We start from the raw sequence: 57,671 nt of genomic DNA on the forward strand, positions 1-57,671 counted from the left end.
CTGAACGCGTGGCAAAGCAACTTGATGCCGGAACTGTGTGGGTGAATTGCTTCTGGGTGCGTGATCTTCGGGCCCCCTTCGGTGGCACGGGCGAATCCGGTATCGGGCGCGAGGGCGGTGAGTGGAGCTTCGACTTCTACTCCGAGGTAAAGAACACGGTGACTGTGAAATGACTATCGAAGCAGCAACTTCCACCGGAACCGCACCGGAATCACCTACGCGGAACTACAGTGGCGCTGATCGGCTCATCGATGCCGCCGGTGCCCACGGCGTCGAGTTATGCCTGGCGAACCCGGGAACTACGGAGATGGGACTGGTCGCGGCGCTCGACCGCGAAACGGCGCTGCGCACGTGCCTCGTTCTGTTCGAAGGCGTGGCGACCGGCGCTGCCGACGGTTACGCGCGGATCACCGGCAAACCGGCGATGACCATCCTGCACCTCGGCCCCGGCTTGGCGTACGGATTGCCGAACATGCATAACGCTCACCGTGCTCGCAGTCCTATGCTCACTGTGGTCGGCGATCACACCACCGACCATCTACCGTTCGATTCACCGCTCACCACTGATATCGAGATGCTCGCTCGCCCGATGTCCGGGTGGGTCGGTCGCAGTCGGTCTGCAGAAACGAGCGATCAGAGTGTTGTGGACGGCATACGTGCGGCGATACAGCACCGCGACGTGGCGACGTTGATCGTGCCGTCGGATCACCAGACGGACGTTACACAGCGAATCAGTGTGGAGGATCTGAACGGGTATCGAGGGTGGCAGGCTCATCCGTGCTCACGTCCTGCGGACAGCGCGGTAGAGGCAGTTGCTACGAGCCTACGAGCGAATGATGCGCGGCCGGTGTTTCTCATTGGCGGGGATGCGATCGAAACTCGCTGCCGCACAATACTTGATCGGATCTGTCGACGAACTGGTGGCCGCGCATTCACCGGAACGACGGCAGCGCGACTTGATCGAGGTGGAGACCGTCCTGAGTTCGGCCGGTTGCCGTACTTCCCCGAAGATGCGGTTGCGGCGTTATCGAGCGCTGCCCCGCTGGTGTTGGTCGGTACCAAGTCACCGGTCGCGTTTTTCGGGTACCGGGAACATCCGAGTTCTCTTGCCGAAGGCGTTGCAACACTGACGTTGTCGACCGACGAGGAGGACTCGTACGCCGCACTTGTTGCGCTGGACGAAGAATTGTCCGGCCTCCCGGTGGGTGCTTCGACGGCCACCGTCCGTGTGGGTGGCCAAACTGCCGCGCTCTCGGATGAGCAGGGCCTGGACGGATGGACCATCGGTTCTGTGGCGGCTGAGACGATGCCGGAGGATGCCATTGTTTCAATCGAAGGTGGCACTGTCGGGCACAGCTTTTTCGCAGCATCGCAGAACGGGCCGCGTCACAGTGTTCTTACCAACACCGGTGGTGCAATCGGACAGGGACTACCTGTAGCTTTTGGTGCGTCGTTGGCGGCACCACGACGTCGCGTCGTCGCGATTCAGTCCGATGGCAGTGCCCAGTACACGGTTCAGACACTGTGGTCGATGGCCCGCGAAGGTACTGATATCACCGTCGTCTTGGTGTCGAACCGAAAGTACGGAATCCTTAACACCGAGCTGCAGCGCCTCGGTCACACCAGTGGCGACTTGGCGAACTCTCTGACTTCGCTTACCAATCCGAGTCTGGACTGGTGTGCGACCGCTCGTGGCTACGGAGTGCCGTCCTCTCAGGTGCACTCGGTAGGAGAGTTGCGGGCGGCGTTGCGCCGGGCACATGCGGTCCCTGGACCCACGCTCGTGGAAGCGGTAGTCGGGTAATGCAGGGATCGGGATGCATGATCGGGTAATACAGCTGTGATGGCTTAAAGCGCATTTTTTGTGAACAAACGACGGCGCCCCACGCAACGGTAGGCGCGCTGGATCCCGGGGAGTCGGCGGACTACCCCCGGGCGGCCATTGCCTGCTTGGCTGCCTCGACCAGGTGCTCCGCCGCGCGGTTCATCTTCTTCAACTCCGCAGAGGTCAGGTCCTGGTGCGTGTAGGCCGCTTTGTTCTTCAAGTTCAGCAGTGTGTTCAGATGCCGTTCGGATCCACTGTCGGCACGTTTGAGTAGGGCAATGGCCTCGCTGTGGTTGCCGGTGTTCGAGTGCACACCTAGGCGCACGCAGCAGAGTACGTCCGAGGCGGCGATACCCGCGTCGACGTACAAGTCCCCGGCGGCGTTGGGCATCTCCTCTCCGCGATGGTCAGCGGCGTCGAAGAACTCGTTCGCTTTGGACATGCGGCCCGCGGTGACAACGGAGTTGCAGTCGCGTTGTCCCGCCATCAGGATCTCTTCGCAGCGGGGAGCAGTTGCGCGTTGAACCAGCTCAGTGTTCCCGCTACGGTCAGGCCCTGCTTCGCCACGTCACGGAGCAGGGGTTCGCCGGCGGCGGCCGCGGCACGGAGTTCGTCTTCGGCGTACTCGACGACGCGGCCGTCGTTGCCGGTCCACGCCGTGACCAGTCGGGCGAGTTCGATTACCTGTTCCTCCCATGCATCGTCCCCGTCGTTGCCGGCGTCAGCGGCGCGTACCAGGAACAGATCGATGTCGCTGTCGAGCTTCATGCGCCCGGTCGCTGCCGATCCGAACACTGCGGCGTATCGCAGCGTCTTGTGCCACCCGTCCAGGTGCTTTTCGAGGCGCTTGAGGAAGGTGGAGTTCAGCTGTGCAAGCGCCATAATGGGCTCGGCCGCGAGATGCTCGGTGTTGAGGCGGTAGGTGTTGGTCCTACCTACCTGATCGCGGCGCACCACACCCTGCGCGACGAGGCGGGTGAGGACCTTGCGGATGCCTTCGCCCGACCCCGTGGCGAGGATGCGCTGGACCTGGCTGATCGTGAACGTGACCTCCGCGCTCGCCAAGACAGCAAGCACGTCGCCGTCCAGGGTCGGTGTTACCGTGGCGAACGGCCTGTTCAGCTGCATGGCAGGCACCTCCTAATTCCAACTAAAGTTTGACTATAGCAACTATAGTTGGAGTAGTGCGAGGTAGTCCGGACCGTCAGGGCTGAGAGCCACAGAATGGACCTGAGCAATTCTGTCGACGTGCTTGCCGGCTTCTGTGTTCGAGCCTTGTGAGCAGATGCTGTGTGGGCCAATATTGTTGGGAGCGTGGCTGTGACGGCGTCCATCGTAATGTGTGTTCCGTCCGTCATCGGTGGAGTCGATTTGCGGTCATTCTTTCTGCGTACACGCCCCTTGTGGCGGTGGCGCCGTCCACGGTGATCACTGATCCATCGGGGTTGTTCAGTGTTGAATCTCGGAGTTCGAGTTGGCTTCGATCTGGACACCGATAGCGCTGATCTCGCCGTCAGTGGTGAGTTCGTCGGCGTAGATTCCGCCGTCAATGGATGCAGAATTTAGGGCGAGTACTCGCTTTCCCGGATTGTGCAGGGCAGCACCTTCGAGGTCGAAGGATCCGTCGAGTTATGCTCGGACGGAAGATATTTCACCGTGCGTGAATCGGTATCTGCGTCGGCCCTCCTGCGGCAAGTATGTCGAGGGTCGTGAAAATGCGCGCTGGCTCGGAGAACGGAACTGACCAGCAGTTGATCAAGGGCCCTGCCTGCGGGTGGCAGTCCCGGCCTTGGGGCCGTGAAGTCTGATCGCCTCCCGAAAATCTCAAACGTCATGGCGGGCAACTGCACAATCAAGTCAACGACATTCAGGCCGTTGCCGCGGTCGCCTCCTTCGACGTTATGCTTCGGCGGCCCAACGTCCGAGCGCGACGATTGCCCCGCGCAGGGCAATCCCGCGATCGGTGAGCGCGTAGGCCCGGGTGTTGTGCCGGAGGGGCAGGCGGGTCAGTACGCCGGCTGCTTCGAGCTCGCGAAGGCGTGTCGCGAGGATGTTCGTGTGCACTCCGAGGTCGCGTTGCAGGTCGCCGTAGCGTTGCGGCCCGTCGAGCAGTCGCTCCACGATGAGTAGGGCCCACCGTGCTCCGATGATGTCGAGTGCGGCGGCGAGGTCGCTCACGCAGGCGGTTCTATGTCCGTCTTCATCCAGAACGGCGAGTAGTGATAGCCGTCGGGGTCGTCGAACTGGCTCTGGTACATGAAGGAGTAGTCGTCTGTGTCACCGATGCGCCCACCGGCGGCGCCGGCGCGGTCGACGAGCTCGTCGACCGCCTCGTGGCTGCCGAGGTCGAACGCAACCGTGATCTTCGAGGGGGTCTGAGGTCCGCCGATGAGCTCCTCGACGCCGCCGACGCGTACATGTCGCGGCTGCCGAGCATGACGTACCGAGATGGAGCAGGGCAGGGGCGTGCCACGGGTTTAACCCGTTTGGGCAGACGCAGTGCAGGCGCACATGTTGATGCGAGTCCCCGATGCGATATCTCGTTCTTCGAGATGGCGCGTCTGGTCGTTCAGTTGCGGGACGAGTATGTCGTAATCAGCTGAACCGACCGAGAGGACATGATGGACCTGAGTGTGGAGCAATTTCGACTCGATGGGCGCACTGCTTTGGTGACCGGATCGGGCCGAGGGGTGGGAGAGGGTATCGCCCGCGTTCTCGGGGCCTGCGGAGCAACAGTCATAGTGAACGATTTACACGCCGACAGGGCTCAGTCGGTCGCCGATGCCATCATCGGCAGCGGAGGATCGGCATTTTCGTCGGTGTTTGACGTGACAGACGCCGCCGCGGTGGAGCAGGCGATAACTGCGCTGGCCGACGACGTGGCTTCCGTCGATATTCTTGTTCACAATGCGGGCATCCCTGACATTGGCGCACGCCCGAATCAATTTGTCGACATGCCGGAGGCGGATTGGCAGCGGCAGATCGACCTCAACCTGTCCGCAATGATGCGAGTCGTCCAGGCGGTGCTCCCTGGTCAACTCGCGAACGAGTGGGGCCGCATCATTCAGATATCCTCGGGTGCATCAACGCGAGGTCTTTCCATCGGGGTCTCCGCGTACGGTGCCGCCAAGGCAGGTTCGGAAGCGTTGATTCGACACCTCAGTGTCGAGTGTGGTTCGCGCGGAGTAACTGCGAATGCGTTGGCGTTGGGGATGATGGAGGGGCTCGGTGATGTTGACGACCCTGCGCTGGAGAGGATGATCCGTCAGATTCCGATCGGCAGGCTCGGTCGTGGCGCCGATGTCGGTGCAGCGATCCTCTGGCTTTGCAGCGAGGCAGGGGGCCTGGTCAACGGGCAGGTTATTCATCTTAACGGTGGAACGGTATTTGGACGTTAAACGCACCGTCCGTTCGTTAGGCGAAGTAGTGCACGTCACGTCGCCGGCCGTAGCGCGCCGGACCTGTTCGGCAGCAACAAGTCCGGTCGCTTCTTTCATGACGTAATCGGCGTTGGGACAGCGGCGACGATTTCATTGTGAACCTATGTCGTCCGAACTTCGAGTCCTCTGCGCTGGGTGTAGTTTACGGCGTTGTGCAGCTCGAGAAAGCTGGGAGTGAACTGCAAGACGCATAGGGCCACTTTGGGGTCTGCACTGCGGCGTACGAGCTGATGCTCAGTTCTTCGGTATGCCCGTGGAGCTCGAGGGACTCGATACCGCGTGGTGGGCCGAGCCGTCATGTTCAGGAGGGTGCGTCTTTCACCGCCGGGACATGTAAGAAGTCATCGAGGCTCACAGTATCGACAGGCGAACTGGGGTCGGCAGCCCGCAAAGGGAAGCGCCGCCAATCCGGCGACCTCATATGTCGTCAGTCATGGCTTGCGCGACGACGAAGTGCTCGGGTTACGGCGCCATCGTTTCGCCGTGAAACGGAACGAAATATCTACCCTGCCAATGAAATGAAGGAGAGCGAGATGCCAAGACGGTTCGAAGGCAAGCGTGCAATCGTCACTGAATCCAGCCGAGGAATCGGGGCGGGTGTTGCCGAACGTCTGGCAGCGGAGGGTGCCGACGTGGTTCTCACGGCCCGCACGCTCAACCCAGGCGGGCAGCTTCCTGGCAGTTTGGAGCAAACCGCGGAGCGGATCAGGAAGTACGGGACCACAGTCGAGATCGTAGTTGCGGATCTTACCGATGAGGAGCAGCGGAATCAGGTTGTGGTGCAGGCTGTGGAGAAGCTTGGTGGGACTATCGACATCCTGGTCAATAATGCCGCCGCAGCGATCTATCAACCTTTATCCGGATATCCACTGCGTCGAAGGCGACTCGTTTTCGAGGCAAACGTCCACGCCCCGCTCGATTTGATGCAAGATGTGGCACCGGCGATGATCGCGTCCGGAGGCGGATGGATCGTCAACATCTCGAGCGGAACCACCAAGCCTTGGCAGGGGCCACCATTCACCGTGATCGAACCGGGTACCTCGATGAGTGTGTACGGTGCCTCGAAGGCTGCCTTGAACAGGATCAGCAATGGAATGGGGGTCGAACTCTACGGCCGGGGCGTTCGCGTCAACACGATCGAGCCCCGGGCAGCGGTGCTCAGCGAAGGCGCGGCCGCACTTGTCGGCGATACTATTCGTCCTGATCATGTGGAATCGATGGAAGAGATGGTGGAAGCTGTTGTTGCGCTATGCGACTGCTCACCCAACATTACCGCGCAAAGCTATGTCAGCCTCGATCTGATCGACGAATGGGCTCTGGCCGTTTACGGATTGGACGGACTGCCCATGATGGCGGAGCAGTCGGAATGAACCTTGAGTTCCCTCAGAGACGATGTAATTCCGACGCCGGGGAAGGGCGTGTTGGTTCGGAACTGCTCAGGTTCGCTTCCGAAGCTGTCCGAAATCTCAGCTGCCACAGCCGGAAATGGGTCCTGCCGAGGACTTATAGACGTCGAAGTATGACGGGTTGTAGCGAGAGTAGATGTCGATCAGTACGTACACGTGAAACCACACGCCCTTAGTGGGCCCGCGGAGTTTGGTGATGTTCCATGTCCAGACCTGTGAGGATCCGTCTGCGAGGAGTTCTGGGACCGCGTTCGGTGGATGTGTCGCTGTTCGTCGGCGTTCGCGGTTTTGTCCGGCCGCGGCAGCGATGCGATACATGCTCGACAGCGAACACTGATAGTTTCCCTCGTCGAGTCCGGGCCCATATCTGACATATAGCCGGGTCAGCGTTCTTGCCGCTGTTACCGACGGTCAGAACCTGGGACCGCTCGAACGCGGTGAGAGCCTGGCCGTTTTCTCCGTCGGGGGTGAGGCGGCCGATGCGGTCGGTGTTCATCTCGGTGAACCACATTGCATCATCCGGAACGGCACAGATTCCGAACGGACCGCTGCCCGAAGGTAATTCGAATTCCGTCACTACGCCATCGGTGGTTGCGCGCCCGATGTGGTCGTCACCGGAGCGGGTGAACCACACTGCGTCGTCGACGCCTGAGGTGATGATGGTCGGTCGGCATCCAGCCGGGCCGGCGGGCCATCGGTCGATCACACCGTCGACGGTCAAGCGAGCGATTTCCCCGCTGTGGGCCAGGGTGAGCCGCAGTGCACGGTCCGAGCCTGTGGTAATTCCGTAGGGGCCGGCTCCGGTGTCGGTCACCGAGATCTCCTGGACGATGGTGTCGTCGGTGTGGTGCGTCATAGCGTCAGGCCTTCCTAGCTTGGTCATTCGACGTCGGTGTGCGTCTGGCGCACCAGATCGATAATGATCGTGGCAAGCTCGGCGGGCCGGGTCATGGGCACGTTGTGTCCAGCATCGATTTCGATAAGCCGTCGACCTTGGCTCGACTGGACCACCGAACGCACTTCGTCGGCGCGGCGTGCGTAGAAGCCGTCTGAAGGAAGAACGATCGTCATCGGGCACTCGATCGGCTCGTACACATCCACACTCGGATACACGACTGCGTCGGGGTCTGGGGCCGTGGTCATCGTGATCTCTTCGACCGTCGGGCGCCGCAGGTACTGACCGTCCGCGCACGAGGTGAAGCAGCGGCGTATGACCTGGCGCATTAACTCTGGTCGGGCGCCGGCGTTGAACCCATCGGTGTCGGTTTCCCGCGCGCATTGCTCGACGTAGTCGAGCATGTCGTGTCGGTCGACGCGCCATCCGTAGAGATATATCTCCCGCAACCGTTGGGCCGCTTCAGGTTTGTGCCAGTGCGCGTTGTCGTGTATCGCCGTTGCCCGATCCTCGAGCACCACACCATCGATCACGGCTATCGCTGCAGGGGTGACGATGCCGGCCGCCGTCGCCGCAGATACGGCGTACCCGCCCGTGGAGTGCCCCACCAGGATCGGCCGCTCCCAACCCAGACTTGCTGCCACGTCAGCGAGATCACGCCAGTACTGCTCAGCCGTTCGAGAACCGGCTTCGGAGTACCCGTGACCGCGAAGATCGAAGGCCACCGCATGGCAGTGCGTTCCCAGGTGCGACGCCACATCTGCCCACGCAGCGCAGTTGTGACCAGTGCCGTGGACCAAAAGCACCCCCGGGCCCTCACCCCCGAAGTCGATTCCCGAAAGAATGCCGCCGGTCACATCTGCCCTGATTTCTCGCCCCCACACAGGCGAAACTGTGCCCGACCCACCCGCAACCACGCAACCCTATTTGCGGAGCCACCACAGGGAAGAGGCGTGGCCGGGGTCTATCTTTAGCTCCTCTGTCAAGCGGCAGCAGTTTCGACGCCCGCAGTGAGGTCGGTTCGTAGGGCCGCGTAGACGACGTCGGAGAGCCGCCGGTTGAGCACACGCAATGCCTCCATGCCGCTGTCACCGCCGGCCTTGCGGCGTTCAATCATCTGTTTTGCTGGTTCGTGCCAGTGCGCCTGGGTCAGCGCGAGCCGGTGCAGGGCCGCGTTGAGTTGGCGATTCCCGGTACGGCTGAGCCGGTGGCGCGCCCTGTTGGAGGACCAGACCGGCATCGGCGCGGTGCCGTTATGACGGGCGTAGGCGTCCTTGGATCGGAACCGATCGACCCCGGCGGTCTCACCAAGGATCTTGGCCGCAGTTATGGCTCCGCAGCCAGGGATCGCGATCAAAGACGGCGCCATATCGGCTACCAACGTAGTGATTTCCGCGGTCAGCTCGTTGATCTGCTTGGTCAGTGCGCGGCACCGATCGAGCAGACCGCGGGCAAGTGGCACAACAGTTCCCGTAAACGGGTCCAGGTGTGCCGAAACCTTGTCCAGGATGGCAAGTCAATCCAACGATCGAGCCTTCGGCTCCCAGGACGGGTCTAGTTCATGTAGATACCAGCGCAATCTATTGATCGCCTGAGTACGTTCTGCAACAAGGGATTCACGGTGATCGCCGAGTGACCTGTGAACGACGGTTGAAAACTGGTTCTGGCTCACTTTCCGTGATGGCTTGCCTCGCGCCGCGTGTCGTTCCGGCAGGAGTGTAAATCGGCGGGAGATGATCGTTCTGGTGTTCTGAGAACTGTTGTGATCTGCGTGTCCTTCTTCCGTATCTGTCAGGGGTCGACATTGATTCGGTCGATGTGACCGCGGGTGGCGTCCGTATTCGGGCGTCGCCGTTGCCTGTTTCGGCGAGCTGTCCGACGTGCGGTGTTTTGTCGAAGCGGGTGCACAGTCGGTACGAACGGATAATTGCAGATGCGGCCATCGCTGGACGACCGAGTTACATTGCCGCGCAAGTGCGTCGATTTCTGTGCTCGAACACCGGCTGTGACCGACGCACATTTGTCGAGCAGGTCGACGGACTGACCAATGCCTACGCACGGACCACTCGGCTGCTGCGCGAAATCCTGGAAAAGATCGCACTGGCGTTGGCGCGGCAAGCTGGATCGAGGTTGGCGTTTGCGCTGGGAGTTTCCGTCGGACGTTCCACCCTGTTGCGCCTGGTCCGAGCACTACCTGACCTCCGACAAAGAGTGGTCCCTGTGCTCGGTATCGACGATTTCGCGCTGCGGAGACGGCATCGGTATGGGACTGTTCTGGTCGATACGGATACTCACCGCCGATGTCGATGTTCTCCCGGACCGCAAAGCCAGCACCGTCGCCGAATGGCTCGCCGTTCATCCGGGCACCGAGGTGATCTCCCCGTGATCGTGCCGGCGTGTATGGAAGAAGCCGCCTGTGTTGGGGCGCCGGAGGCGATCGAGGTCGCCGACCGCTGGCATCTGTGGCTGGGCCTCGCGGAGGCAGTGGAGAAAACGGTTGCAGCGCATCATCATTGACTGAAAAAGGAGCCCGATATTGAGCCTGACCCCTCGATCGAACGCACCCCATCGGAACAACGGAGGCAGACCGCCGACCAGGTTCACGTCACCCGTCAGGAGAGTTCGATACTCGCCGTCGCCGCGAAACTCCGATTCGAGGCGGTCGCGACTCTCGAGAACGAAAGCATGGGAATCAGATCGATCGCCCGGCAGGTTGGGTTGGCGCGGGAAACTGTGCGTCGTTTCTACTATGCGAGCAGTGTCGATGAATTGTTGGGGGCGCCCCGGGCCGGCAAGCCCACTATGCCCGGCGTGTTCGCCGTCCACTTGCATGAGCGTTTTGGGCGACTGATGCACCTCCGCTGCTGCACTGTACGAAGAACTTGAAGCATTGGGATATCGCGGCAGCTACAGCTCGGTCCGCGACTACTCGAGACCGCTTCGTTCCATCGGCGCTGCGCCGGCCGGAAAGCAGATACCGAAGGTCCGGCGGATTACCTCATCGATGCTACGACACCGAAGACAGCCTCACCGACGACGGGCAGATCGGGCGGGGGCAGGTTCTTGCCAGCCGTCCACCCCTCGAGGCCACCGCAGGGTATGTCACGTCGTTTGCGGAGATGCTCACCGAACGCCTTGGGAAACAATTGAACTCGTGGATGGCTGTCGTCTCGGCTGATGATCACCCCGCACGTGTATCGCTTCGCCTCAGGGCCCGACACCGATCACGCAGCGGTCAGGAACGGGCTGACGCTGCCGTACAGTTCTGGAGCGGTCGAAGAGCATGTCAATCGGATCAAGATGCTCAAACGGCAAATGTACGGACGCGCCGGATTCGACCTGCTCCGCAAGCGAATACTCCTCAGCAACTGACACATTCAGAATCGATCACGGAAAGTGAGCCAGAACCAGGTTTCGACCGTCGTTCATATCGAGCAGCAGCGTGAACTCCTGGAACCGGTCCACTTTCTGCCTTGCTGACAGCGCACAGCACGCGTTAGTGTCCGGCTGTGATTCTCAATACGACACTTCGAGCCGCAGTCGTGACGGCTGCGCTGGTTCTCGGGTCCGCGACGTTGATCGCTCCCGCCGTCGGCGCGGCACCTGCGGCGTCGGCGTGTGTACCCCTTGCGACACCTGAGTTCGACGGCACACTCGCCGCCCTGACGGACCCCACCGGTATCGACACCTTCGAGCAGGCTCGAGATCGCATCGCCGCCCTGCGTGGCGAACTCACCCACTCCGACGACTATCGGGGCACCTTCCCGTTGGCGTTCGACGAGATCCTGAGTCTCGTCGGCCCGAGTATCGATTCGGGGGTGTACGACGATCCGGTGTGGGCCGGCGATCTTGCCGTGGAGGTGGTCCGGTTGTACCTGACCGACCTGCACAAGTTCGTCAACGGCGGGACTCCGTCACCACACTGGGCCGCTGCGCTGGCGCTCACCGAGGATTGCGACCGTAGTCCCGGACGGGTTGTCACGGGCGCCATCTTTGCGCACCTGATCATCGATTTCCCCAAAGCGCTGGTCAACATCGGCACCACCGCGGACAACACCAAGGATTTCTACACCTTCGGCGGTGCGTTGGTGGACGCGACACCCGGGATCGTCTCTGGCTTCGAGAAGACCTACGGCACCGACCTCGAGGGGTTGTTCACGGGCTGGTTCGTCGGCGACATCTTCGGCGATGAGTTGGCCACCACGTTGATGTTCCAGTCGGTACGGACTGTGGCGTTGGTCAACAGCTTCGGTTTGCAGAATCCTGCGACCCACGACGCCACGGTCGGTGAGATGAACCTGCTGCTGGGTACGGCCAACCTAGCTCTGGATGGACTCGAGGTGACCGGCCTCATCTGATCGCCGAACTCCGCGCCTACTGGGGCGTGTGTCGTTGGCCGGGTGCCGGAGCATCATCGACGTGCCGGGCCGGTTCTTCGCTCCGTGAGACGTTGCCGCCGCGGACCCGGATTATCGGAGTGGACCGGATTGCCGTCGTCTCCGTGGCGCTCATGTCGGCCGGCGTGCGGCACGTCGGGATCGATATTGTCGGCGTGTTCGAACTCGGCCTGTAGTTCCTCACGTGAGGACGCTGCGACACCATGATGAGTCTGGGGCTTCGTGCGACAGGCGCTTGGTCTCGGACACCGATGCTCTCCAGTGAGAATTGGGGTGAGGCATCGAGATTCAGATAGCGATCGAAATGTCAACGGCATCTGAATCTCGGTTCTGGCCCACTTTCCGTGATCGATTTTGAATACTTCAGCCGCTGAGGAGTCGGTGGGGTGCGTGTCGTCGTGCTTGCAGCTGAACGAATGACGCGTTGCAGCCGAGAATGAGGGAATGAGCCTGAGCGTGTGTACTGATGTAGCAGCCGCCGACTGGATAGTCGGACTGGAAAAGCGGTGGCCGCAACTCACTGTGATGGGTCCGCCCGGTTTTCCTGCATACGCGAGGCTCCGGTTCCTGCCAGATCCCGCCTTCGAAGGCCAGAACGAAAGCGCTGCAAACTACCCGGAAGACGCCCTCCCCGAAGACGAGCAGCTAGCCGTTGTGCTGGAAATATTGTCCCGCTATACCTCCGCGCCCGCTGACTGCTACTTCTGTGTGTGGGAAGGCTGGGGAATAAGCGTCGTCGGCAATGATGTTCCGACGGTGAAGCTCCCCACCCGCAGTTACTTGCTGTTCCATGGTGCACCAACGGATTGCGGCGACTGGGGCCCCGATGTCCAGTTCGACCCGCGGGGCCCTGATGCCGCTGATCCGGCGTTCGTATGGCCTGCGGATCACGCGTGGTGCGTCACACACGATGTCGATCCGCATTTCGCAATGATCGCCGGCCCCGCAGAAGCGATCGAACTTATCATCGCGGATTCTCGGATCGACGCGGTAATTCATGATCCCGAGGTAAACCCTCCTTTCTACTCCTGAGGTAAACCCTTCTTTCTACTACGGAATATCGAATTTCTTCGGATCGGCGGTGAGCTCGGATCATGAATGAGGATGCGGTATATCGCGGCATCTACACTCCCAACCTTGTCAGTCAAGGCCCAGTCGATACATCGGACAGGACCTTCGATCACTGGTCACTGGCGTTCACTTCAGGGCTTTTCAAGGGTGTCTCCAGCAGTGAAGCAGAAAGATACCTCGAAGTTCTGAGCGCAACTTTGGCCGGGGGATCCTTGACTGTGGTCGTCAGAATATTTCGCAGTCAGGGATCCGCTCGCGTTTCCTTCGAGTTCGCCCTCGATGCCCTACGTTCTTACTTCCAGCCGAACGATCCGGAAACCGTTGCGCTGATCTGCATCGGAACCATGATCGAAACGTGGCCACGAAGCGGCATCTCCGACGACTTGAACGAAGACCTCGGCCTGACTGTTCGGGTTCCGCCCCGTAATCCTTGACGCATGCATCTCGCCAAGATCCCCTACTGGGTATCGGCGATAGACGGGGCACTGCAAATCGTCCGGCATGTCGATGGTCAAAACGTACGCCGAATCCCGCAGAAATGATTTGAGAGCATTGCGCAGGCTCGCACCATGAAGAGTTCCGGGGCCTCGATGAGCGAGATCGCCGAAGCTCACGGTGTCAGCTGATCAACCGTGTACCGGCATCTCAACGCGCCTAACGGTCACCCTCGTGCCAAATAATTCGGTGAAAAACGTGCCAAATAATTCCGGTAATCACAGTCGATTTCGCTCCGGAACCATTTCTACCGCCGGATGGTCCTCGGCTGACGATCCGAACTTGCGTCTCCGGTCACACGGTGGCGTCTCAGCTTTCCATGTCTCGCCAACGAACGATTGATGGACACGGTGGCTTCGATAGGAATACCCGATCAATTCTCGGACTCGAGGTTCAGCAGTCAGTCAGGGAACGACTCAGTGATGATGCTTCCGCCGTGTGCGCAGTCGTCTTCTGAAAATGCAGTCATCCCGGCATCCGGCGCAACGTCTTCATCTCATTACGACCACCACCAGTCTCGCCGGCAGTAGTCGCTGTCGACGTGCCGCACCCAAGTACCGCAGTTAGGCCTCCGCCAGCGACCATTGGTGCATGACGAGAGACCTAACTGGGCCTGTCACTTGCTGTCGACGTGCCCGATCGGGTCGGCGCTGTCGGTGAATGCGGCGCGGGCGGCGGGCCAGCTGGTCTCATCGACGCGGAGAGCGCTGCGAAGGTAGGCGGTGCTCATCCGCTGGATGACGGCGACCCGTTCCGGACTCTCGTCCGTGGTTTCGGCGACTTCGTATCCCACGATTCCGCCAAGCGAGTGCTCGGCACCGTGGAGGGTGAGAAGGTCGGTGGCGCCGGGGCTGTGTGTGTAGGCGTCGGTGAACCAGTCGGGGCCGCGGCTCGACATCTTGGACTGGTCGTGGTCGCCGGCGACGACGAGTGTGGGCGTGGTCAGCTCCTGGAACGAGGGGCGCATGAATGGGAAGTTCGCCTTCGCGAACGGATGCAGGTCGTCGCCGCCGACGCCGGTTGCTGCGAACAGGATGCCCGCGGTGACGCGGCTGTCGGACATGTCCTCGCCGACTTGGCCTGCTTCGTCGAAGATCCGAGCGCCGAGGAGTGACTGCGCTGTCTGTCCGCCCCAGGAGTGACCGGTGGCGGCGACGCGGCTGCGGTCGATGCGGCCGGCAAGCCCGGGGACGGCGGCCTCGATGGTGTCGAGCTGGTCGAGGATGCGGGTGAGATCCGTGATCCGCTCGGTCCAGATGGTCGGGAACACCGGGTGGTCGAACCCGAAACCGTTCCGGCGCGAGTCGAGGTGGGTGGGCTGGATCACGACGAACCCGCGGGAGGCCCAGAACGCGGTGAGCGGCGCGTAGCCGTCGAGGTTCCACCCGTTGCCGTGGGAGAACACCACGATCGGCAGGTTCGTGCCGGTCGCCGGGGCGGACACCCGAACTTCCAGCGGTACCGGCCGGTCGGGGGCGGACAGTTCGGTCGCTGCAACGGAGACGACCGGAGTGCCGGCGCCGACAATGCCGTTCAGTGTGTTGATCATTGATGAGGTCATGGCAAGTTCCTTGCTGCGGGTGCGCTCTGCGATACTGGTTATCGGAGCGGCGTTCCGTAACATTACGGAACAGTGTTCCGTAATGCAAGTACACCCGATCGAATGCTGAGGACAGGCATATGGCTGACACCGAGAGCGACCAGTCGCGCGTTGCGCGGCCCCAGCAGGTGGGCCGTCCGCGTCGAAGCCAGCAGGCACTCCTTGACGCAGCGGCGGCGGTGTTCGTGACGTCCGGGGTCGACGCCCCGGTGCGGGAGATCGCAGCGAAAGCCGGCGTCGGTGTGGGGACGATCTACCGTCACTTTCCGACCCGTCCGGAGCTCGTGGTGGCGGTGTACCGACACCAGGTCGAGGCATGCGCAGAAGCCGGCCCGCGACTACTCGCGGAGAGCGCGACGCCCGAGGCGGCCTTGCGGGCATGGGTGGATTTGTTCGTCGATTTCCTTGTCACCAAACACGGGCTCGCTGGCGCGCTCCACGGAGACAGCGCCGGGTCCGACGCTCTGCACACCTACTTCGTTGGCCGTCTCGTGCCGGTGTGTAGCGATCTCCTCGAGGCAGCACTCGAGTCCGTTGACACTGCTCCGCCGGTCGATGCGTACAACGTGCTCAAAGGCATCGGTAACCTCTGCATCGGTGCCGCAAGCGACGCCCAATACGAGGCCACCATTCTCGTGCAACTACTTATTTCGGGCGTGCTTAGCCGAGGACTACGCTGACCCGGACCCATCGCACCCTCATGCGGAGCACGACAGGAAGCGCCGCGAAAATCACGCCACTTACTGCTGTGATTCACAGTCGGCAAGGCCGGCGCAGGTTCGGAGTGTCTCATCGTCGGGTGTGTTAGTAACGAACGATTCTGAGGCACTGTCGTCGGCACCTCCGAGACGCACTCGGCCCCAATCTTCCTTTTCACATCAGTACTTCAATGACTTTGCACGATCACGTGGCTTGTCAGTTGTGGTCGTTCATCACGCAAATGGATCTTTTGGTCCGGATGAAAACGGGCCTCGTACCGAGACACGATTGCCTCGGCATCCCCGTAATAGTGCAGATCTCGCGGACGTATTACCGCACGCCGCAAGGACTCGTCGAGCGTAGCGTCGTCGAGGCGCAGCAGAGCGGCACCCTGATCGCCGGCGAGGCTCGGGACATCGGTCCAATGCTCTGGGTTCTGCTGCTTACCTACGGCTCGAATAGGTTCCGGACGAAGGAGAGGCTCTCGGGGAGTGCAGCCCGCATCGTCTCGATATGCCCCGTCGGATAGGTGCGGAATGTGACTGGCTGGCGGTTGGCGGCGAGTTCGGCGGCGAGTTTCAACGCGAGCGGCGCCGGCACCATCTCGTCCGTCAGCCCCTGCCCGAGGAAGACGGGCCGATCGTACCCGGTCGCCGGGATTTCCAGCATGCTGCGAGCAGCGGCCAGCACTGCGGGATCGTCGAGGGGCCGGTTCACCAGATCGCCGATCGTGACGTCGCCGAGGTCCGATGCCATTTCCTGGTAGCAGTCGGTTTCGGCTCGGGCCAGGGCATCGGTGCCGCGCGGTGTCAGGTAACGATCGATGTCGAGATCGGGTCGTGCCGCCCGGAGTCCGGCCAGGATGTACGACACGAATACGGTGCTGCCGGTCAGTGGCAATCGGGGAAAGTCCGGCCCCACGAGTGGTGCAAGGTTCTCCAGATTCGACGGCGCCCCGGTCGCGACCGCGCCCCGGTAGTCCAGTTCCGGTGCGTACCGTGTGGCGATCGCTGCCGTGACCATCGCGGACTGCCCGCCCTGAGACTGTCCGAGTGCCACCCACCGCGGTGAGAGCGACGGTTCGACCGCACGCGCAGCACGCACCATGTCGATCATGCTGTGCGCCTCCGACGTTCCGTCCAGGTAGGGGTGGATTCCCGGCGTGCCGAGCCCCACGTAGTCGGTCGCGACGATCGCGTAGCCCTGCGAGAGCCAGTTCGTGAGGTATGGACTGCCGACGGTCCCGGTCACCGTGGGAGCGCACTTGTCGGCAATACCGACGGTGCCGTGGGCCCACGAGATCACCGGCCAGCCGCCTTCGGGTGGATCACCGGCGGGGAGGAAGAGCGCGCCCGTACTCAACGCGGGCCGGTTCAGCGGTCCCGTGGACCAATAGGTGAGCTTTGATCCGTTGACGGCGCCGGGGATCCAGAAGGTTCGTGGCAGGGGATCTGTCGCGGTCACTGTGCCCGGCGCCGTGACTGGCGACGGCACCTGCGCCTGGGCGGGCGCGGTCGAGACGACCACAGAGGCGAGCGTGATCACCATCAATGTTTGGCCGAGCCGTCGTCGGATCATTGCACCGCTCCCGGGGTTCGTCCGTATATGTACGCCGACTTCCATTCTGCGCGAACCGGAGGTGCCGGCACACCGGTTCGACAATCTTCGGGTGCCGCTCCCGCGGTCGAGGGCGGTCTGTTATCCGAGACGCAGACGGGGGCAGCGCAGTTCGCGTGGCATTGTCATTTGGCGGGGGTGGATTCGTCGTAGTGATGGACTGGTTTCACTGTCGGTCCAGAGGCGAGGGCGAATGCTCCGCAGCGCATCATGTGGTGCGAGGCTCTTTAGGTCCGTTTTCGGTTCGTTGACGGGGACGCGGTCGGTGAGAGTACGCCCGCTAACCCTTGGCTGCGCTGATCCCGGCGCGCCGACCGTAAAAACTGCCGTCGCCGAGCGACGTTCCCGACGCGTATCCGCCGGCACAGACTCCGGCAGTGCAGCGGCCCGCAGCAAACAATCCGGGGATCGGTTCGCCCGAAACGTGCAGTACCTCCGACTGGATCGACGTTCGCAGGCCGCCGAGGGTGAAGCCTGCCGTGAAGCCCCGAAGGTCAAGGGCGGCAATCGGGGAGCCGATCGGCTTGACCCATTCGGGTTTCTTACCGAGTACCGGATCCTCGCCCCGTTCGGCGTGGCGGTTGTACACCTCAACGGTGGACTGCAGAGTGCCCTCGGGCAAACCCATGTCCGATTCGAGTTCCGCGGCGGTCTCGGCCACCCACTTGGGGCGGAACCGGAAGAACGGCGTGGAACTGTCAGCGCCGGCGCCCTCGTCGTACGCGGCTTCGTCGATGATCAGGTAGGCCTCATTGTTGTTGCGGAGCAACGTTTCCTGGCCGATGCGCCCAGGATAGGTGTCCTCGTTGACGTAGCGTTGCCCGCGCCCGTTGACCAGGATTCCGCGCACCATCAGCTGAGGATCGCCGAAAAACGCGACCTCGGTGGCATCCATGTGCGCGAGGTCGGCGCCCAGAGCTTGCGCCATCCGGATGGCAGTGCCGTCGTGCTCCTCGATGGCCGCACCTGGCCGCCCGATCAGACGCGGCGCATACGACTCGACCATCGACTCGTTGTAGGCAAAACTGCCCATCGCGAGTACAACACCGGTCCGAGCCCGCACAGCCACTTCCTTGCCGTACCGCTTGGCGATGATGCCGACCACTCGATCACCGTCGACAACGAGGCGTTGCACCCGCATGTCGTGCTCGGCCCGCACGCCGAGTTTCTCCGCCGTCTCGACGAGTGGCTTCATCAGCATGAACCCGCCGCCCTTCTCGCCGGTGCGTTTGTCGCTCATCTGCGGTACGTGCCCGCGCGGGGCCTGCGCGGCGATGGCGTTGAAAGGCGCGGCGTTCTCTCCGCCCGAGTACATGAGACCGTCGTCGAACGGAGTTTCCCAGCCTGGCTGGCCGTAGAAACTCTCCTTGAACGGCACTCCGTTGTCGACCAGCCAGTTGTAGTGTTCGACGCTGCCGTTGCAGTAGTCGGTGATCTTTTCCTCGTCGGCACCTGGGCCAAGAGCGGCCATCATGAACGTCTTCATGTTCTCGGGGGTGTCTTCGAAACCGAGTGCCTTCTGCAGCGGTGTACCGCCGCCGAGATAGATGAACCCGCCCGCCAACGAGGCGGCCCCGCCCCACCCGCTGGTGCGTTCGAGAACGAGCACGTCCGCACCCACTCGCGCCGCTTCGATGGCGGCGCTGACTCCGGCAATTCCGTATCCGGCGACAACAACGTCGGCTTCGAGATGCCAGGTGTCTACGTCGTCTACGGCTACGGGCCGAATCGAGTGCGCCGATCCGGTGGAGTTCGCTGGGGCCATCGCGTTTCAGTCCTTCGCGGGAGTTGGTTCGGTTGCGGCCTTTTCGGCAGCTCGGGCGGCCTTACGCCGGTCGGACTTGACCGAGATCAAGGCATTGTTGAGTCCGGTTGCCAATGGCCACCCGGTGTAGTGACACAGGAAGATTGCAGCTTCCTCGACTTGCTGCTCGGTGAGTTCCTCGTTGAGGATCGCCGCATTGATCTGGATTTTTGCGACGTCGGTTTGCCCTTGGGCGGTAATCGCGCCAAGGAGGAGCAGTCGTCGATCACGCATCGACAACCCCGGCCGAGTCCAGATATCGGCAAACAGATGATCTGCTGTGACGGCAAAAAACTCTCCCGGAACGTCGGCAGGCAATTCCCAGCCGTACACCTCGTTCATTTTCGACACACCGCGTGTCCGGGCCTCGGAGATGGAGTGTCCGTTCAGATCGGTCATGACTGCTCCTTCGTGGATGGTCCTGAGAATGCGGTATTTTCCGGCGGGGCGCCTACCCCCACACCGAGTCCTGGACCGAGCCCGGTCAGTGCCAGGTTCGCGAGGGGCAGGTCGACGCCGAGACGGTCACCCAGATCGAGCGCCAGGCTCAGATCTTTCTCACCCAGGTTGCGAACGTGACCGAGAATCGAGTACCAAGGATCGCTCTCGTCAACGGGCTCGGTGGTGGTCCGCAGCATGATGGCGCCGGCCCCACCGGTAATGGCATCGGTATGGCGTACGACCTTACCCAGGGTGCGAATATCGAGACCGGCAGCTTCGGCCAACCTCGACGCTTCGGTAGCGGCGGTGAAGGATACGAAGTGAAGAAGGTTACGCGCCAGCTTCATTCGGGTGCCGGCGCCGATGTCTCCGGCGTGTACCACCAGTTCTGCCCAACATCCGAACGGCTCGCGAACCCTCTCGAATGCCTCTATCGGCCCGCCGATCATCACGGCGAGCTTGCCCTGTGTGGCACCGGGGGCGCCGCCACTGACGGGTGCGTCGATCAAGGTCACACTGCGCTCTTCGCAGATGCCGGCCAACTCCACCGCGGTGGTGTCGGAGATGGTCGAGTGGACGGCGATGACGGTCCCGGGCCGAGCAGTGCTGAGGATGCCGTCAGGTCCGTTGACGACATCACACACTTGAGCGTCGTCGAGCACGGTTACCGAGATGACGCTTGCCGTGGTTGCGACGTCGGCCGGCGTTTGTGCTGCACGAGCCCCCGCGGCAGTGAACGGTTCGAGCGCTTCGGCTCGCGCGTCGCACACCACCAGCCCGGCCGGCCAACCGAGGAGACGGGTCGCCATGGGCGCGCCCATATTGCCCAATCCGATGTAGCCGAGCGTGGGCTTGTCGGCATTCTCGGTCACGATCGGAACACCTGCCCGCCGTCGACGTTGAAGATCTGGCCGGTCACCCAACCAGCTTCGTCGGAGAGGAGGAACAGACACATGCCCACCAAGTCTTCCGGTGTTCCCATGCGTTGCAGTGGAATCCGTTTGACCATGTCCTTGACGATGTTGCCTGGTGTGACCGTGCGGGTGGCTTCGGTGTCGATCGGTCCGGGTGCAATCGCGTTGATCCGGATCTTGGACCAACCGAGTTCGGTGGCCAATTGCTGAGTCAGGCCGTTGATCCCTACCTTGGCAAGGCCGTAGAAACCGGAGTACAGCCAGGCGGCAGTGGAGGACTGGTTCACGATGGAACCGCCGTTGGCGCGCATGTGGGGCACCACTGCTCGGCACATCTGCAGTGCGCCGTCCATGTTCACGCTCATGAACGTCCGGTAGTACTCCCAGTCGACTGTGAGCAGTGAGTCGATCTTCATTCCGCCGTAGATGGCAGCATTGTTGACCAGGTGTTCGATGCTTCCGAATTGCTCGATCGTGAAGTCTGCGAGCGCCTGGGCGGATACGCCGTCGGCAACGTCGACCGCCTTGAAGACCGCGCTGCCACCGTCGGCAGAGATCTGTTTGGCGACCGATTCGCCGAGTTCGTGATTGAGGTCGGCGACAACAACATTGGCACCCTCGGTTGCGAGTGCGCGGGCGTATGCCTCGCCGATTCCCTGAGCGGCGCCGGTGACGATTGCAGTGCGTCCCCTAAAACGTTCTGTAAGTTCTGTACGTCCCATGTCGATCCTGCTTTCGAGGTGACGGATGTGTGTGAGGTGCTTATGCGGGGGATGCGACGAGCTTTGTCTCGAGGTATTCCTCGAAACCGGCGAGGCCCATCTCTCGGCCGATTCCGGATTGCTTGTAGCCGCCGAACGGGGCGTCGGCGGAATACCACACTCCACCGTTGACGCTCAAAGTTCCGGTGCGTACACCAGCGACGACGCGGTTGACGCGATCGGGATCGGTGCCCCACACCGAACCTGACAGGCCGTACGGAGAGTCGTTGGCGATGCGGATGGCATCGTCGTCATCGTCGAACGGAATGATCACCAGTACCGGACCGAATATCTCTTCTTGGGCGACCCGTGACGAGTTTTCCAGTCCCGCAATCAAAGTGGGCTCGATGAAGTATCCGCGCGGTTGATCGTCCGGTCGGCCGCCGCCGGTGACCACAGTGCCCCCTTCGTCCTGGGCCAGCTTCAGATAGCCTTCGACGCGGTCGCGTTGGCGTGCGGAGCTCAGCGGGCCGCAGATGGTTCCCGGTATCGACGGATCGGCAGCACGAATGCCGGCCATGGTCCGGGTGGCGGCGGCAAGCGCTTCGTCGTATCGGCTGCGCGGCACCAATAGTCGCGTGCTCAAAGCGCAGCCCTGCCCGGCGTGGACGCACACCGAGAATGCGGCGACGGAACTGGCGGATTTGATGTCGGCATCGTCGAGGACGATGAAGGCAGATTTTCCGCCAAGTTCGAGGAACACCTTTTTCAGGGTGCTCGACGCGGTAGACATCACCGCACGCCCGGTCGCGGTGGAACCGGTGAAGGAGATCAGGTCGACCCGGGGGTCGGCGCACAGTTGTGTGCCGAGCGAGTGGTCCGTGGAGGTGATGATGTTGACGACGCCGGCGGGGATGTCGGTCTCCTCGGCGATCACCTTGCCTACCAACGCGGCACACCACGGTGTGTCCGGTGCCGGTTTGAGAACAATGGTGTTGCCGGCGGCGAGCGCCGGACCCAGTTTGGCGAAGTTGATCTGGTGTGGAAAATTCCACGGAGTGATGGCACCGACCACCCCGACGGCTTCCTTGAGTAGCTGACGGTGGGTGGGGACTCCCATCGGCGAGGCATTCCCGAGATCCTGTTGCCACGAATAGGATTCGATCAGTTGTGCCCAATATCGGAGGTCGTCGATCGGTCCTTCGAGTTGGGGGCCGCTGGTCAACATCCGCGGTGCCCCGACCTCGGCGATCGTGATGTCGCGTAGCTCTTCGATGTGAGACTCGAGAGCATCGCAGAGTTGGCGAAGGCAGTGTGCGCGAAATGTGTGGTTCCGAGACCAATCGGTGGTGTCGAAGGCGCGTCGGGCCGCGGCGATTGCGGCGTCCATGTCGACGGAGGTGCCTTCGGCCGCTTGACCGAGTACTTCCTCGGTGGCGGGATTGAGGATGTCGAAGGTGCCGCCGGAACCGGGAACAAGTTTGCCGTCGACAAGAAGGGCGGAACTGTCTGTGGGTCGAAGGTTCATAGCGTGAACTCTTCCTTTCTGGACATATGTCTGGACTCTAGTTCACGCAATCGTCCATGGCAATGAGTTTCGGGCATAAGCGATTTGGGTACCGAGAATTCGAAAACTGTCTTGGTTAGTCGGTTCGGGCGCTACGGTTCTCCACCAGATATCCCCGATCCGGTGTCCTGCTGTGGGCCTGGGCGGTTCCCTTCGTGTGTCGATCCGAGTGCAGGAGTAGGCCGATGAACAGAGTTGCTGGAAAAGTTGTCCTGGTGACGGGCGCCGCCCGTGGCCAGGGGCGCAGTCATGCGGTGCGTCTAGCTCAGGAAGGTGCGGACGTCATAGCGTTCGACATCTGCGCCGACATCGCAACCAACGAGTACCCGCTGGCCACCCAAGATGATTTGGATGAGACCGCGAGGCTGGTCAAGGAAACCGGGCGCCGCGTTGTTGCAGCGAGGGTCGATGTCAGAGATCGGGCGGGCGTCGAAGAAGCCCTGGCAGAGGGCGTGGAAAGGCTCGGCGGGTTACATGTGGTTGTTGCCAATGCCGGGATCTGTCCACTGGGTAAGCATGTCTCCAATTCCGGCTTCGTCGACGCGTTCGACGTGAACTTTCTCGGTGTCGTGAACACCGTCCATGCGGGTTTGGAATACCTGGGGGAGGGTGGATCGATCATTGCCATCGGCTCCGTGGCCGGCCTGGTTCCGCAGACCGGATTCAACGGTCAACAGGCGCTGCAAGGGCCGGGCGGTGACGGATACGGCTTGGCCAAGAAGATGATTCAGACGTACACCATGTCGTTGGCATTGACACTGGGGCCGAGTTCGATTCGGGTCAATGCGATCCATCCGACCAATGTGAACACGAACATGCTGCAGAGCTTGCCCATGTATCGGACCTTTCGTCCGGATTTGGAAAACCCGACCGCGGAAGATGCCGCTGTGACGTTTCCTTTCATGCAAGCGATGCCGACGCCATGGGTGGAACCGGAGGACATCTCGCATGCGGTGGTGTATTTGTCGTCGGACGAGTCGCGATTTGTCACGGGTCAGCAGCTTCGGGTTGATGCGGGCGCCGGTATGAAGATCGGCCTCTAAGGTGTGATTTTCGGCTGTGACCGGCGTGAATGACTGACTCGTGAACACTGAAATCTCGAATTCATTGCCCTGGACAGGTACCTGTAGTAACGTCCAGACATGTGTCCAGTCATGGTTACGAATCGACTCGCCGACGCCTCAACGGTAAGCAGGCAGACACCGTCTCCAAGCTCACCGAAGCCGCCGTTGTCGTGCTCCGTGAGCATGAATATTCCGGTTTGACTGTGCGCGCCGTCGCTGCCGAGGCCGGGGTGGGAGCAGCAACCGCCTATACCTACTTCTCGTCGAAGGAGCATCTTGTTGCCGAGGTCTTCTGGCGCCGGTTGCGAGCGTTCCCGAGCTCGGACGGCACCGGTTCGGACCCCACCGCCCGAGTGTTGGCCGTACTGCGCAACATTGCGTTGCTGTTGGCCGACGAACCGCAGGTGTCGGCGGCCGTGACCAATGCATTGCTGGGAACCGATCCTGAGGTTGAGCATCTTCGCGACCGGATCGGATTCGAGATTCACAGCAGGTTGGTTGCGGCAATGGATCCGGTAGTAAATCCACATCGGATCGAGGCAATTGAAATGCTGTATGCCGGAGCACTTTTGCGGGCCGGAATGGGATATGGGACTTACGAGTACATTGCCGGACGCCTGGAGGCTTCCGCACGACTGATCTTGGAGCATCCATGACCGAAGCATTGATCGAGCCGGTGGTGTTCAATCCGTACGACTACCACTTTCACGAAGACCCGTATCCGACCTATGCGCGATTGCGGAATGAAGCTCCGATCTACCACAACGACGACGTCGGATTCTGGGCGCTGTCACGGTATTCGGACGTTCTGAGTGCATTCAAGGACAACAAGCGACTCTCCAGTGCAAACGGGGTTTCGCTCGACCCGGCAGCATACGGACCCCATGCGCACTACGTGATGTCCTTTCTGGCAATGGACGATCCGCGGCATATGCGTCTGCGGCAGTTGGTGTCTCGCGGTTTCACACCCCGCCGTGTTGCCGAACTGGACTCGCGGATACTCGAGCTCACCACGGCGCACCTGACTCCGGCACTTGCCACTGGGGAATTCGACTGGATATCCGAAGTGGCCGGCAAATTGCCGATGGACGTGATCTCCGAGTTGATGGGCGTTCCGGAACCGGACCGCGCGGAACTGCGGAGAAAAGCTGATCTGGTTGTGCACCGCGAAGACGGCGTCCTCGACGTACCGCCGGCGGCCGTGGAAGCGTCGATCAGCCTCATGAACTACTACAAGGACATGATCGCCGAGCGTCGTCGTTCACCAACCGGCGATTTGACATCAGCGCTGCTCGATGCCGAAATCGACGGAGACAGACTGTCGGATGCCGAGATTCTGGGCTTCATGTTTCTGATGGTCGTTGCCGGAAACGAAACCACCACCAAACTTCTCGGAAACGCCCTGTACTGGGGTTCGCACAATCCCAACGAGATTGCGGCGGTTCTTCGTGATCCGGATCTGTCAGCGGAGTGGGTGGACGAAACGCTGCGCTACGACACGTCGAGTCAGATCGTGGCTCGCACGACCACTGTCGATCTCGAGTACTACGGCACTACGGTTCCGGCGGGGGAGAAGATGCTGCTCCTGATCGGTTCGGCCAATCGAGATCCGGACGTCTTCGACGATGCAGACGCGTTTCGCCTCGGACGTAATTCTGCCAACAAGTTGGCGAGTTTCGGTGCGGGCGTTCACTTTTGCCTCGGCGCTCACCTGGCGCGGCTCGAAGCGAAGATCGCTCTTGCCGAATTTGCCCGCCACGTGCGCGATTACGAGGTGGACGAGGCGGGTATCGAGAGAGTCCATTCGACAAATGTGCGGGGCTTCGCGGCCCTGCCGGTGAAGGTGCAGGTGTGCTGATGCCTCGTTTCGAACCCAACCCGGCCCGGCGGACCGCTTTGATCAGCGGCGCATCTTCGGGTATCGGCACCGCGGCGGCCTATGCCCTGGCGGAACTCGGTCACCGAGTCGTCCTCGGAGCGAGGCGGGAAGCCGAGTGCGAGGCGATTGCCGAAAAGATCCGCAGCAACGGCGGCGAAGCCATGGCACATTTCCTCGACGTCACTGACGGCAGTTCGGTGGATGCGTGTGTCACTGCCGCCGAAAAAGCGATGGGGCCGGTGGAAATCGTCGTATCGGGTGCCGGTGATCTCGAATTCGGTGCCGCCGATCAAATGGAACCCGAACGGTTCTTGCGTCAGGTCGAGGTCCATCTTGTCGGTGCACAACGGCTCGCTCACCGAATCCTGCCCGGTATGAGGGAGCGGCAACGGGGTGATTTTGTGCTGATCGGTTCGGATTGCGCCGACCGGCAACGTCCGCTCATGGGTGCTTACGACGCGTCGAAAGCCGGCCTCGAAGCAATGGGGCGTCAGATGCGAATGGAACTCGAAGGCACGGGCATTCGCGCCTCGATCGTGAGGCCTGGACCGACGTTGACCGGGATGGGAATGGACACGACGCCGGAGATCATCGGCCCCGTCGGCGAATCGTGGGCCAGGTGGGGCTTCGCGCGACACGGCTACATGCTGCGGCCGTCTGATATCGCAAACGCCATCGTTGCCGTCGTGACCGCTCCCCGAGGTGCGCACCTCGTTCTGGTGGAGGTTCAGCCGGAAGCTCCACTCAATCCTCGTCCTACTCACACTTCGCAGGAGACGACATGACTCACGGCGTACAGGAGAATCCGCGCACGCTGCCGCAGCCCCCGCGGGTGTCCGGCGGCGAACTCGAACACGGTCATCTCGAAGAACTGCGTACCGATCCGATCGCATTGATGCGCCGGGTCCGCGACGAGTGCGGCGACGTGGGAGCCTTCCAACTAGCCGACCGTACGGTGATCCTGCTGTCCGGCGCCGAGGCAAACGAATTCTTCTTCCGTTCGACTGACGAGGACCTCGACCAGCAAGCTGCGTACCCGTTCATGAAGCCGATCTTCGGTGAGGGGGTGGTGTTCGACGCCAGTCCTGAGCGGCGCAAGGAAATGCTGCACAACTCGGCACTGCGCGGCGAGCAGATGAAAGGCCATGCTTCGACAATCGGCACGGAAGTCGAAGCGTTGGTGGCAGAGTGGGGCGACGAGGGCGAGATTGATCTGCTCGATTTCTTCGCCGAGTTGACCATCTACACGTCGTCGGCCTGCCTGATCGGAAAGAAGTTCCGCGACGAACTCGACGACAGTTTTGCCAAGCTCTATCACGAACTGGAACAGGGCACCGACGCGCTTGCCTTTGTCGATCCGTATGCGCCGATCGAGAGTTTTCGCCGACGCGACGAAGCGAGACTGGCTTTGGTGGCGCTGGTTCAGGAGATCATGAACGGGCGGATTGCGAATCCTCCCCATGGCAAGGACGACCGGGACATGCTCGACATCCTGGTCTCGGTCAAAGACGAGAACGGTGAGCTGCGCTTCAGTGCGGACGAGATCACCGGAATTTTCATTTCGATGATGTTTGCCGGTCACCACACGACATCCGGGACGGCGGCGTGGTCGTTGATCGAATTGTTACGCCATCCCGCCGTCATGGCCGACGTCGTCGAGGAACTCGACAGTTTGTACGCAGACGGTGCCGACATCAGTTTTCATGCCCTGCGCCAGATCCCGGTTCTCGAAGCCGTGGTGAAGGAAACACTGCGACTGCATCCGCCGCTGATTATCTTGCTGCGGGTGGCGCGGGGGGACTTCGAGGTGGGTGGTTTCGAGATTCGCGAAGGTGACCTGGTGGCGGCCACCCCGGCAATTTCCAATCGCATTCCCGAGGACTTTCCGAATCCCGACGAATTCGATCCTGGCCGCTACATCGATCCACGTCAGGAAGACATCGTCAATCGATGGACGTGGATTCCGTTCGGAGCGGGCAGGCATCGGTGCGTCGGCGCGGCTTTTGCCCAAATGCAGCTCAAGGCGATCTTTTCGATTCTGCTGCGTGACTACGAATTCGAGATGACCCAACCGTCGGAGAGCTATCGCAACGATCACAGCAAGATGGTCGTGCAATTGGAGCAGCCGTGCTCGGTCAGATATCGGCGGCGATCCGGTACTAGCAGTCGAACCGGTACAGGCAGTCGATCCGATACTGGCAGGGGAGCGTGAGTCATGCGTGTCGAAGTCGACCTGGATCTGTGTCAGGGCCACGCCGCATGCGAATTGGAAGCGCCGGACGTTTTTGTGGTTCCGAAAAGGGGCAAGGTCGAAGTGTCCGATCAGCCGCTGCCGGACGAGCAGCGACACGAGGTGGAAATGGCAGTGCGTTACTGCCCGACAGGCGCACTGAAAATTGTCGAGGACTGACCAGGGAGAGGTTCACATGACCGGATTCGACCGCGCCGAGCTCGACGACATGGTGCAACGCTGGATTGACGCGAACAAGAAGGCCGAGGCCGCCGGCGACTGGAAGCCGTTGGCGGACATGTACACCGAGGACGCGACCTACGGCTGGAACTACGGCCCCAAACAGGATTTCATGGCGATCGGTCGGGAAGAGATTCGCACCGTCGCGCTAGGTCTCGAGATGAACGGCCTCGAAGGCTGGGAGTATCCCTATCAGGACTTTGTGATCGACGAGCGCAGTGGCAACGTCATCGGACTGTGGAAACAGATCTCCGACGCCAAACGAGACGACGGCAGTAACTACTCCGTCTACGGCATCGGCGGTAGTTGGTTCCGGTACGGCGGAAATTTCCAATGGTCCTGGCAGCGTGACTTCTTCGACTTCGGAAACGTCTCGGCACTGTTCATGGAGATGATCCAGAACAACGCGCTGTCCAAAGGTATGCAGGCACGCATTCAGCGATCGATCTCCGGCGAACCACTCCCAGGCTGGTATCGCGCGGGTACCTCGCCGGTTCCACTGTGGTGAGTCCGGTGACTGTCGGTGGGTCCTTCGAGACGCTCTCGCGCGGCGACCTTGCTGTGTTGGTGCCAGAACTCCTGCTCTGTGGTCAGCTGATCGACAGATCCGGGATGGCGCACCTGATCGTGGAGTACGGGCGCGAAGGCATGGCGGAGGTTGCGATCGCGGAATGGGAATCCGCCAGTCCTTGGTACACCCGCCGGATGCAGAAGGCGCTGCGGTACGAGGGTGACGACGTCGTGACCATTTTCAAAGGACTGCAACTCGACATCGGAGCGCCACCGCAGTTCATGGATTTCCGCTATCGCGTCGACGACCCGCAACACGGTGAGTTCTGGCTCGACCATTGTGGCGCTCTGACCGACGTCGAACCGCTGGGGGACGAGTTCGTCACCACCATGTGTCATGACATCGAAGACCCGACGTTCGACGCGACGGCGATAGCAACCAATGCGCATGCGCAGATCCGTCCGATCCATCGGCCGCCGCGCAAACCTGCTGACAGGCACCCACACTGTGCGTGGACAGTCGTAATCGACCCGTCGCATGTCCCGCCGGTCATGACGGCCCACACCGAGCAGATCGGCCGGACTGCTGCGGTGTCGGTTGAGTTGAGTCCGATCGACGGCAGCGACGACGGGGCGGCCGACTACTCGGGACCGCTGCTCTCGGATCTGCGTTTCTCCGACTTCTCCCAGTCAGCGCTGGTTCGTATCGCGCAGGAAGTGTGCCTGCAACACCACCTACTTGCGCTGGGGTTTCTGCTCGCGGTGCGCGGGCGCAGTAGTGCGGACAAAGCTCGAGAAATTACGCTCAAACAACTCACCGGAATTGCAGGCGTCGCTTCGCAGCGCATCCGCGACGCATTGGGTCTGCCGCCGGATCTGGAAGGCCTGTCGGTGGTGCTGGAGCTACATCCGTTGCTCAATCCGAAGCAATATGTCGAGCGTGAAATTCGCTGGGATGGAGAGAGTCTCGAGATCTTGATTTCGCGGACCGGCCTGGTTGACGCCGACGGTGGCTGGCCCACTCTGATCGACGGTGAGCATCTGGATCCGCTTCAGGCACTGGTACGCGGCGTGAATCCACATTTCACAGCCCGGGTGCTCGACGATTCCGAGGCCGGGCTTTTGATCACGGTCGATACGACGGCGGAGGCTGCGCCGGAATGTGTCGAGGTCGCCATCACCAAAGTGAGCAGCGGCGCAGCATTTGCTTTCGAAGATCGTGGAATTCCGTTGCCTCTCTTCGTGGTTTGAGTGGCTGACCCTGAAAAGGATCGTTCATGGCCTACACGTTTGCAGACCTTTTCGAGCATTCCGTCGATGCGATGCCTGATCGACGAGCGCTGATCGTGTCAGGGGAGGAAGTGACGTACCGCGAACTCGACTCGCGGGCCAACCGTCTGGCACATCATTTCCTGTCGTTGGGTTTCGGGCACGGCACCCATATCGGAATTCAGATGCACAATTCGATCGAGACGATGGTTGCGGTCCTCGCGTCGTTCAAGGTTCGCGCCGTTCCGATCACCGTGAACTATCGGTACACCACCGACGAGTTGGTGTACCTCTACGACAACGCCGATCTCGAGGCACTCGTGTTCCATCGGGGGTACTCCGCTCGCGTCGCCGAGGCCCTGGAATCCACGCCTCGGGTGAAGCACGCTGTGGTGGTGCCGGACGAGCTTGCATCGGGTGCCGAACCGCCCGTGCCAGGCGCGGTCGCGTACGAGAACGCGCTGTCGCCGCAATCTCCGGAACGCACCGGTAGTGACGCGTTCGACGAGCGGAGCGGAGACGACCCCTACATTCTCTACACGGGCGGAACCACCGGACGACCCAAGGGCGTGGTGTGGCGTCAAGAGGACATCTGGCGAGTTCTGGCCGGTGGCTACGATTTCTACACCGGCGAGCCGATTGCCGACGAATACCAACAATCCCGTGGCGGCGCAGCGGCTGCAGAACCTATGCGATGGTGCATGCTGCCACCGCTCATCCACACGTCGGCCTTGATGCCGACGTTCAACGCACTGTTCTCAGGCAACACCGTGATCTTCGAACCACGGTTCGATGCGGCACACGTCTGGAAAGTTGTTGCCGAATACCGGCCACAGGTCATGGTGATCACCGGTGACGCAATGGGGCGGCCTTTGGTGGAAGCGCACCGCGAACTACAACCAGATGCGTCCAGCTTGGCGGTTCTCGCGTCCGGGGCGGCGCTGTTCTCCGGTTCGGTGAAGGACGCCTTCTTCGAGGTGTTCCCGAATCTGATGATCTCCGACTCGGTGGGCTCTTCCGAAACAGGCTTCGGCGGTATCGGATTCGCAGCCAAAGGGTTGAAGCAGCACGGTGGACCTAGGGTGGGTTCCAACCGGTTCACGGTGGTAGTCGACGATGACAACCGGATTCTGCCACCGGGTTCCGGCGCCGAGGGGTGGCTGGCAAAACTTGGCAACGTCCCACTCGGCTACTACAAGGATCCGGTGAAGTCGGCGGAAATCTTCCGAACGGTGGACGGCGGACGGGCAGTGGTCACCGGCGACCGCGCCCGGATCGAGGACGACGGTTCCATCACGCTGCTCGGCCGCGGAAACATGGTGGTCAACACCGGCGGCGAGAAAGTATTCGTCGAAGAGGTCGAGGCCGTCGTCAAGGCCCATCCGGATATCTACGACGCCACCGTCATCGGGCTGCCGGACGAACGCTGGGGAAGCCGAGTCTCGGCCGTGGTCCGGGTGCGCGATGGTGTTGTTCCGGATTTCGAGTCGATCGAGAAACACACTCGGAGCCAACTTGCCGGGTACAAGATTCCGCGTGCGTTCTGGATTGCGTCCGAGGTGGTGCGAGCGCCAAGCGGAAAACCCGACTACCGCTGGGCGAAGGAGTACGCCCTCGGTCAGGAGCCGGTTCACCGCATCGATTAGTCCGCCTCGGCGCGCGCGGCGCCTTGCCTGTAACAGGAGCAACCGAAATGCCCGAGCTGAACCTTCCCGACGGCTTCGATGTCACCGACCCCCAGATGTACGGCAAGCGCGTTCCCCTTGCCGAGTTCGCGGAACTACGCCGCTGCGCTCCGGTGTGGTGGAACGCGCAGGAACCGGGAACCGGCGGTTTCCACGACGGTGGCGCCTGGGTAGTGTCGCGGCACGCCGACGTGCGTGACGTGTCGCTGCGTTCGGAGGAGTTCTCCAACAACGTCAACGGGTGCGTCCCACGCCATGAAGACAACATCACCGCCGAAGAGTTGGAAGTCAGTAAATACGTTCTGATCAACAAGGACGCGCCCGAACATACCCAGTTGCGCAAGTTGGTGGCGCGGTTGTTCACACCCAGGTCCGTCGAAGCGATGCGAGCCGGGCTCGAAGAGCGAGCCGAAGAGATTGCGAAAGCCGCGGCGGCGTCGGGTGCCGGTGATTTTGTCCAGCAGGTTGCCAGTGAGCTACCGATGCAGGCGATCTCGGACCTCATCGGAGTTCCGCAGGAGGCTCGACGCCAGCTCTACGAATGGTCGAATCAGATGACCGGATACGACGACGAATCCATGGCCGGGGAGTCCAGAATGGCGTCGGCGCAGATACTCGGGTACGCGTATCAGCTTGCCGAGGCTCGTCGCGACGAACCGCTCGACGACATCATTTCGCGATTGGTCCAGGCGAACGTGGACGGTGAGGCTCTCACGCCGGAACAGTTCGGCTTCTTCGTCATCATGTTGGCGGTTGCGGGCAACGAGACAACACGCAATGCAACAACACTCGGGATGATGGCGTTCCTGGCGTACCCGGATCAATGGGAACTGTACAAGCGTGAGCGTCCACGCACGGCGGCCGACGAGATCATTCGCTGGGCGTCGCCGCTGACGTCATTCCAACGTACGGCGTTGGTGGACACTCAGATTGCCGGAACTCCGATCAAGAAGGGGCAGCGTGTTGTGCTCCTGTATGGATCGGCGAACTTCGACGAATCTGCGTTCGAGAACCCGGACGTATTCGACATTCTTCGTGATCCCAATCCGCACTTGGCTTTTGGTGGTACCGGGCCACACTACTGCGTCGGCGCCAACCTGGCCCGGATGGAGATCGACCTGATTTTCAACAAGATCGCCGACCACATGCCGGACATCAGCAAACTTGGTGATCCCAGCCGGTTGGCATCAGGGTGGATCAACGGGATCAAGGAATTCAGGGTCGATTACGGCAACAACGCCTCGTGTCCCGTGGAGCACTGAACCGTGTACACCGGGCGGGTCTCGCTGGCAGCGCCGATGCGTCAACTCGGTCAGTTCTACAAAATGGGTGCCGATGTTGCGGTGGGACTGGTACGCACACGCTTTCAGGTGCAGGAGTTTCTCGAACAGAGTTGGATGATCGCGCGGGTGTCGCTGGTACCGACGGTTCTGGTGGCAGTGCCGTTCACGGTTCTGGTGAGCTTCACTCTCAACATCCTGCTGCGCGAGATCGGTGCTGCCGACCTCAGCGGAGCCGGGGCGGCACTCGGCGCCGTCACCCAGGTCGGGCCAGTGGTCACTGTCCTCATCGTGGCGGGCGCCGGCGCCACCGCCATTGCCGCAGATCTCGGTTCGCGGACCATTCGCGAGGAGATCGACGCGATGGAAGTGCTCGGGATCGATCCGATCAATCGGCTGGTGATTCCCCGGGTTGTCGCGTCGACGGTGGTTGCGTTGCTGCTCAACGGACTTGTGTGCGTCATCGGCATCACCGGCGGCTACATCTTCTCGGTGTTCCTCCAAGGCGTGAATCCCGGTGCGTTTGTCGACGGCATCACGTTGCTCACCGGATTGCCCGAAGTTGCCTTGTCGATGGTGAAGGCCGCACTGTTCGGCATGCTCGCCGGACTGGTCGCGTGTTACCGGGGTCTGTCCGTCCGTGGCGGTCCGAAAGGTGTTGGCGAGGCTGTCAACGAGACAGTGGTCTACGCATTCATGGCGCTCTTCGTGGTCAATACCATCGTGACTGCGGTGGGCATCAGGCTGACGGCGGGGTGAGCGGCGTGGCACTGGCGGAACTCGGAAAATTCGGGGCGACCCGAGCGCGGATGGCACGTGTGTCGCGGTCCGTCGACGATGTCGGACGGCAAGCGGTCTTCTTCGTCAGAGCTATTGCCTTCATTCCCTGGGCGCTGCGCAAACACCCGAAAGAAGTCTTGCGTCTGGTCGCCGAGATCAGCATGGGAACAGGTGCGTTGGCATTGATCGGCGGCACCGTCGCCGTTGTCGGGTTCCTGACGCTGGCATCAGGCGGAACCATCGCGATTCAAGGTTTCAGTTCGCTCGGAAACATCGGTGTCGAGGCACTCACCGGGTTCTTCTCCGCGTTCATCAACGTGCGCATCGCCGCGCCGGTCATCGCGGGAATCGGGCTGTCCGCAACCATCGGCGCCGGCTCGACGGCGCAGATCGGTGCGATGCGCATCAGTGAAGAAATCGACGCACTCGAAGCGATGGCGATCAGTTCTGTTCCGTACGTGGTGAGTACGCGCATCGTGGCCGGGATGCTCGCCATTCTGCCGCTGTATTCGTTGGCGCTCGTCGGATCGTTCCTCGCGGGACGTTTCACCACGGTGGTGCTGTTCGGTCAATCGTCCGGGCTCTACGACCACTACTTCACCACCTTTCTCGATCCGGTCGACGTCGCCTGGTCCTTTGTGCAGGTACTGGTGATGGCGTTGCTGGTCATGCTGATTCACACGTACTACGGCTACAGCGCTGTAGGCGGACCCTCGGGGGTGGGCACAGCTGTCGGGCGCGGCGTCCGTCTGTCACTGATTTGTGTTGTGGCGGTGACCCTTCTGGTCTCACTGGCGCTGTACGGCGGTTCCGGCAACTTCAACTTGTCCGGATAGGGAGAGCGAGTGGAGAGATACGGATACAAGCTTGCGGCATTAGGCTTGACGTGCGCGATTGTTGCCGTCGTGGCGCTGGCGGTCGCGTCGTTCAATCAGTCGTTCACCACCCGCGTTCCGATAACAATTGTTGCCGAGCGGGCCGGCCTTGTGATGGATCCGGGTGCGCGAGTGAAGATGGCCGGTGTCACCGTCGGGTCCGTCGAGTCGATCGCGCCGGCCGACGATTCCACCGCGACGTTGTCCATCCTTCTCGATCCCGATGCACTCGAGTCGATTCCCGCCAACGTCGATGTCGCGATCACCTCGAACACCGCCTTCGGCGCGAAGTTCGTCAGTATGTCGGCGCCTGCGGATCCGAGCGCCGAGCGATTGACTGCTGGCGCCACCATCGACGCGAATCACGTGACCGTCGAAATCGATACCGTGTTCGAGAAGTTGACGGCCGTCCTGCGGACAGTTGATCCCGGAAAACTCGATCAGACGCTTGGGGCGATTTCCACCGCGTTGCAAGGTCGCGGGGAGAGGTTGGGCGTCGCTCTGGGGAAGGCCGACGCGTCGCTGTCCGAATTCAACAGTGCCGGTGCCGCTTTCGACGAGGTTCTTACAGACCTTCCGGTAGTGTCCGGGACATATCGGGCGGCTGTGCTGGATCTGATGGACACCCTCGGCTCGCTCACTGTCACCGGCACCACCGTCCTCGACGAGCAAGAGAATCTGGATCTACTGCTACTCAACGTAATTGGGTTGGCGCGTACCGGAGAAGATGTCCTCGGCGCCAATGCCGACGGTGTGGATACCGTCCTGTCGCTCATGCGGCCAACCACCGAACTTCTCGAGGAGTACTCGCCGGTGATTCCATGCATGTTCCACGGACTCGAGGAGAGCAAGGCAATCGGCGACGGCGCGTACAACGGGCAGCCGGGAATCAAGATGTCGATCGGATTGATCGCAGGCACCGAACCGTATCGCTATCCTGAAGATCTGCCGAAGGTCGCGGCAACCGGCGGACCGCAGTGCATGGGCCTTCCGTTGCGCGATCCGAATGTCAACGCGCCCTACCTGGTGACGGACACGGGTGTGAATCCTTTCGAACCGGAACGTCAGTGGAATGGCGGCCAGCCGATAAACGACATGCCGAACCTGCTCAGTTACCTGTTCGGAACGGCGATTCGATGAAGCGGCGCGGCTACGGCATCAAATTCGGCATCTTCGTGGCGGTGATGCTGCTGGTCAATGCTGGGCTCGTGCTGGTCTTCGGGCAGATGCGAGGAGGCGACGAGCACAGTTACGCAGCCCAATTCGTCAATGTGTCCGGGCTGAAATCCGGCGACAAGGTACGGATCGCCGGGGTGCCCGTAGGGACGGTGAGCGCCGTCGAATTCGGTGACGACCACCTTGCTCACGTGAAATTCAGCGTTGATTCAGTGGAGACTCTGACGGAGCAGACCCGGGCGGCGGTGCGTTATCAGGACCTCGTGGGCAACCGCTATCTCGAATTGCTCGACAGTCCCGGCGCCGCGCAACCTATGGCCGCAGGTGCAACCATCCCCACTACCAGGACTGCGCCGGCGCTGGACCTCGACGCGCTGCTCGGTGGCTTCAAACCGTTGTTCCAGGCGCTCGACCCGACCCAGGTCAACGCGCTGTCCCTGTCGCTGCTCGAGGTATTTCAAGGGCAGTCGGGGACAGTGGCGTCGGTGCTCGCACATACCGGATCGATCACCAACACACTTGCCGACCGTGATGTGCTCATCGGCCGGGTCATCAACAATCTTGACGGCGTATTGAGTGAATTACGTGGGCGAGGCGGACAGTTCACCGACACACTCGACCATCTGCAACAACTGGTCAGCGGACTCGCGTCGGACAAGGAACTGATCGGGGCTTCGGTGACGAGCATCGATACCGCTGCACAAACTTTCGCGGATCTCCTGGCCGGGGTCAGGCCCGACATCAGTGGCACACTGTCGCAACTCGACCAGAGCTTGGACCCTTTGGTCGAGCAACAAGGCGAGCTCGATCGAATCCTCGCGTCGATGCCGTCGAACTATCGGCAACTGATCCGAGTTGGTGCCTACGGGTCCTTCTTCAACTTCTATCTCTGCGGTATCGCGCTCAAAGTCGACGGGGCTGACGGCAAACCGATGACGGTCGACCTGATCGACCAGACGACCGGAAGGTGCGCACCACGATGAGAGAGATGGCGCAGAAGCAGGCCGTGCGAGTCGGCGTTGTGGGGATGGTGATGACCGCGTCGGTGGTGCTGGCGTCACTGCAGTATCAGGATCTGCAGTTCGTGAAAAACGGGGTGAGCTACAGCGCAGTGTTCAACGACGCGAGTGGTGTGGCTGCCGGTGACGAGGTAAACGCGGCCGGGGTGAAGATCGGCACCGTCGACAACATCGCTGTCGAAAAAGGCCGTGCTCGAGTTGATTTCACGCTCGACGGTTCCGTCACTCTCGGTGAGAGTACGTCGGCGGCGATCACCACTATGTCCCTGCTCGGTAAACGTGCGCTATCGCTCGACCTGGATGGAAGTGGACGGATACCCGTCGGCGGACAGATCCCACTCGAACGCACCCGATCGGCGTACTCGTTGCCCGACGTACTCGGCGACCTCACCACCACGGTCGAGGACATCAACCTCGACCAGTTGTCGGCGTCGTTGGAGGAGGTTGGTGCAGTGATGACGGACAGCGCGCCTTCCTTGCGGCCCGCCCTCGACGGGGTAGCCCGCCTGTCGGACAGCATCAACCGCCGCGACGAGACACTGAAGCTTCTGCTCGCAGATGCGAATCACGTGGCCGGTCTCCTCGCGGACCGGGGACCGCAGGTCAACGCGCTTCTTGTCGACGGCAATGCTCTCCTTGGTGAACTGGTCCGCAGGCAGGATGCGTTGGGCAACGTCATCACCGACATCTCGGCTGTCTCCACTCAACTCAGTGGGTTGGTACACGACAACGAAGCACAACTGGGCCCGGTGCTGAACAAGCTCGACACGGTGCTCGGGATACTCCAGAAGAACAAGGACAACCTGGCCCAGGGCATCGACGGACTCGGAACGTACGTGGGGACGCTCGGCGATACCGTCGCGAGCGGACCGTTCTACTACTCGTACATTCAGAACCTTCTTCCCGCCCAGTACACCCAACCGTTGATCAACGCGATTGTCGGGCTTCCGCCTGCGCCGCTACCGATACCGGAGGTTCGCTGATGGTCGCGAAACGTATTGTCGCCGCGGTCGGGGTACTCGCGGTGGCGGTGGCGGGATATTTTGTCGTACAACACTTTCGGTACTACTCGGTGACGGCCTATTTTGCGTCGACGACGGGACTCTACGTCGGCGACGACGTCCGTGTTGTGGGCGTCGACGTCGGCAAGGTCACGTCGATAACCCCGCAGGGGGAGATGATGCGGGTCGAACTCGAACTCGCCCGATCCGTCCCTGTCGCAGCGGACGCACACGCGGTGATCGTTGCTCAGTCCTTGGTCTCGGCCAGGTTCGTCCAGCTGACGCCGGCATTGACGGAGGACGGGGGAGACGCGTTGGCCGATGGAGCGGAGATCGGAATCGAGCGAACCGCGGTGCCCGTGGAATGGGACCAGATCAAGGAGCAATTGGGCCGGGCGGCAGATGCATTGGGGCCGTCCGAGGGCACCCGCGGGTCAGCGGCCGAATTCCTCGATGCCGCAGGCACGGCTTTGAGTGGGAACGGTGAGGCGTTAGGACGTTCGATCACGGAACTGTCTTCGGCCATGAGCACTCTGAACGAGGGAGGTGGCGATCTTTTCGGAACGATCCGGGGACTGCAGACTTTCACCACGGCGTTGGCGGCAAGCAACGAACAGATAGTGAGCTTTCAGGGACGTCTGGCAACAGTGACAGGTCTGTTGGCAGACAGCCGGACACAATTGGCACCAGCTCTGGTTGATCTGGATGCGGCGATCGGTGATGTCCACCGATTTGTCGAACAGAATCGCAGCGGGCTCACCGAACAGGTGAACACATTGGCCGATGTCTCCCAGGTGCTGGTGGACAAACGCGATGGGATCGAAAAGCTTCTGCATCTGGCGCCGACGGCCTTGTCCAATTACTACAACGTGTACCGCCCGGCCCAAGGCGCGATGGTCGGGGTGCCTGCCTTCCAGAACATCGGCAATCCCATCGACTTCATCTGCGGCGGTATCGCGGGACTGGCAAACGAAACCTCTGCGAAGGGTGCGGAATTGTGTGCCGAGTACCTCGGACCGTACCTGAACACCATCAGAGCGAACTATCCGGATCTGAACATCAATCCGACCCGTGCGCTTGGTGCGGCGCCGGATCAGTTGGTGTACAGCGAACCGGATCTGAAGCCGGCTCCCTCCCTGCCGAGCGTGAGTGTTCCCGCAGGGCTGGGTCAGTTGCTGATGCCGGAGGTGGGGACACGATGATCCGGAGAATCTGTTGCGTCGGTGTTGTTGTGCTCGTGTCCGGCTGCGGGTGGAACGGCCTGAATTCGGTGCCGTTGCCCGGTGCTGCGGGGCGCGGCGCCGACAGTTTTTCCGTGGTCATCGAGATGCCGGACGTCACGTCGATCAGTCCCAACTCCCCGGTAATGGTGAACGATGTGACGGTCGGCAGCATCAGTGCCATCGCCTCCGACAATTGGCACGCGAAAGTGACAGTGTCCCTGGATGGTTCGGTGGTGTTGCCGGCTAATTCCACCGCGAAAATCGGACAGACCAGCCTGCTGGGTTCCAAGCATGTTGCCCTGGCACCGCCGGTCGGTGTCGAACCGGAAGGGACGCTCGCCGAGGGCTCGCTCATTCCTCTGGCGTCGGCGGGCGTGTACCCGACTACGGAGGAAACTCTGACAGCGCTGTCCATAGTGCTCAACGGCGGCGGACTCGCGCAAATTCACACCATCACCACCGAATTGAACAATGCACTCGGCGGACGCACCGTATCAGCACGTGACCTACTCGCGCAGATGGACACATTGACGGAGACCCTGGACCGGCAACGCATCGCCATGGTGACCACGATGGAGAACCTGGATGTGTTTGCGGGGGAAATAAACGCCCAACGCGACGTACTGGGGAAGGCGCTCGACGTGCTGGCTCCAGCCTTGGCGGAACTGGAAGATCAGCGCATTACCCTGACCACCGCACTCGATTCGGTGGGCCGATTCGGAGACGTCGGCACCGACCTGGTCAACCGCACGCGAGATGATCTGAGCGCAAATCTTGCGGCACTCGAGCCGACATTGCAGCAGGTTGTCGCGGCAGGTCCGGATCTGATCAACAATCTCGGAAACCTGAGCACCTTCCCGTTCCCACAGACCACCATCGATGACGGGATGCGCGGCGACTACACCAATCTGTGGGCGCTGATCGACCTGACCACCAACCGATTACAGTCCGGACTCGGTTTCGGCACCCCGTTCGGTGCTCCGCAAATAGGCGGCGGGCCGGTCGACCCGATGACCGCGCCGCTGAATGCAACGGGCAATGCAGGGGAGGGAGGACGATGATCCTCACCAAGCTTGTCCGCCGGCAGTTGGTGATCTTTGCGATCCTTGCCGTGCTCGGTATGACGGTGGCCGCGATCGCGTACCTCCGTGTTCCCACGATGCTGGGTATCGGGCGATACACAGTGACGCTGGAACTGCCCAACGCCGGTGGCCTGTACCGCAATGCGAATGTGACGTACCGAGGCGACACCATCGGTCAAGTCCGATCGGTGCAGCTCCACCCCGACGTCGTGAAAGCCGAATTGTCCTTGCAGAGTTCAGTTCCCGTACCCAGTACCGAGCTGGTGGCGGCTGTGCGCAGCGTATCGGCGATAGGCGAGCAGTACGTCGATCTGCAGCCGACCACCTCTGACGGCCCGTTTCTGGCCGACGGCGACGTGATCGACACCGAGTCTGTGGTGATATCTCAGGAGATCGGACCCGTTCTCGATCAAGCGCAGGCGTTGCTCGCCTCCGTCCCACAGGACAAACTGCGCGCGGTGATCGACGAGTCTGCAGCTGCGTTTGCCGGTGGCGGCGAAGATCTTGCGAGACTGCTGGATTCGACCGCGTCCTTTGTAGATCAGTTGTCCGACGCCACTACTCCCGCGACAACTCTTGTGCAACAACTCGCCCCGCTCCTCGAGACCCAAGTTGTCACGGGGGATCAAATCCGATTGTGGGCGTCGAGCGTCGCCCGGCTGAGCGGGCAATTGGAAATCGCGGACGGCACTATTCGCAACATCATCGACACCGGGCCAGGGTTCGCCACCGAGGCGGAGCTCTTGTTCCAGGATCTGCGTCCGACCCTGCCGATTCTCCTGGCCAACCTGACCAGTGCCGGGCAGGTTGCGCTCACCTACAACGCGTCACTCGAACAGGTACTGGTCATACTGCCGCCGCTTGTTGCGGCTCAGGAGACCGTTGTACAACGCGGCCAGGCGGACGGAGCCGCCAACGTCAATTTCCATCTGCAGGCTCAAGACCCGGCGGCCTGCTCCACCGGATACCTACCGGCGGATCAGCGCCGCGACCCCACGGTGACCAGTGTTCCGGACACTCCGCCCGATCTGTTCTGCAAGGTGCCGGCGGATTCGGTCTTTGCCGTGCGCGGTTCGCGGAACATTCCGTGTATGGAAGTTCCGGGCAAGCGGGCGCCGGACCCGGTGACGTGCCGGAGCCCGGAACCGTACGTGCCGTCGGGAATCAACGCTCCCGACGAGTTGTACACCGGGCCGGACGGGATTGCATACGGGCACACCGATATCGGTAAGGGGGATTCGTGGCAGCAGTTGTTGACGACACCGAATCCCTGACAACCGAGGATGTTTCGCGGCATGTAACCACGCGCGGACGCGTGCTTGTCGCGGTGGTGATTGCAGGTTTGGCGGCAGTGGTGGTGACCGGCGCTATGTCGATGCGGGGCGACAATGCCCGGGACGCTCATCGGCAGGAACTGGTGGACGGGGCGTCGGCGGGAGCGCTGGCATTGGTCGACATTCACGTCGATACCGTGGACGAGGATGTGGCCCAACTGCGAGCGCTCAGCACGGGCGAGTTCGCAGAGGAGTTGGTTGGCGATCAGTCGGAGTTCGTCAACGCGATACGTTCCGCATCTGTCAACTCCGACGCAAGGATCGATGCTGCTGCACTGTCGTCGGAGACGGCGACGTCGGGAGTAGTACTGATTGCGGCGTCTGCGGAGGTCGCCAATTCTGCGGGCGAGACGACGTCGCGGACCTATCGACTGCGCATCGGTGTCGAGGACGTCGACGGGAAAATTCTGATGTCGAGTGTGGAGTTCGTGCCGTGAGGCGGGCGATCTCTGTCGTGCTGGTTGCGGTTCTCGCAATTGCCGCGTGCGCCCTGCTGTGGATTCGCCGCGACGGCGATGCACTCGAGTCGGCGAGAGCGGATGCGATTGCAACGGCACCTGCGTTGGTGGAGGACTTGCTTACCTACACCAGTGAAATGGTGGACAGCGACCTCGCGGCCGGGGCTGGCGCAGCCACCGGAACGTTCAAGGACGAATTCGTCGCGTTTGCTGCGACAACTGTTGCGCCCCAATCGAAAGCGCAAGGAATCAGTACCAGCGCCCGGGTTGTGGATGTCGGGTTGCTCGGTGCCATGTTCGATCGCGTCGAATTGCTGATGTTCGTCGATCAGATCACCACCAGTTTTGCGCAGCCGGCTCCGGCGTCGAGTTCGAGTCGCGTGAAGGTCACCGTCGAACGCGTCGATGACCGGTGGTTGGTGAGTGAGCTGACACCGATCTGAGTTCTGCTCAGCTGTTGTCGTGGCCCGCCATGATCAGCCTTGCGGTGATCTCGAGGCGATCCGCGATCTGCGAGTAGGACTCGTATCCCATTCCAGCTCGCACCAATGCGCCTGACCAGGCGATTTCAAGGGCTTCGAGGACGTCGGCGTCGTGTTCCGGTCCCAATGCCTCGACCAGGCGTTCGCGAATGTTCTTCCCGATCCGGGCGCGGAGATGTTCGACGTCCGGGTCGTCGGCCATCATCGCGGTGGTGACTGCGGCGGCGAGTTCCGGTTCATCGGACACCAGGAGTGCGACACTGCGCAGGACCGAACAGACCTGACTCTCGCGGTCCTGCTCTGCGTCGGCCTCGTGAGGGAGCGCGTCGAGGCGTCGCCAGAACAGTTCTGCGACAAGGTGGCTCTTGGACGAGAAGTAGGTGTACGCGGTTGCCGGCGCGACCCCAGCTTCGCCCGCGACCATGCGAATGGTCAGGGCGGAAAACCCATGCGTACGCAGGATGGCAACAGCTGCCTTGGTCAAACGATCGACAGTTTCGGCCTGTTGTCCCGACAGGCGCCGGCGGGTGGACTCGAAGTTGGCCTTACCAGACATGTGTCCAGACACTACGGGAGCCGGGGAAGTTGTGCGCGGTGTGGGTGGTCCCGTCAGGCTTTCCCGAGTCCGCCGGCAATTCCTCTGTCGAGTTGGTCGACCATGGCGGTGCTCAGGGCGGAGAGTTGTGCGACCTGGCTGTCGTCGAGGCCTTCGAACACCAAGGCTTGGACCAACCGAACGTGGCCGGGCGATGCCTCGATGACCTTGGCCATTCCGGCATCGGTGAGTACCGCGTTGGAGCCTCGGCTACCGCGGATCACTTCACGCTTGACCAAGCCGGCCTTTTCCATCTTCGTGACGACGTGGGAGAGGCGCGACAGCGACGCATTGGCTTGCTGTGCCAGTAGAGAGAGTTGCAGCTTGTGGTCGGGCACTTCTGACAGCGCCGACAGCACGAAGTACTCGAAATGGGTTAGTGCGCAGTCGCGTTGGAGCTGGGTGTCGAGAGCCGCTGGTAGGCGGGTTACCAAGGAGATGAGGGTGCGCCAGGCCTGCTGTTGCTCGGTGGTGAGCCACTTGGTCTGAACCGGCGACTCGGCCTGGCCGTTCGATCCACTCATCGGTCTGTACCCCTTCGAAGCGCTGTGTTCTACCACTACAGGGTTGCAGACGAGTGTCCAGTGGGTGCAGGCAGGGAATAGTTGCGCGTTTCAAGTGTTGAGTTCTATATTAGGTTGAACCTTCAACTTAAGACCATTCGGTGAACTCATGAGGAGCCGCTATGTCCGCCGCCACAATGCCCGCGCTGTATCTCAGCCACGGTGCCCCGCCGTTGGTGGACAGCGCTCTCTGGGTGAAGCAACTAGGCGCGTGGGCCGGTGACCTGCCACGGCCGACGGCAATCTTGATCGTGTCGGCACATTGGGAATCCGCGCCGCTGACCATCGGATCGACCACAACGGGAACCCCGCTGATCTACGACTTCGGTGGATTCCCCGAACGGTTTTACCGGGCTCGGTACAACTCGCCGGGGGCGCCGGACCTGGCCACGCAGGTGGCAGCGTTGATGCCAGATAACGAGCAGGTCGTCCAGCAACCCAATCGTGGCCTCGATCACGGCGCCTATGTTCCGTTGACGGTGATGTACCCGGATGCGGACATTCCCGTGCTGCAGATCTCCCTGCCGACGCTGGACCCCGAACGTCTGCTGCACCTCGGCCAACGGTTGCGTCCACTGCGCGAGCAGGGCGTGTTGATCGTGGGATCCGGATTTACAACCCATGGCCTGCCATTTCTGCGTGACCCGTCGCCGGAGGCAAAGGCTCCAGGTTGGTCTGCCGAATTCGACGCGTGGGCCGGGGAGCGGTTCGCAGCCGGCGACGTCGATTCGCTCATCGATTTCCGAGCACAGGCTCCCGGTATGCCGTACGCACACCCGACCATCGAGCACTTCGCGCCGCTGTTCGTGACTCTCGGTGCGTCGTCCGATCCTGAGCAGGTGCCCACCCAGGTCATCGACGGTTTCTGGATGGGACTCGCAAAGCGCTCGATTCAGGTCGCGTAGCGGGTCAGGTGCGACTCCGGAGAAACTCGAGTGCCTGATCGCCATGTGTGCTCGCGCGGAATTCGCTCGAGATGACCTTCAATACGGTTCGATCCGTGTCGATCACGAACGTTGAACGTTTGACCGGCATCAACTTGCCGAGCAGTCCGCGTTTGACGCCGAACTGCTCGGCAACGGTGCCGTCGGTGTCGGCGAGCAGGGGATAGTCGAAGGACTGGGTAGTGGCAAACGTCGACTGCGCTTCGACGGTGTCGGTGCTGATGCCCGCGCGAGCGGCGCCTACCGCTGCAAAATCCTTGCCGAGGTCGCGGAAGTGGCACGCTTCCGCGGTGCACACCGGCGTTGAGGCTGCCGGATAGAAGAACAGCACCAGTGGCCCCTTCTCCAGCAGGCTGGTCAGCGAACGGGGCGTTCCGTCCTGATCGGGCAGGGTGAAATCGGGAGCAAGCTGACCTGGTTTCATTCGGCTGAGGTTACCCGCGAACGAGGCCCGCGCAGGTGAGCCTGGGATGATGGAGTCATGCACGGCGAGCCCACCTCCAAGTCCGCACCCTCGTCCGACACCGCGATCGTCGATGCGGCGTCCGATTCCACCACCACGCGAGAGCAGTTCCGTGCCCTCGCCGCCGAGCATCGGGTAGTTCCGGTGACACGAAAAGTGCTGGCGGACTCCGAAACTCCGCTCTCGGCTTATGAGAAGTTGGCCGGGAACCGTCCGGGAACCTTCCTTCTCGAGTCTGCGGAGAACGGCCGGTCGTGGTCACGATGGTCCTTCATCGGCGTCGGCAGTCCTGCCGCTCTGACAGTCATCGACGGTGAAGCCGCCTGGTACGGCAACGTCCCCGCCGGCGCACCGTCCGGTGGCAACCCTGTCGACGCACTCGGTGCCACTCTCGAACTTTTGCGCTCGGAACGTCTGCCCGACCTGCCGCCTCTTACCGGCGGGATGGTCGGATTCCTCGGATACGACGCCGTCCGTCGGCTCGAAAACGTGGGCAACTCGGCCGTCGACGACCTGCAGATCCCCGAGATGGTCATGTTGCTGGCCGCAGACATTGCCGCCGTCGACCATCACGAGGGTGCGATCACGTTGATCGCCAACGCAGTCAACTGGGACGGCACCGACGCACGGGTCGAGGAGGCGTACGACGACGCCGTCGCGCGTCTCGACGCGATGACGCGGGCACTTGCGGCACCAGCCAAGTCGACGGTCTCCACGTTTGCCAAGGTCACCCCGAGTTACCGCCGTCAGCGCACGACGGAAAGTTTCGGCGTCGACGTGAAGAAGCTGATCGGCGATATCGAAGCGGGCGAGGCGTTCCAGGTCGTGCTCTCCCAACGATTCGAGATCGACTGCACCGCAGCACCTATTGACGTGTACCGAATGTTGCGGGCCTCGAACCCCAGTCCGTACATGTACCTGCTCAACGTCCCGAACGGTGACGGTGAGACCGCGTTCTCCATTGTCGGCTCCAGCCCAGAAGCGCTGGTTACCGTCTCGGAAGGTGTCGCAACCACTCATCCGATCGCCGGAACCCGGTGGCGCGGTGCAACCGAGGAAGACGACATCCTCCTCGAGAAGGACCTCCTCGCTGACGAGAAGGAAAACTCCGAGCACCTGATGCTGGTCGACCTCGGACGCAACGACCTCGGTCGTGTCTGCCGACCCGGCACGGTCAAGGTGCACGATTACCGCCACATCGAGCGATACAGCCACGTGATGCACCTGGTCTCCACCGTGACCGGGCACCTCGCGGAGGGCAAGCAGGCGCTCGACGCTGTCACGGCGTGCTTCCCGGCCGGAACGCTCTCGGGCGCTCCCAAGGTCCGGGCGATGCAGTTGATCGAAGAACTCGAACCCACCCGCCGCGGGGTCTACGGCGGCATTGTCGGGTACCTCGACTTCGCCGGTGATGCCGACACCGCGATCGCGATTCGCACCGCACTCATCAAGGACGGCATCGGATACGTCCAAGCCGGTGCAGGTGTGGTCGCCGACTCCGATCCGGTCTACGAGGACACCGAGGCGCGGAACAAGGCGATGGCCGTGCTCAGCGCGATCGCATCGGCACACACGTTGCGCACCATCGGAGGTGAAGGGTAAGTGAGCGAACAAGCTTCGAGCACCGGCGCGGACTCGCCGACACCACGTTCGGGCCGCAGCACCACGATGCTGACCACGCTCCTGCTGGGGATCGCGGCCATTGCGCTGTGGGGAAGCTCGCGGATGACGTGGGTACAAGTAACCTCCAGTGACGGTAAGACTTTGGCGCGCACCACGGATCTCGACGGTGGCACGTGGGCTGCGGCGATGACGCCGCTCGCTCTCACGCTTCTTGCTGCTGTTGCGGCGTCGTTCGCGGTCCGTGGGTGGGCGCTCCGAGTTGTCGGCCTGTTGGTGGGATTGGTCGGCATCGGAGTCGCAGTTCCAGCTGTCCAACTGTTGGTTTCGGGAGCAGATGACGACCGCGCCGCAGATCTTGCCGAACTGTCCTCGCACCTCGAAGAAGTGTCGGCCGAATCATCGGTGTTGCCTCCGCTGCTCGCGCTCGCCGGGGCCCTTGCGGCTCTCGCTGCCGGTGTTCTGCTGATGCGAAAGCCCAAGGCGCGCGCCGGTCTCTCGTCGAAGTACGACAACCCTGCAGCTCGCCGGGAGGCAGCGGCCAAGCTCGGACAGGGAAGCAAAGATGCGCCCGACGAGCCTGTGACACAACGGATGCTGTGGGACGCGCTCGACGCCGGGGAAGATCCGACGCTCGATACGGAAGGCGAGAAACCTGACGCGGACGGCAATGAGCCGGGCAAGGATTCACGATCGTGACCTCGATTACGTCCGAACTCCCACGCGCGTGGGTACCCGGGCGGAGTAGCAAAAAATCGCCCAACTAGGCTGACACCACCCCGATGACGTATCTCACATCGGGCACTTGCCCAGAAAGGATTCGGGCCACGATGACCGTACTCGACTCGATTCTCGACGGGGTGCGCGCTGATGTCGCCGCCCGCGAAGCCGTACTCGACTTCGCTGCAGTCAAGGCTGCCGCGGCCACTGCACCGCCCGCCCTCGATGCTGTAGCGGCACTTCTGGAACCGAGCATCGGCGTCATCGCCGAGGTGAAGCGCGCAAGCCCGTCCAAGGGTGCGCTCGCAGACATCGCCGACCCCGCCGAATTGGCAGCCGCCTACCAAGCGGGCGGTGCTCGAATCATCAGCGTTCTCACCGAAGAACGTCGTTTCCACGGATCGCTCGCCGACCTGGATGCCGTCCGCAAGGCCGTCACTATTCCGGTGTTGCGCAAGGACTTCATCGTGGGTCCGTACCAGATTCACGAGGCACGCGCCCATGGCGCCGATGTCATTCTGCTGATCGTCGCGGCACTCGAGCAGCAGGCGCTTGCCTCGTTGATCGATCGCACCGAATCGTTGGGGATGACTGCGCTGGTCGAGGTTCACACCGAGGAAGAGGCCAACCGCGCGCTCGAAGCCGGCGCCAAGGTCATCGGTGTCAACGCCCGCAACCTCAAGACCCTCGAGGTCGACAAGAACACCTTCGGTCAGATCGCCCCTGGCCTTCCGACCGAAACCATCAAGATCGCCGAGTCGGGCGTTCGTGGCACTGCTGATCTGCTCGCGTACGCAGGCGCAGGCGCAGACGCAGTCCTGGTGGGCGAAGGCCTCGTGACCAGTGGTGATCCGCGTAAAGCGGTTGCCGATCTGGTCAACGCCGGAGCGCATCCGTCCTGCCCTAAACCGTCACGCTGAATCGCATCACCGCTCGGGAGGGGTTTGCCCGCACCCGAGCGGTGACAATTGCCAGTACCCGGGCGGTGACAGGCGACACGCTTGGGGCAGACTGGGGGAGTGACTTCACGTACTCAGGGACCAGTCTTCAAGGGCGGCAATCTGCCGCCGGCCAGTGCCGGACTTGCCGAGCGCACCACTCATGATCCGGATGCCGGAGGGCACTTCGGTGTCTACGGCGGACGTCATGTGCCCGAGGCGCTCATGGCGGTTATCGAGGAAGTTACCGCCGAATACGAGAAGGCCCGCAGCGACGACGCTTTCCTGAACGAACTCGACCGACTGCAGCGCGATTACACCGGACGCCCGTCGCCGATTTTCGAAGCAACGCGTATGAGCGAATACGCGGGAGGCGCTCGCATCATCCTCAAGCGTGAAGATCTGAACCACACCGGTTCTCACAAGATCAACAACGTCCTCGGTCAGGTACTTCTGGCCAAGCGAATGGGCAAGACTCGTATCATCGCCGAGACCGGAGCGGGACAGCACGGCGTCGCCTCGGCCACCGCCTGCGCGTTGCTGGGCCTCGAGTGTGTCATCTACATGGGTGCGGTCGACACCGAGCGTCAGGCGTTGAACGTCGCCCGGATGCGCCTGCTGGGCGCCGAGGTCGTCTCGGTCGAAACCGGTTCGCGCACACTCAAGGATGCGATCAACGAAGCTCTCCGCGATTGGGTTTCCCACGCGGACGACACTTACTACTGCTTCGGTACCGCTGCCGGTCCGCATCCGTTCCCGACCCTCGTGCGTGATTTCCAGCGGGTCATCGGTCTCGAGGCCCGCGCTCAGGTTCAGGCCTTGACCGGTCGGCTTCCCGACGCCGTCACGGCTTGCGTCGGTGGCGGTTCCAACGCCATCGGTATTTTCCACCCGTTCATCGACGATCTGTCGGTGCGACTGGTCGGTTACGAGGCAGCGGGCGACGGCGTTGAAACCGGTAGGCATGCAGCAACATTCGCAGGCGGAACGCCTGGCGCATTCCAGGGTGCGTACTCGTACCTGCTGCAGGACGAAGACGGTCAGACCATCGAATCACATTCCATCTCCGCAGGTTTGGACTATCCGGGTGTCGGTCCGGAACATGCGTATCTCAACGACATCGGTCGGGCTACCTACGAGCCCGTCACCGACTCCGAGGCAATGGATGCGCTCCTTCTGCTCTCGCGGCGCGAAGGAATCATCCCGGCCATCGAATCCGCGCACGCGGTTGCCGGAGCGCTGCGCCTGGGCAAGGAGCTCGGCGAAGGCGCCATCATCGTCGTGAACCTGTCCGGTCGTGGCGACAAGGACATGGATACTGCCGCGAGCTGGTTCGGTCTGTTCGACAACGCAGACCAGCCCGCAGACCAGAACAACACGGAAGGCTCGGACAAGTGAGCGAACGACCATCACGCCTCGCATCCACGTTTGCGGCATGCAAGGCGGAAAACCGAGCTGCGCTCGTCGGATACCTGCCAGCAGGCTACCCAACGGTGTCCGAATCCATCGACGTCTTCAAGACGATGGTCGACGGTGGCTGCGACATCATCGAGGTCGGGGTCGCGTACTCCGACCCCGTGATGGACGGACCGACCATTCAGCGTGCCGCTGAAACTGCCCTCAGCAACGGCGTCCGCTTGCGCGACATCTTCACCGTCGTCGAGCAGATCAGCTCGGTCGGCGGCAAGGCCGTAGTCATGACGTACTGGAACCCGGTCATGCAGTACGGGATCGACAAGTTCTCCCGCGACCTCGCTGCCGCAGGCGGACTCGGACTGATCACCCCCAACCTCATTCCCGACGAGGCCGCCGACTGGATGGAAGCGTCCGAGAAGCACCACCTCGATCGGATCTTCCTCGTGGCACCCTCGTCCACCGAAGAGCGACTGGCTATGACGCTCGAGGCAAGTAGCGGGTTCGTATACGCGGCCTCCACGATGGGTGTCACCGGCGCGCGCGACGCAGTGTCGTCGATGGCACCTGAACTCACCGCACGGATCCGCGCGCATTCCGATATCCCGGTCGGTGTCGGGCTTGGCGTTCGCTCTGGCGCCCAGGCCGCAGAAATTGCCGGCTATGCCGACGCAGTGATCGTCGGGTCTGCGCTGGTCTCGGCTGTGGAAAACGGACTCGGAGCTGTCCGTGCCCTCACCGAAGAACTCGCTGAAGGTGTCCGCTCGGCTAACGTGGCGTCGTGACGTCAACTGTTGAACTACTGGCCTACATTCCCAGTCCTCCACAAGGTGTCTGGTACATCGGGCCCGTGGCACTGCGCGCCTACGCGCTCTGCATCATCGCCGGAATCATCGTCGCCATCGTCTGGGGCGACCGGCGGTGGGTCGCGCGAGGTGGCGAGAAGGGCACCGTTCTCGATATCGCAGTCTGGGCCGTGCCGTTCGGATTGATCGGTGGCCGGCTGTACCACGTGCTCACCGACTGGCCGCAGTATTTCGGTGAAGGCGGCACACCGATCGATGCACTCAAAGTGTGGAACGGTGGCCTCGGAATCTGGGGCGCAGTCTTCCTCGGCGGTGTCGGCGCCTGGATCGGGTGCCGCAGGCGCGGGATCCCGGTTGCGGCGCTGGGCGACGCCATCGCGCCTGGTGTGCTGCTTGCGCAGGCGATAGGCCGGTTCGGCAACTACTTCAACCAGGAGTTGTACGGGCGCGAAACGACAGTGCCATGGGGATTGGAAATCTTCCAGCGTGTGAACTCGTCAGGCCAGACCGATGCGTTGTCCGGTGTATCGACCGGCGTCGTAGAGAAGGTCGTGCACCCCACCTTCCTGTACGAGGCCGTGTGGAACGTCCTCATCGTCGTCCTGCTTGTCGTGGTCGATCGCCGATTCAAGATCGGCCATGGACGGCTGTTCGCCCTCTACGTGGCGGGTTACTGCGCCGGTCGGTTCTTCGTCGAACTCATGCGCGACGATCCGGCCTACGAACTTGCAGGCATTCGCGTCAACTCCTTCACCTCGGTGATCGTGTTCGTGGCGGCAGTTGCGTACTTCCTGCTGGCCAAGAAGGGTCGCGAAGATCCTTCCGAACTGAAGTCGAAGGACTACGTCGAGAACACGCCTGTCGAGAACACGCCTGTCGAGAACACAGCTTCGGAGGCCACCGACAGTGATACCGACTCGGATGACGGTATCGCGACGGCAAAGGTTGCCGATTCAACCAGCGTGGACGCAAAGCAGGATGTTGATCTGAAGAAGCCGGACAAGCCATGACTGGTCCGCATCGCACCCAGTTCGAGGTATAAAGATCACTTGCCTCAACGATTTGCCGGACCGTCGTCGACCCGAAGGAATACACGTTGCCTGACTTGAACAAGTATCCGGATCCCGCAGAGTCCGGGGACGCTTCGAGCTCTCAATCCGCGGTTCCCCCGCAGTTCGGTTCGCCCTTCGATTACGAGGCAACCGCTGATGCTTCCTTGAGCGAAACCTCAGCGCCGACGGAGAAGACTCCGTCAACCGAAACGACGGGCACCGGCCCCGGCTGGGACACATATGCGGGAATGGGCAACGGCCCAGGGTGGGGGAGCCATCCGATTTACCCGCCGCCGGCGGGGTCGGAGCCCACTACAGCTTTCTCGGCTGCTTCGGATCCGACGGCTGCGTATCCGATTTCGGAGCCCGCGCCGCCGAACTACACGCCGCCGAGCTACGAGCAGCAGCCTTATCAGCAACAGAGCTATCCGCCTCCGGCGGATGGTCCGGTGTACGGCGTCCCAGCCGACCAGAGCGCAAATCCGTATGCAGCGCCACCGGTTCAGGGTTACACCGCTCCGCCGCAGAACCCCGGTTACGGGCAGCAGCTGCCTTATGCGCAGCCCTATGGTTTTGTCGATCCGTCGGCGCCGTTCGGTCGTGATCCGATCACCGGGCAGCCGTTCTCCGACAAGTCGAAGGTGACCGCCGGCCTGCTCGGCATTCTGCTCGGCGGATTCGGCGCAGGCCGGTTCTATCTCAATCAGCCCGGTACTGCGATCGCACAGATTGCGGTGACATGGTTGACGTGTGGAATCGGTGGTATCTGGCCGTTGATCGACGGCATCATGATGCTGACAGGCAGTGTGAAGGACAAGTACGGGCGACCACTCCGCAGTTGATCCCCTCGCTCGTTTCACCGTGGCACCCCGATACAGGGGTGCCACGGTTTTTTCTATCGCAACCTGCACATACCGGTTGTAAACTGACCCTTGCCGGTTGCGGGTTCGTGTGGCGGCCCCGCATGGTGGAGGGCACGCATGCTGTTTTCTCAGATGCCTGGTCCACAGGGGCTGTACAACCCCGATCAGGAAGCAGATTCGTGTGGTGTCGCCGTTGTCGCTGACGTCTACGGCAGACGCTCTCATTCGATCGTGCAAGACGGCTTGTCCGCACTGCGCAAGCTGTCCCATCGCGGTGCCATCGGAGCTGATTCCACCACTGGTGACGGAGCGGGGATTCTCCTTCAGCTACCCGTCGAACTTCTGAGGGCTGTCACCGACTTCGTGTTACCGGATGTAAACGAGCGTGGTGAGAGTAGGTTTGCGGCCGGTATCTGCTTCCTTCCCCGGGCCGCGCGGCCCCGGCGACGTGCGTTCGAGCGTATCGAGGGGTGCGCGCGTTCGGCGGGATTGTCGGTACTCGGCTGGCGAGATGTTCCTGTCGATCCGGCAGTCCTGGGTGTATCGGCAACGGAATGTACGCCGTTCATCAGTCAGTGCTTTGTCGCGGACACACGTGGGGGCTCGGCGGGTATCGCTTTGGACCGCCGGGTCCTCGAGCTGCGTAAGCAGGCCGAACGGATCACCCCACATGTTGTGGACGAGGGTTCCGGCGTCTACTTTCCATCGTTGTCCGCGCGAACGATGGTGTACAAGGCGATGGTGACGCCGTGTCAGTTGCCGCTGTTCTACCCGGACCTGCAGGACGAGCGGATGCGTAGCGCACTGGCCGTCGTGCACAGCAGGTTCTCGACCAACACCTTTCCGTCGTGGACGTTGGCGCAACCGTTCAGATTTGTTGCACACAATGGCGAGTTCAATACCATTGTCGGAAACAGAAATTGGATGCGCGCGCGCGAGCCGCAGCTTCGGAGCGAGCTCTTCGGCGGCAATCTCGACGGGCTGATGCCGATCTGCACGTCCGGGGTGTCGGATTCTGCGTCGTTCGACGAGGTGCTCGAGCTGTTGTCCCTCGGCGGGCGCAGTGTGCCCCACGGTGTGGCGATGATGATTCCCGCTGCCTGGGAACAGGATTCGGCCATGTCGGCCGAGCTACGTGCGTTCTATCAATTTCATGCGTGCCTGATGGAGGCATGGGACGGACCTGCCTCGGTGACGTTCAGTGACGGTACCGTGGTGGGAGCCGTCCTCGACCGCAACGGGCTTCGGCCCGGGCGCTGGTGGCGCACCCGGGCGGGTCGAGTCGTATTGTCCAGCGAGAGTGGTGTGTTCGATGTGCCGTCGGCCGACGTGATAGCAAAGGGTCGACTCGAACCCGGTCGAATGTTCCTGTTGGACACGTCGCAACAGCGTATTGTTCCGGACGACGAGGTCAAGGCCGATTTGGCAGGTGCTGCGCCCTATCGGCGTTGGCTCGACGCGAACCTCACTCTGGTTGGCAACACACCTGATCCGCCCAAAACACGTAGGGACCCATCGGTGCTGATGCAGCATCAGCAGGTCTTCGGGTACACCGAGGAAGAGTTGAGTGTAGTTCTGACGCCGATGGCCGCCACCGGTCATGAGCCGGTGGGATCGATGGGAACCGATACGCCGCTGGCAGTGCTCTCCGCGCGTCCCAGGCTGCTGTACGACTACTTCGTTCAACTGTTCGCACAGGTCACCAATCCACCGTCGGATGCGATTCGAGAGGAAGTTGTCACCACGTTGTCGGTGGTTCTGGGCTCTGAACAGAATCTCCTCGACCCGAACGAATCATCGTGTAGGCGAACCCTGGTGCACAGGCCCGTGGTGTCCGGAGCGGAACTGGCGGAGATCGTCCGCATATCCGGCGCTGGTGTGACGACACTGCACGGTGTGTTCGACATTGCCGCCGGCACAGAAGGTCTGGAAGCGGCGCTCGGCGAGCTACGTGACGAAGCCAGTGCGGCAGTAGACGCCGGGCGCCACATCCTGGTCATATCCGATCGAACGTGGGACCTTGACCACGCGCCGATTCCGTCGTTGCTCGCAGTTGGCGCAGTTCATCACCATCTCGTTCGGAAGCGTCGGCGCAGTAAGGTCTCGTTGATCGTCGAGACCGGCGACGCTCGGGAGATTCACCATTGCGCATTGCTGCTCGGATACGGCGCTGCTGCTGTCCAACCGTATCTGGCCCTCGAGTCGGTTGCGGAATGTGGCCTGGACGGGGTGGATTCAGGTACTGCGGCGACGCGCTATCTGGATGCGGCCAATCAGGGTGTGCTCAAGGTGATGTCGAAGATGGGAATCTCGACTGTCCAATCCTATACCGGTGCACAGGTATTCGAGGCGTTCGGCCTGAGTGCGCGGCTTGTCGACGAGTACTTCTGCGGCACCACGAGCAAGCTCGGTGGCATAGGTATCGCGGAGCTTGCCGAGGATGTGGTGGTGCGCCACGCGGCCGCGCATGCACATCGACGTCAGCTCGACTTCGGCGGCGAATACCATTATCGCCGAGACGGTGAAATACACGTGTTCACACCGGAATCGGTGTTCTTCCTCCAGCACGCCACACGGTCGGGCCGCGCCGACGTGTTCCGCCGGTACAGCGACGAGGTCGATCGCAGCGGCGCGCAGGGCGGAACATTGCGAGGGCTCCTTGGCTTCCGAACCGGAGATCGGCCTGCACTCAGCATCGACGAGGTGGAACCTGCCGAGGCGATTCTGCGCCGATTCAACACCGGCGCCATGAGTTACGGCTCGTTGTCCGCGGAAGCCCACGAGACGATGGCGATAGCGATGAATTCGATGGGTGGACGATCCAATTCGGGGGAGGGTGGTGAGGATCCGGATCGCCTGTACGACTGTGCGCGTCGTAGCGCCGTGAAACAAGTTGCCAGCGGTAGGTTCGGCGTGACCAGCGATTATCTGGTCAGTGCAAGCGATATTCAGATCAAGATGGCGCAGGGAGCCAAGCCGGGCGAAGGTGGACAACTACCTGGCAGCAAGGTGTATCCGTGGATCGCCCGGACGCGGTATTCGACGCCGGGTGTCGGTCTCATCTCGCCGCCGCAGCATCACGACATCTACTCGATCGAGGATCTCGCACAACTGATCTACGATCTGCGCCAAGCCAACAACAAGGCCCGAATTCACGTCAAACTTGTCAGCGCTGTCGGCGTCGGAACCGTTGCAGCAGGCGTGGTCAAAGCGCATGCCGACGTGGTGCTGATCTCCGGCCACGACGGTGGTACCGGTGCGGCCGCGTTGACCTCGATCGAGCACGCCGGGACGCCGTGGGAGCTCGGGCTCGCGGAAACTCAGCAGACGTTGGTGCTCAATGGGTTACGGGAGAGAGTTGTCCTGCAATGCGACGGTGGTATGCGCACGGCCCGTGATGTTGTCGTGGCTGCGTTACTCGGCGCGCAGGAATACGGATTCTCGACAGCGCCGTTGATCGCCGCCGGTTGCGTCATGATGCGAGTGTGCCATCTCGACACCTGCCCGGTCGGGGTGGCGACGCAGAATCCGGAGCTACGGGCACGGTTCACCGGACGCCCCGAGTACGTCACAAGTTTCTTCCGGTTCATCGCCGACGGTGTGCGGGAGATTCTGGCCGACATCGGTTTTCACAGCCTCGACGAGGCAGTGGGGCGTGCTGACATGTTGGTGCCCTGCACCGAAAGTGGTAATCGGAAGAGTCGCCGCCTGGACTTGGCGCCGCTCCTGTCGGTTCCGGTCGTGACACGGCGCGGCGTCGCAGCTGCGACGCGGCCCGGCGTCGGTGATCTCAACAGGATGCTTGTCGAGCGCGCTGCCGACACACTCCACCATGCGACACTCGTTCGGATCGACTGCCACGTCCACACCGGGGACAGGGCAGTGGGTACAGCGCTCGGCGCCGAGGTGACCCGGAGATACGGGGCACCAGGGTTGCCGGACAACACCATTGTCGTGCGGCTGCACGGAACGGCCGGTCAGTCACTCGGTGCGTTCCTACCGAGGGGGATCACTCTCGACTTGACCGGCGACGCCAATGATTATGTGGGTAAGGGGCTTTCGGGAGGGCGGATAGCTCTCCGTCCCGACGCTGATGTCGGCTTTCGCCCCGAAGAACAGGTGATTGCCGGCAACACGCTCCTGTACGGGGCCACTGCAGGGGAACTGTTTGCGCGCGGCCGGGTGGGGGAGCGCTGTGCTGTGCGTAATTCCGGCGCCGACGCAATTGTCGAAGGGGCCGGTGATCACGCGTGTGAGTACATGACCGGCGGACGGGTAGTGATCCTCGGTGCAACCGGTCGAAATCTCGCAGCGGGGATGTCCGGCGGTCTCGCATTTGTTCTCGACGTGGATCCGAACAACGTGAACCTGACGTCGGTTACGTTGCAGGACCCGACGCCCGATGATCTCCTGTGGTTGAAGATGATGATTGCCGCCCACGTCGAATGGACGAGGTCCTGCGTCGGGGCTCGTCTGCTTGCGCACTGGTCGTGCGAGTCGGGGCGATTCACCAAGGTGATGCCGGTGGACTACGAGCGAGTAATCGAGGAACAAAAACTGGCAGGTGCAGCGGAGGCCGGCGACATTCTGACGGAGACGGCCAGTGCCTGATCCGCGAGGTTTTCTCGGCATCGCGCGCGCTTCGACGCCGATGCGCCCGGTGCCGGAGCGAACAGCTGACTGGAGTGAGGTCTATGCCGAGCTTCCCACCGATCAGCGCAAGCACGAGGTGTCCGAGCAAGCATCGCGCTGCATGGATTGCGGAATCCCGTACTGCCATTCGGGTCTGTCGGGGTGCCCACTGGGGAATCTGATCCCGGACTGGAACGACCTCGTGCGGCGCGACGACTGGTCCCTTGCTGCGGACCGATTGCACGAGACCAACAACTTTCCGGAGTTCACCGGACGGCTGTGTCCTGCGCCGTGTGAAACTGCCTGCGTACTTGCTCTTTCCAGTCACTTGACCAGTGGAAGCGTGGCAATCAAACGCATCGAAGCGGCGATTGCCGACACCGCGTGGGAAGAGGGTTTGGTGCACCCGCAGATCCCGTCCGTACGTTCCGATGCGCGGGTGGCGATCGTCGGATCAGGGCCAGCGGGTCTCGCTGCAGCGCAACAACTGACGCGTGTGGGTCACCGAGTCACGGTGTTCGAGCGGCATGACCGCGTCGGCGGGCTGCTGCGTTACGGCATCCCTGATTTCAAGATCTCGAAGCATCACATCGACCGCAGGCT

The 57,671-nt window shown here is 61.9% G+C and carries 57 protein-coding genes and 1 pseudogene (2 of these 58 running past the window's edge); 42 read left to right on the top strand and 16 right to left on the bottom strand.

All coding sequences use genetic code 11. From position 1 onward, the window contains the following. Both R4P64_RS09075 and R4P64_RS09080 read left to right on the top strand, forming a co-directional pair. Positions 1–173, top strand: the 3' portion of a protein-coding gene (locus R4P64_RS09075) for an aldehyde dehydrogenase (RefSeq protein ID WP_317820381.1). It extends 1,276 nt beyond the left edge of the window; the window shows 173 of its 1,449 coding nt (coding positions 1,277–1,449); its start codon lies beyond the left edge, outside the window; it ends in the stop codon at positions 171–173. Then, the gene (locus tag R4P64_RS09080; protein WP_317820383.1) at positions 170–1,804 is read left to right on the top strand and encodes an acetolactate synthase large subunit; all 1,635 of its coding nucleotides are present in this window, start codon (positions 170–172) and stop codon (positions 1,802–1,804) included. The genes R4P64_RS09075 and R4P64_RS09080 overlap by 4 nt, the downstream gene beginning before the upstream one ends. 121 nt (positions 1,805–1,925) lie before the next feature. Here R4P64_RS09080 and R4P64_RS09085 read toward each other — a convergent pair whose 3' ends face one another. From R4P64_RS09085 to R4P64_RS09095, 3 genes are all read right to left on the bottom strand, one after another. After that, entirely contained in the window at positions 1,926–2,312 is a 387-nt protein-coding gene (locus tag R4P64_RS09085; RefSeq protein WP_317820385.1) for a hypothetical protein, read from the bottom strand. After that, positions 2,312–2,953: a nucleotidyltransferase domain-containing protein gene (locus tag R4P64_RS09090; protein WP_317820387.1), complete on the bottom strand. Its 642-nt coding sequence runs from the start codon at positions 2,951–2,953 to the stop codon at positions 2,312–2,314. Before R4P64_RS09090 ends, R4P64_RS09085 begins: the two co-directional genes overlap by 1 nt. Before the next feature lie 771 nt (positions 2,954–3,724). Continuing rightward, positions 3,725–4,003, bottom strand: a complete 279-nt coding sequence (locus R4P64_RS09095) for a helix-turn-helix domain-containing protein (RefSeq protein ID WP_317820388.1) — start codon at positions 4,001–4,003, stop codon at positions 3,725–3,727. Positions 4,004–4,044: 41 nt separating this feature from the next. Between R4P64_RS09095 and R4P64_RS09100 the strand changes: the two genes are divergently transcribed. From R4P64_RS09100 to R4P64_RS09110, 3 genes are all read left to right on the top strand, one after another. Beyond that, on the top strand, positions 4,045–4,428 hold the full coding sequence (locus R4P64_RS09100) for a hypothetical protein (RefSeq protein WP_317820389.1): 384 nt from the start codon (positions 4,045–4,047) through the stop codon (positions 4,426–4,428). Between the two features lie 15 nt (positions 4,429–4,443). Further along, the gene (locus R4P64_RS09105) at positions 4,444–5,223 is read left to right on the top strand and encodes an SDR family NAD(P)-dependent oxidoreductase (RefSeq protein WP_317820391.1); all 780 of its coding nucleotides are present in this window, start codon (positions 4,444–4,446) and stop codon (positions 5,221–5,223) included. Positions 5,224–5,798: 575 nt separating this feature from the next. Continuing rightward, complete coding sequence (locus R4P64_RS09110) at positions 5,799–6,635, top strand: SDR family oxidoreductase (protein ID WP_317820393.1); 837 nt, start codon at positions 5,799–5,801, stop codon at positions 6,633–6,635. A 208-nt stretch (positions 6,636–6,843) separates the two neighbouring features. Here R4P64_RS09110 and R4P64_RS09115 read toward each other — a convergent pair whose 3' ends face one another. The 3 genes from R4P64_RS09115 to R4P64_RS09125 all read right to left on the bottom strand — a co-directional run bounded on the left by R4P64_RS09115 (position 6,844) and on the right by R4P64_RS09125 (position 9,028). Then, complete coding sequence (locus R4P64_RS09115) at positions 6,844–7,554, bottom strand: hypothetical protein (protein WP_317820395.1); 711 nt, start codon at positions 7,552–7,554, stop codon at positions 6,844–6,846. After that, positions 7,551–8,450 (bottom strand): alpha/beta hydrolase, encoded by a 900-nt coding sequence (locus R4P64_RS09120; RefSeq protein WP_317820397.1) that lies wholly within the window; start codon positions 8,448–8,450, stop codon positions 7,551–7,553. Before R4P64_RS09120 ends, R4P64_RS09115 begins: the two co-directional genes overlap by 4 nt. Positions 8,451–8,548: 98 nt before the next feature. Continuing rightward, positions 8,549–9,028 (bottom strand): transposase, encoded by a 480-nt coding sequence (locus R4P64_RS09125; RefSeq protein ID WP_317543798.1) that lies wholly within the window; start codon positions 9,026–9,028, stop codon positions 8,549–8,551. 356 nt (positions 9,029–9,384) lie between these two features. On the opposite strand from R4P64_RS09125, the pseudogene R4P64_RS09130 reads away from it, so the two are divergent. From R4P64_RS09130 to R4P64_RS09155, 6 genes and pseudogenes are all read left to right on the top strand, one after another. Next, positions 9,385–9,552 (top strand): annotated as a pseudogene (locus tag R4P64_RS09130) (transposase family protein); the annotation flags it as partial. Positions 9,553–9,613: 61 nt separating this feature from the next. After that, on the top strand, positions 9,614–9,952 hold the full coding sequence (locus R4P64_RS09135; RefSeq protein WP_317820556.1) for a hypothetical protein: 339 nt from the start codon (positions 9,614–9,616) through the stop codon (positions 9,950–9,952). A gap of 791 nt (positions 9,953–10,743) precedes the next feature. Beyond that, complete coding sequence (locus tag R4P64_RS09140) at positions 10,744–10,938, top strand: hypothetical protein (RefSeq protein WP_317543980.1); 195 nt, start codon at positions 10,744–10,746, stop codon at positions 10,936–10,938. A 137-nt stretch (positions 10,939–11,075) separates the two neighbouring features. Next, on the top strand, positions 11,076–11,924 hold the full coding sequence (locus R4P64_RS09145; protein WP_317820399.1) for a DUF5995 family protein: 849 nt from the start codon (positions 11,076–11,078) through the stop codon (positions 11,922–11,924). Positions 11,925–12,419: 495 nt separating this feature from the next. Next, positions 12,420–12,995 carry a hypothetical protein gene (locus tag R4P64_RS09150; protein ID WP_317820400.1) on the top strand — a complete coding sequence of 192 codons (576 nt, stop codon included), beginning with the start codon at positions 12,420–12,422 and terminating at the stop codon, positions 12,993–12,995. Positions 12,996–13,057: 62 nt separating this feature from the next. After that, positions 13,058–13,468 carry a hypothetical protein gene (locus R4P64_RS09155; RefSeq protein WP_317543804.1) on the top strand — a complete coding sequence of 137 codons (411 nt, stop codon included), beginning with the start codon at positions 13,058–13,060 and terminating at the stop codon, positions 13,466–13,468. Between the two features lie 677 nt (positions 13,469–14,145). On the opposite strand, the gene R4P64_RS09160 is transcribed toward R4P64_RS09155, so the two are convergent. Next, complete coding sequence (locus R4P64_RS09160) at positions 14,146–15,153, bottom strand: alpha/beta hydrolase family protein (RefSeq protein ID WP_317820402.1); 1,008 nt, start codon at positions 15,151–15,153, stop codon at positions 14,146–14,148. Between the two features lie 56 nt (positions 15,154–15,209). Between R4P64_RS09160 and R4P64_RS09165 the strand changes: the two genes are divergently transcribed. Next, positions 15,210–15,809, top strand: a complete 600-nt coding sequence (locus tag R4P64_RS09165; protein ID WP_317820404.1) for a TetR/AcrR family transcriptional regulator — start codon at positions 15,210–15,212, stop codon at positions 15,807–15,809. 466 nt (positions 15,810–16,275) lie between these two features. Here the strand turns inward: R4P64_RS09165 and R4P64_RS09170 are convergent, their stop codons facing one another. From R4P64_RS09170 to R4P64_RS09195, 6 genes are all read right to left on the bottom strand, one after another. After that, positions 16,276–17,406: a lipase family protein gene (locus R4P64_RS09170; RefSeq protein WP_317820406.1), complete on the bottom strand. Its 1,131-nt coding sequence runs from the start codon at positions 17,404–17,406 to the stop codon at positions 16,276–16,278. A gap of 319 nt (positions 17,407–17,725) precedes the next feature. Further along, positions 17,726–19,210: an FAD-dependent oxidoreductase gene (locus R4P64_RS09175; protein ID WP_317820408.1), complete on the bottom strand. Its 1,485-nt coding sequence runs from the start codon at positions 19,208–19,210 to the stop codon at positions 17,726–17,728. 6 nt (positions 19,211–19,216) lie between these two features. Beyond that, complete coding sequence (locus R4P64_RS09180; RefSeq protein WP_033230881.1) at positions 19,217–19,648, bottom strand: carboxymuconolactone decarboxylase family protein; 432 nt, start codon at positions 19,646–19,648, stop codon at positions 19,217–19,219. After that, positions 19,645–20,562 (bottom strand): NAD(P)-dependent oxidoreductase, encoded by a 918-nt coding sequence (locus R4P64_RS09185; RefSeq protein WP_317820410.1) that lies wholly within the window; start codon positions 20,560–20,562, stop codon positions 19,645–19,647. Before R4P64_RS09185 ends, R4P64_RS09180 begins: the two co-directional genes overlap by 4 nt. Next, on the bottom strand, positions 20,559–21,326 hold the full coding sequence (locus R4P64_RS09190; protein ID WP_317820411.1) for an SDR family oxidoreductase: 768 nt from the start codon (positions 21,324–21,326) through the stop codon (positions 20,559–20,561). Before R4P64_RS09190 ends, R4P64_RS09185 begins: the two co-directional genes overlap by 4 nt. A gap of 40 nt (positions 21,327–21,366) precedes the next feature. Beyond that, the gene (locus R4P64_RS09195; RefSeq protein ID WP_317820413.1) at positions 21,367–22,833 is read right to left on the bottom strand and encodes an aldehyde dehydrogenase; all 1,467 of its coding nucleotides are present in this window, start codon (positions 22,831–22,833) and stop codon (positions 21,367–21,369) included. A gap of 224 nt (positions 22,834–23,057) precedes the next feature. Between R4P64_RS09195 and R4P64_RS09200 the strand changes: the two genes are divergently transcribed. The 20 genes from R4P64_RS09200 to R4P64_RS09295 all read left to right on the top strand — a co-directional run bounded on the left by R4P64_RS09200 (position 23,058) and on the right by R4P64_RS09295 (position 42,420). Then, positions 23,058–23,915: a mycofactocin-coupled SDR family oxidoreductase gene (locus R4P64_RS09200; protein ID WP_317820414.1), complete on the top strand. Its 858-nt coding sequence runs from the start codon at positions 23,058–23,060 to the stop codon at positions 23,913–23,915. A 101-nt stretch (positions 23,916–24,016) separates the two neighbouring features. Continuing rightward, positions 24,017–24,592 carry a TetR/AcrR family transcriptional regulator gene (locus tag R4P64_RS09205; RefSeq protein WP_033230876.1) on the top strand — a complete coding sequence of 192 codons (576 nt, stop codon included), beginning with the start codon at positions 24,017–24,019 and terminating at the stop codon, positions 24,590–24,592. Then, positions 24,589–25,794, top strand: coding sequence for a cytochrome P450 (locus tag R4P64_RS09210; RefSeq protein ID WP_317820416.1), 1,206 nt, complete (start codon positions 24,589–24,591; stop codon positions 25,792–25,794). The genes R4P64_RS09205 and R4P64_RS09210 overlap by 4 nt, the downstream gene beginning before the upstream one ends. After that, positions 25,794–26,600 carry an SDR family oxidoreductase gene (locus R4P64_RS09215; RefSeq protein WP_317820417.1) on the top strand — a complete coding sequence of 269 codons (807 nt, stop codon included), beginning with the start codon at positions 25,794–25,796 and terminating at the stop codon, positions 26,598–26,600. Before R4P64_RS09210 ends, R4P64_RS09215 begins: the two co-directional genes overlap by 1 nt. Next, positions 26,597–28,027 (top strand): cytochrome P450, encoded by a 1,431-nt coding sequence (locus R4P64_RS09220; RefSeq protein ID WP_317543828.1) that lies wholly within the window; start codon positions 26,597–26,599, stop codon positions 28,025–28,027. Before R4P64_RS09215 ends, R4P64_RS09220 begins: the two co-directional genes overlap by 4 nt. Before the next feature lie 3 nt (positions 28,028–28,030). Next, entirely contained in the window at positions 28,031–28,225 is a 195-nt protein-coding gene (locus R4P64_RS09225; protein ID WP_045070099.1) for a ferredoxin, read from the top strand. Positions 28,226–28,241: 16 nt separating this feature from the next. Next, positions 28,242–28,793 carry a hypothetical protein gene (locus tag R4P64_RS09230; RefSeq protein WP_045070097.1) on the top strand — a complete coding sequence of 184 codons (552 nt, stop codon included), beginning with the start codon at positions 28,242–28,244 and terminating at the stop codon, positions 28,791–28,793. A 5-nt stretch (positions 28,794–28,798) separates the two neighbouring features. Next, entirely contained in the window at positions 28,799–30,046 is a 1,248-nt protein-coding gene (locus tag R4P64_RS09235) for a hypothetical protein (RefSeq protein ID WP_371851297.1), read from the top strand. A gap of 26 nt (positions 30,047–30,072) precedes the next feature. Then, complete coding sequence (locus tag R4P64_RS09240; protein WP_033230869.1) at positions 30,073–31,710, top strand: acyl-CoA synthetase; 1,638 nt, start codon at positions 30,073–30,075, stop codon at positions 31,708–31,710. Positions 31,711–31,757: 47 nt separating this feature from the next. Then, positions 31,758–33,011 (top strand): cytochrome P450, encoded by a 1,254-nt coding sequence (locus R4P64_RS09245; protein ID WP_317820419.1) that lies wholly within the window; start codon positions 31,758–31,760, stop codon positions 33,009–33,011. A 36-nt stretch (positions 33,012–33,047) separates the two neighbouring features. Further along, a complete protein-coding gene (locus R4P64_RS09250) occupies positions 33,048–33,788 on the top strand; it encodes an MlaE family ABC transporter permease (protein WP_045071049.1) in 741 nt (246 codons plus the stop codon). A gap of 5 nt (positions 33,789–33,793) precedes the next feature. Beyond that, entirely contained in the window at positions 33,794–34,645 is an 852-nt protein-coding gene (locus R4P64_RS09255; RefSeq protein WP_045071047.1) for an MlaE family ABC transporter permease, read from the top strand. A gap of 9 nt (positions 34,646–34,654) precedes the next feature. Further along, complete coding sequence (locus R4P64_RS09260) at positions 34,655–35,824, top strand: MCE family protein (protein ID WP_317820420.1); 1,170 nt, start codon at positions 34,655–34,657, stop codon at positions 35,822–35,824. Further along, a complete protein-coding gene (locus R4P64_RS09265; protein WP_317543838.1) occupies positions 35,821–36,843 on the top strand; it encodes an MlaD family protein in 1,023 nt (340 codons plus the stop codon). Before R4P64_RS09260 ends, R4P64_RS09265 begins: the two co-directional genes overlap by 4 nt. Before the next feature lie 5 nt (positions 36,844–36,848). Continuing rightward, positions 36,849–37,862: an MCE family protein gene (locus tag R4P64_RS09270; RefSeq protein ID WP_317820422.1), complete on the top strand. Its 1,014-nt coding sequence runs from the start codon at positions 36,849–36,851 to the stop codon at positions 37,860–37,862. Then, a complete protein-coding gene (locus tag R4P64_RS09275) occupies positions 37,862–39,082 on the top strand; it encodes an MCE family protein (protein ID WP_317820423.1) in 1,221 nt (406 codons plus the stop codon). Before R4P64_RS09270 ends, R4P64_RS09275 begins: the two co-directional genes overlap by 1 nt. Beyond that, a complete protein-coding gene (locus R4P64_RS09280; protein WP_317543843.1) occupies positions 39,079–40,164 on the top strand; it encodes an MCE family protein in 1,086 nt (361 codons plus the stop codon). Before R4P64_RS09275 ends, R4P64_RS09280 begins: the two co-directional genes overlap by 4 nt. After that, on the top strand, positions 40,161–41,459 hold the full coding sequence (locus R4P64_RS09285; RefSeq protein WP_317820425.1) for an MlaD family protein: 1,299 nt from the start codon (positions 40,161–40,163) through the stop codon (positions 41,457–41,459). The genes R4P64_RS09280 and R4P64_RS09285 overlap by 4 nt, the downstream gene beginning before the upstream one ends. Next, entirely contained in the window at positions 41,426–41,956 is a 531-nt protein-coding gene (locus R4P64_RS09290) for a hypothetical protein (protein ID WP_317820427.1), read from the top strand. The genes R4P64_RS09285 and R4P64_RS09290 overlap by 34 nt, the downstream gene beginning before the upstream one ends. Further along, a complete protein-coding gene (locus tag R4P64_RS09295; RefSeq protein WP_219111886.1) occupies positions 41,953–42,420 on the top strand; it encodes a hypothetical protein in 468 nt (155 codons plus the stop codon). Before R4P64_RS09290 ends, R4P64_RS09295 begins: the two co-directional genes overlap by 4 nt. Positions 42,421–42,427: 7 nt before the next feature. Here the strand turns inward: R4P64_RS09295 and R4P64_RS09300 are convergent, their stop codons facing one another. Then, positions 42,428–43,015 (bottom strand): TetR/AcrR family transcriptional regulator, encoded by a 588-nt coding sequence (locus R4P64_RS09300; RefSeq protein ID WP_033230861.1) that lies wholly within the window; start codon positions 43,013–43,015, stop codon positions 42,428–42,430. 53 nt (positions 43,016–43,068) lie between these two features. Next, the gene (locus R4P64_RS09305) at positions 43,069–43,578 is read right to left on the bottom strand and encodes a MarR family winged helix-turn-helix transcriptional regulator (RefSeq protein WP_116101372.1); all 510 of its coding nucleotides are present in this window, start codon (positions 43,576–43,578) and stop codon (positions 43,069–43,071) included. Between the two features lie 161 nt (positions 43,579–43,739). Between R4P64_RS09305 and R4P64_RS09310 the strand changes: the two genes are divergently transcribed. Beyond that, positions 43,740–44,522, top strand: a complete 783-nt coding sequence (locus R4P64_RS09310; RefSeq protein ID WP_287162779.1) for a dioxygenase — start codon at positions 43,740–43,742, stop codon at positions 44,520–44,522. Positions 44,523–44,526: 4 nt separating this feature from the next. Here the strand turns inward: R4P64_RS09310 and R4P64_RS09315 are convergent, their stop codons facing one another. Beyond that, positions 44,527–44,985, bottom strand: a complete 459-nt coding sequence (locus R4P64_RS09315) for a peroxiredoxin (RefSeq protein ID WP_033231404.1) — start codon at positions 44,983–44,985, stop codon at positions 44,527–44,529. Positions 44,986–45,042: 57 nt separating this feature from the next. Between R4P64_RS09315 and R4P64_RS09320 the strand changes: the two genes are divergently transcribed. The 9 genes from R4P64_RS09320 to R4P64_RS09360 form a co-directional block, all read left to right on the top strand. After that, positions 45,043–46,626, top strand: a complete 1,584-nt coding sequence (locus R4P64_RS09320; RefSeq protein WP_033230858.1) for an anthranilate synthase component I — start codon at positions 45,043–45,045, stop codon at positions 46,624–46,626. 66 nt (positions 46,627–46,692) lie between these two features. Next, the gene (locus R4P64_RS09325) at positions 46,693–47,343 is read left to right on the top strand and encodes a TIGR02234 family membrane protein (protein ID WP_317820547.1); all 651 of its coding nucleotides are present in this window, start codon (positions 46,693–46,695) and stop codon (positions 47,341–47,343) included. Between the two features lie 131 nt (positions 47,344–47,474). Further along, positions 47,475–48,284, top strand: a complete 810-nt coding sequence (gene trpC, locus R4P64_RS09330; RefSeq protein ID WP_033230856.1) for an indole-3-glycerol phosphate synthase TrpC — start codon at positions 47,475–47,477, stop codon at positions 48,282–48,284. Between the two features lie 99 nt (positions 48,285–48,383). Beyond that, positions 48,384–49,700 (top strand): tryptophan synthase subunit beta, encoded by a 1,317-nt coding sequence (gene trpB / locus R4P64_RS09335; protein WP_045070068.1) that lies wholly within the window; start codon positions 48,384–48,386, stop codon positions 49,698–49,700. Further along, a complete protein-coding gene (gene trpA / locus R4P64_RS09340; RefSeq protein ID WP_095886425.1) occupies positions 49,697–50,500 on the top strand; it encodes a tryptophan synthase subunit alpha in 804 nt (267 codons plus the stop codon). Before trpB ends, trpA begins: the two co-directional genes overlap by 4 nt. Then, positions 50,497–51,531: a prolipoprotein diacylglyceryl transferase gene (gene lgt / locus R4P64_RS09345; RefSeq protein ID WP_033230853.1), complete on the top strand. Its 1,035-nt coding sequence runs from the start codon at positions 50,497–50,499 to the stop codon at positions 51,529–51,531. Before trpA ends, lgt begins: the two co-directional genes overlap by 4 nt. 86 nt (positions 51,532–51,617) lie before the next feature. Further along, on the top strand, positions 51,618–52,415 hold the full coding sequence (locus R4P64_RS09350) for an NINE protein (protein ID WP_411742654.1): 798 nt from the start codon (positions 51,618–51,620) through the stop codon (positions 52,413–52,415). Between the two features lie 138 nt (positions 52,416–52,553). Further along, entirely contained in the window at positions 52,554–57,047 is a 4,494-nt protein-coding gene (gltB, locus tag R4P64_RS09355; RefSeq protein WP_317820434.1) for a glutamate synthase large subunit, read from the top strand. Next, on the top strand, positions 57,040–57,671 hold the start of the coding sequence (locus tag R4P64_RS09360; protein ID WP_317820436.1) for a glutamate synthase subunit beta. 874 nt of this gene lie beyond the right edge of the window; only the first 632 of its 1,506 coding nucleotides appear in the window; its start codon is at positions 57,040–57,042; its stop codon lies off the right edge, out of view. The genes gltB and R4P64_RS09360 overlap by 8 nt, the downstream gene beginning before the upstream one ends.

Source organism: Rhodococcus sp. IEGM 1366, assembly GCF_033142425.1.
Lineage (GTDB): Bacteria > Actinomycetota > Actinomycetes > Mycobacteriales > Mycobacteriaceae > Rhodococcus_F > Rhodococcus_F globerula.

What these genes read in the sequence shown, in the direction of transcription:
- R4P64_RS09140 (WP_317543980.1), top strand. Translation starts at nt 10,744, where the DNA reads ATGATCACCCCGCACGTGTATCGCTTCGCCTCAGGGCCCGACACCGAT.
- R4P64_RS09220 (WP_317543828.1), top strand. Translation starts at nt 26,597, where the DNA reads ATGACTCACGGCGTACAGGAGAATCCGCGCACGCTGCCGCAGCCCCCG.
- R4P64_RS09250 (WP_045071049.1), top strand. Translation starts at nt 33,048, where the DNA reads ATGCGTCAACTCGGTCAGTTCTACAAAATGGGTGCCGATGTTGCGGTG.
- R4P64_RS09085 (WP_317820385.1), bottom strand. Translation starts at nt 2,312, where the DNA reads ATGGCGGGACAACGCGACTGCAACTCCGTTGTCACCGCGGGCCGCATG.
- R4P64_RS09285 (WP_317820425.1), top strand. Translation starts at nt 40,161, where the DNA reads ATGATCCTCACCAAGCTTGTCCGCCGGCAGTTGGTGATCTTTGCGATC.
- R4P64_RS09280 (WP_317543843.1), top strand. Translation starts at nt 39,079, where the DNA reads ATGATCCGGAGAATCTGTTGCGTCGGTGTTGTTGTGCTCGTGTCCGGC.
- R4P64_RS09200 (WP_317820414.1), top strand. Translation starts at nt 23,058, where the DNA reads ATGAACAGAGTTGCTGGAAAAGTTGTCCTGGTGACGGGCGCCGCCCGT.
- R4P64_RS09190 (WP_317820411.1), bottom strand. Translation starts at nt 21,326, where the DNA reads ATGGGACGTACAGAACTTACAGAACGTTTTAGGGGACGCACTGCAATC.
- R4P64_RS09135 (WP_317820556.1), top strand. Translation starts at nt 9,614, where the DNA reads ATGCCTACGCACGGACCACTCGGCTGCTGCGCGAAATCCTGGAAAAGA.
- R4P64_RS09160 (WP_317820402.1), bottom strand. Translation starts at nt 15,153, where the DNA reads ATGTTACGGAACGCCGCTCCGATAACCAGTATCGCAGAGCGCACCCGC.
- R4P64_RS09325 (WP_317820547.1), top strand. Translation starts at nt 46,693, where the DNA reads ATGCTGACCACGCTCCTGCTGGGGATCGCGGCCATTGCGCTGTGGGGA.
- R4P64_RS09110 (WP_317820393.1), top strand. Translation starts at nt 5,799, where the DNA reads ATGCCAAGACGGTTCGAAGGCAAGCGTGCAATCGTCACTGAATCCAGC.
- R4P64_RS09195 (WP_317820413.1), bottom strand. Translation starts at nt 22,833, where the DNA reads ATGAACCTTCGACCCACAGACAGTTCCGCCCTTCTTGTCGACGGCAAA.
- R4P64_RS09180 (WP_033230881.1), bottom strand. Translation starts at nt 19,648, where the DNA reads ATGACCGATCTGAACGGACACTCCATCTCCGAGGCCCGGACACGCGGT.
- R4P64_RS09270 (WP_317820422.1), top strand. Translation starts at nt 36,849, where the DNA reads ATGGCGCAGAAGCAGGCCGTGCGAGTCGGCGTTGTGGGGATGGTGATG.
- R4P64_RS09105 (WP_317820391.1), top strand. Translation starts at nt 4,444, where the DNA reads ATGATGGACCTGAGTGTGGAGCAATTTCGACTCGATGGGCGCACTGCT.
- R4P64_RS09320 (WP_033230858.1), top strand. Translation starts at nt 45,043, where the DNA reads ATGCACGGCGAGCCCACCTCCAAGTCCGCACCCTCGTCCGACACCGCG.
- R4P64_RS09240 (WP_033230869.1), top strand. Translation starts at nt 30,073, where the DNA reads ATGGCCTACACGTTTGCAGACCTTTTCGAGCATTCCGTCGATGCGATG.
- R4P64_RS09310 (WP_287162779.1), top strand. Translation starts at nt 43,740, where the DNA reads ATGTCCGCCGCCACAATGCCCGCGCTGTATCTCAGCCACGGTGCCCCG.
- R4P64_RS09265 (WP_317543838.1), top strand. Translation starts at nt 35,821, where the DNA reads ATGAAGCGGCGCGGCTACGGCATCAAATTCGGCATCTTCGTGGCGGTG.
- R4P64_RS09305 (WP_116101372.1), bottom strand. Translation starts at nt 43,578, where the DNA reads ATGAGTGGATCGAACGGCCAGGCCGAGTCGCCGGTTCAGACCAAGTGG.
- R4P64_RS09175 (WP_317820408.1), bottom strand. Translation starts at nt 19,210, where the DNA reads ATGGCCCCAGCGAACTCCACCGGATCGGCGCACTCGATTCGGCCCGTA.
- R4P64_RS09275 (WP_317820423.1), top strand. Translation starts at nt 37,862, where the DNA reads ATGGTCGCGAAACGTATTGTCGCCGCGGTCGGGGTACTCGCGGTGGCG.
- R4P64_RS09225 (WP_045070099.1), top strand. Translation starts at nt 28,031, where the DNA reads ATGCGTGTCGAAGTCGACCTGGATCTGTGTCAGGGCCACGCCGCATGC.
- R4P64_RS09170 (WP_317820406.1), bottom strand. Translation starts at nt 17,406, where the DNA reads ATGATCCGACGACGGCTCGGCCAAACATTGATGGTGATCACGCTCGCC.
- R4P64_RS09165 (WP_317820404.1), top strand. Translation starts at nt 15,210, where the DNA reads ATGGCTGACACCGAGAGCGACCAGTCGCGCGTTGCGCGGCCCCAGCAG.
- R4P64_RS09315 (WP_033231404.1), bottom strand. Translation starts at nt 44,985, where the DNA reads ATGAAACCAGGTCAGCTTGCTCCCGATTTCACCCTGCCCGATCAGGAC.
- R4P64_RS09155 (WP_317543804.1), top strand. Translation starts at nt 13,058, where the DNA reads ATGAATGAGGATGCGGTATATCGCGGCATCTACACTCCCAACCTTGTC.
- R4P64_RS09245 (WP_317820419.1), top strand. Translation starts at nt 31,758, where the DNA reads ATGCCCGAGCTGAACCTTCCCGACGGCTTCGATGTCACCGACCCCCAG.
- R4P64_RS09090 (WP_317820387.1), bottom strand. Translation starts at nt 2,953, where the DNA reads ATGCAGCTGAACAGGCCGTTCGCCACGGTAACACCGACCCTGGACGGC.
- R4P64_RS09215 (WP_317820417.1), top strand. Translation starts at nt 25,794, where the DNA reads ATGCCTCGTTTCGAACCCAACCCGGCCCGGCGGACCGCTTTGATCAGC.
- R4P64_RS09230 (WP_045070097.1), top strand. Translation starts at nt 28,242, where the DNA reads ATGACCGGATTCGACCGCGCCGAGCTCGACGACATGGTGCAACGCTGG.
- R4P64_RS09300 (WP_033230861.1), bottom strand. Translation starts at nt 43,015, where the DNA reads ATGTCTGGTAAGGCCAACTTCGAGTCCACCCGCCGGCGCCTGTCGGGA.
- R4P64_RS09115 (WP_317820395.1), bottom strand. Translation starts at nt 7,554, where the DNA reads ATGACCAAGCTAGGAAGGCCTGACGCTATGACGCACCACACCGACGAC.
- R4P64_RS09210 (WP_317820416.1), top strand. Translation starts at nt 24,589, where the DNA reads ATGACCGAAGCATTGATCGAGCCGGTGGTGTTCAATCCGTACGACTAC.
- trpC (WP_033230856.1), top strand. Translation starts at nt 47,475, where the DNA reads ATGACCGTACTCGACTCGATTCTCGACGGGGTGCGCGCTGATGTCGCC.
- gltB (WP_317820434.1), top strand. Translation starts at nt 52,554, where the DNA reads ATGCTGTTTTCTCAGATGCCTGGTCCACAGGGGCTGTACAACCCCGAT.
- R4P64_RS09080 (WP_317820383.1), top strand. Translation starts at nt 170, where the DNA reads ATGACTATCGAAGCAGCAACTTCCACCGGAACCGCACCGGAATCACCT.